The sequence below is a fragment of the Archangium sp. genome, assembly GCF_057119385.1.
In genome coordinates this window covers 1-57,671 of sequence record NZ_DBNGVP010000191.1, presented here as the reverse complement: position 1 = coordinate 57,671, position 57,671 = coordinate 1, and the positions used below count along the sequence as shown (strand labels likewise).

Genomic DNA, 57,671 nt, shown 5'->3' with positions numbered 1-57,671 from the left:
GCAGCAGGGCGTGGCTGGCCAGGTAGACCTCGCCCATGGCCCCGGCACCCAGGCGCATGATGAGCGTGTACTGGCCCAGCTTGCGCGCCGCCTGCACCTGCTTGCGCAAGCCGTAGATGACCTGGGAGACGAGGGTGGCCATGAAGACGGCCACGCCGCTCCAGAGCACGGCATCCAGCGTGGGCACGTCCGAGCCGGAGTGCTGGCGCACCTGGGACATCACCGCCACGACGGCCCCATCCGGCAGGGCGCCGATCAACGAAATCAAGAACGCCCGGCGCACGGTGCTCGGGACGATGACGGCGTGGGAGATGAGGGCGCCGTTGGTGCCGAGCAGCAGTGACAGGGGATCCGCGTCGAAGTAGGCGTCCAGCTTGAGCAGGAAGAGCACGCCCAGCAGACCGGCGCTGTCCACCCAGGACAGGGTGCGCAGGGAGAGGGGCCCCCTGCGGCAGATCATCCAGAGGATGAGCGAGAGGAGGGAGCCGACCAGGTGGAAGGCGTAGCTGGGGTCCACCAGGGCGTGGGCCCAGGGCACGCCGACGAAGAGGATGGCCGCCCCGGTGGTGACCCCATAGAAGGCGGCGGTGAGGAAGAACAGGGCCCGGTAGAGGAGCTCCAGCCGCTCCTGAAGAAAGGCGCGTGCCTCATCGGACGCGAGCGAGGTCGCGTTGATCGAGAGGGGCGACGACAGGTGGGTCCTGGCCGGGGCGAGCTCCATCGCCCCCCGGTTGTACACCACCCGGACGGTAGGTGTGGATACCCCGTGCTCCCCGATAGGCTCTGGAAGGGGAGCGGTGACCAGGCCAGGCCCGGCGAGCGCGCAGGAGGAACCGGCATCCATCGCATGCTTGGGGTTCGTCGCGCCCGGCTTCGCCGTCTCCGGCCTGGCCACCACCCTCTCCCAGGAAAGACGCGGCGCTCGTCGAAGCCTGACAACCCGCTCTGACGCAGCATGTTAAGGTGCTGGCCCCTATGACCCATCCCCGTTCCGTCCTTCCTGAAGACAAGCGCACCCCCGCCGTGGCCGAGGCCATGAACGGCTTCCACCGCGACGTCGTGGACCAGGTCCGCGCCGCCGTGGAGAAAGATCCCGTGGTGGTGGTGGGCATGGCGCAGAACCCCTTCGTCAAGCGCGTGCGCCAGGCGCTCGAGCAGGCGCAGATCCCGTTCACGTACCTGGAGTACGGGAACTACTTCGGCATGTGGAAGCAGCGGCTCGCCATCAAGATGTGGAGTGGCTGGCCCACCTTCCCCCAGGTCTACGTGCGCGGCACGCTCATCGGTGGCTTCGACGACACGCGCAAGGCCCTGGAGGATGGCTCGCTGAAGAAGATGCTCGGCAGCTGAGCGCGGTACCCGCTGCCAGCGTTTCCGGGAGCAGGGGTCGAACCTGCATCTACGGGGTCAAAGCCCGCCGTCCTGCCATGAGACGATCCCGGAGGGAGTGCTCGCCCTCGAGGGACGCTGGGATGGGTGGAAGCTGACGCTCCCGCTCCCCTGCCCCACGACCCTGCCCTCGAGGGCATGTAGGCCCGGCGGCGGTTCACGCCCGGAGAGAGAGGCCGCGCAGGGGTTGCGTGCGCCTCCGGGCGCGAACGCAGGGGCTGCGCACACACGCGCCGGTCTTCCCTGTGAAGAAGGCATGGCGTCCCCCTTGCACTGGAGGAGGCTCACACAAGGCCTCCCGCCGCGTGGACGCAGTGGCCGCCGCGGCTCGGGCCCCCGACAGGAGCACGACCATGCGAGCCTTCCCCATGAACAACCGCCCGATGCCCTCTCCGAGCGAGCTGGAGGAGCCGCTCCCGGCGCCGGCCCTGTGCACGGTGGGCGATGTCATGAGCCGGGAGGTGATCGCCGTCAACCCGGACACCAGCCTGCAGACGGCGGCCGAGCTGATGCTGGAGCACGCCATCAGCGGGATGCCCGTGGTGGACGAGCAGGGACGGCTGCTGGGCATGGTGTCCAAGACGGACCTGGTGCGCCAGCGGCTCGGGGAGGACGAGTCCCACGTGACGCTGCCCTCCGGTCAGCACCTGGTGGATGTCACCACCGTGGAGGACGTGATGACGCGGCACGTGCTCATCGTGCCGGAGAAGGCGTCGCTCACCGAGGCCGCGCAGATCATGGTCAACGCGGGCGTGCACCGGGTGCCGGTGGTGAGCACCCGGGGCGTGCTGGCGGGGTTGGTGACCACCTCGGACATCGTGCGCTGGGTGGCGGGGCTGCCGTAGAGGGCGAGCCCCACCCGGGGCCGGCGCCTACTGCACGTCCTGCAGGCTCCGGCCCTGGATCCACCCGTCGTGGTACACCACGCCCACCGGGACGATGGTGCTGTTCCGGTAGAGGCCCACCTTCAGGTAGTTGGTCTGCCCCGAGTACAGGGTGGCCGCGGAGCGCTTGGGCAGGACGAGCTGGCCATTGCGGTACAGCTCGACGAAGCCCACGCTCGGGTTGGACGACCACTTCACGTGGAAGATGAAGTCCTGCCACTGCCCGCGCACCAGCGGCGTGCTCCACACCACGGTGCTGCCGTTGACGCGCAGGGAGATGGTCTCCCCGTTGACGTAGAACTCCACCGGCGGCGAGCCGTTGTTACCGCTGTGGTGCCACTGGGTGAAGAGCTGCCAGGTGTTCGCGCTGGGGTAGTCCGAGGCGAACATCGTGCTCCAGCGGTAGAAGTACTCGTCGCCCTCCTTCTCGTTCGTCATCTTCACCAGCTCGTTGCGGTTGCCGCTGGCGCTGATGGGGTTGTCACCCTGGCGGACGGTGACCTTGATGGCGTAGCTGCCCTGCCGCACCGGCGAGGGCAACACCTGCAGCCGGTCCGAGCTGACCATCTGCGTGCTGCTCCACTGGGAGCGATCACCCGTCTCGAAGTCACCGCGCCACACCACGCCGGAGCCGGTGCCGGACGTGGACGTTCCACATACGCGGGCCTCGGCGATGCTGGCCCAGTCGTTCAGCGTGTTGCCGTCGACGTAGATGCGCACGCGGCGCGTGGTGCGCTGAGCGAAGGAGTAGGTCTCCGCCGCCGTCGTCGTGCCGCTGCTCTTGCCGGTGTAGACGGACGTGTAGTTCATCCCATCCGAGGACACGGACACGCGGAAGTTGCTGGCGCGCATGTTGCCCTGGTGCCACGCGACGGACACGCCCGAGACGGCCTTGTCGGAGCCCAGGTCGTAGTCGATCCACGAGCCCTTGCCGAGGTTGCTCCAGCGCGTGTCGAGCCGGTCGTCCTTCGTATTGCCCGGCACGTTGCCGTCATTGCCGGAGGCAATCACCGAGGCCGTGGAGAGGGGCACGCAGTTGGGCGTGGTCAGCGCGTCCGAAGTGACTCCCAGTGTCTCGGAGGGTTCGCCGAGGTTCAGGTCATCGGCGTTTCCGCAGCCAACACCCGCGAGGGCGATCAGGGCTTCAACCATCAGGAGGGTCTTCTTCATGTAGGGGCTCTCCAGTGAGCTCGAGACAGACAGGGGTGGAACCGGGCCACACGTGGTGGCCGGTGGACGACGGACCAGAGGTGTTTTCGAGACGCGGCTCTCCCGTTGCGCCAGATCAGGGGCCAGCCCTGATCAACGAGAGGAATTGCACGCGGGTGTGAGGCTTTGACTCCTTGTCAAAGGCACACGAAGCATCCCCCAACCTTGTCTTCCAATCAACACGCCGCGTCGATGCCCGCGCGGTGAGCAGGCGGACAGACGCCGGGCGAAAGACAGTGGGGAATAGGAAATCCGTTGCTAATCACAGACAGCTTTGCCAAGCGCGGCGTCCACGTGACAGCCCGAGCGGCCCAGCTTCGCGCAGTCCACGGCCTGCACCCAACCGAGGTTCTCGTCACAGTAGACGCGCAGGGAGCCCTCGCAGCGGTCCACGAAGGAGGCATCGCACGAGCGGGCCGGGGCGAACACGCACTGCACGGAGTCCTCGTCCAACTGCACGCAGGCGTTATTGGGGGCCGCCGCCCGCCGAATCCCGCTTGCCCGTGCGGCTCTCCACGCACAGGGGAGCGGGCTCCAGGCAGGGATACACCACGGGTTCACCCGCGCCCACGAGTTGATCGATTCCCACATGGCAATCCATGACGACGTTGCCCTCGCAATGGGGCTCGAAGTCGCACTCGACCCGGCAGCCGCCGAGGCCAGGCACACAGAGGGCAAGGGCCAGGAGCAAGGCCCGGCGGATACGGATGGACATGGAACACATGTGGGACTCCCGTCGAGACGTGCAGCCTATCCCGGATCGAGCAGCTCCCGGAGACGCGACGCCACCACACAGACCGCGGCGCGCTCCCAGGCCTCGGACTGGATGACCCACCACATCGGCCGGCGCGCCACCGGGGTCGGCTTCACCGACATCATCAGGCGGCCTGAGCACGGCCCCTCCCGGGAGCCCGCCGGAGTGCACGGAGCACCCCGGCGGGACACAACGGCTCAGAATGGCTCAGGGCGAGAACTTCGCCGAGAACACCGACGCGTAGTGGTACTCCGGCCCGTACTGGAACGGCTTGTCCAGACTGGTTCCCGGGATGGAGTAGGCGTACAGGATGACGAAGTACGTCTTGCCCACCACCAGGTTCGGCAGACGGAGCTGGGTGTCCGACGTGGTGTAGTAGCCCAGGAGCGTCCGGGCCGTGCCTCCCGTGGACGTCGCGTAGATCTCATACAGCCGCGCCTGGTAGCGCGTCGCGAAACCGAGGGTGGGCGCGGTCCAGGTCAGCGTCGGGCTCGTGCCCACGGACGGGACGGTGGGGCCGCCACCCGAGGCCGGAGCACCGTTGACGCGCAGGTCGCGAGGCGGGCCCACCATGGGAATGAGGGGCTGCGTCGAGCCCGTCCACACCGGCGACTGGGCGAAGACCGCCGTCGAGTACCAGACCGTCCGCGACGTTCCACCATCCGCCAGGGTGGCCGAGAAGGGCGCGGAGACGCTCGCCTGGGCCATGACGATCTTCGGCCAGTAGCCCGGGTAGGGATTGCCGTACTCGAATGCCACGGGGAAGTTGCCCTGCCCGGGATTCTCGTTGGTGGCGTTGGCGAGATCCGGGTAGCCATCGTACTGCCCGAGCTCGCGGTAGGACGGCAGGGTCCCCAGGTTCACGCCCTCCTGCACCAGCGTGGCCCCGGGATGGGCGGCGAGTGCCAGGGTCTCGAACTCCGACGCGCGGAAGTCGAAGGTCTGCGTCGTGGTGGGCAGGGGCAGCAGCGTGCCCTTCACCATCAACGTCCCCGGGCTGGCCGTCCCGGCATCCATCGTTCCGCCATCGCCCGTCCCGCCATCCGTCGAGCCCGACAGGTCATGGGCCTGGAAGCCCTTGCGCAGCTCGGTGAGGAGGAGGCCCGTGGGCAGCGTGGAGGAGTCCACGCGGCTCACGTGCTGGGTGACCTGGAAGAAGTCTCCCCGGAAGGGCTCGAACCGGGCGGGCACCGTCGCGCAGCCCCGCATGCCGTTGCCGTAGTCCATGGAGCCCGTGAGGGTCGTCATGCCGTCCGCCGGAATGGGGAAGCCGGTGGCACAGGAGGTCGAGACGTAGCCGATGCCCGGGCCCGTCGCGTGCAACTGCAGATCATCCGTGGACTGCCAGGGCGTGAGCCCGTCGAGCTGGAAGGAGAGCCAGGTGCCCGCGGGCTCCTGCTCCACGTCGGGGCGGCCGAGGCTGCCGGCGCTCAGGTCCACGAACCGGCTGGACGTCCAGATAGAGGTGGAGCCGAACCGGAGGTAGTAGGGCGTCCGCTCCACGCCGGGAATGGTGAAGGTGCCGTCGGTCCGTCCAACGCCGGGCACGTACACGAAGCCCGAGCCATCCACGGTGGGCACATAGGCGCCGATGGTGGTGGTGCGCAGGTCGGCCGGGGTCGAGATGAGCGGACCGTCACCCGGAACGTTGTAGATGTTGCGGATGCCGGTCACCGCCGCCGCGCACGACGCGCCCGGCACCGGGACCACGGTGAACACGTAGGACCGCGAGGCCCCATCCACGTCCGAGAACGTGACGCTGATGGACGCCGGTGTGTCGAAGCACGCCGGCGCCACCCAGTTCACCTGGCTGGAGGTGCTGGTCCAGGCCGTGGTCCGGATCTCCCCGGCGGACGCGGACCAGGAGAAGCTCACGGACGAGCCATCGGGGTCATGGGCATTGATGCCCAGGCTCACGAGCTCGCCACCCGCGGCGGAAGAGAGGCTCTGCCAGGTGCTGTCGATCCGGGGCAGCACGTTGGCACGGGGGGTGGTCCCCGCCTGGAGGGCGAGGGTGCCCGAGTGCACGCCGCCGTTCGGATCCGAGACCGTCACCTGGAAGGTGCAACGCCCCGTGACGGGCATCACCCGCAGGGAAAACGAGGGCGAGGCGGCCGCCGCGTTGTCGAACGTCCCCAGGCAGTCGGTGAACCAGGAGTACGACAGGGCGTCCCCGTCCGCGTCCACGACCGTGGCGGACAACAGCGTCGGCGTGCCTGAGTTCAGGACGGCCGGCGTGCCCTGCATGGCACGCACCTCGGGCCAGGTGTTGAAGCCCACCGTCACGTCGACGGTCCCCGAGGCCCCGTCGCTCATCACGTACACGTCGAAGCTGACCGAGGTGCTCGTCCCCCGGGCATCCGTCACCGCCAGGCGCAGACGCTGCGTGCCCTCGGTGGTGGGCGCCGTCCAGGTGGTCGACTCGGACGTGGGAGCGCTGAAGGCGCCAGCGGCCCCCGTCCAGGAGAAGCTCAGCACATCCCCGTTGGGGTCGAACGCCGTGGCCGACAGGGAGATGGAGCCGCCCGGATTCACCGTGTTGGAGGACAGCACGAGGGAGGAGATCCGCGGCGCCTCGTTGTAGAAGGGCGGCGGCGTCCCCACCTGCTGCAGCAGCAGGTACGCACTCACCGTGGCCCCCGGGCTGACGGAGAGGGCGGACGAGCTTCCCTGGAAGAGCACCACCCCCGACGCATCGGACGCGGAGGCGTCGATGACGCGCTCGGGTCCCGCGGGGATGTTGGCCACGGTGCCCTGCCACGTGCTCCCCACCTGGACGAGCTCGGCCGGGAGGGGTGACGAAATGCCCGGGCCCCGCACCTCGACGCGCACGCGCTTCACGTCCGCCGCCGAGAGCGCCTGGGGCAGCGTGACGCGAACCTCCGCGCTCCCCGCCTCCGGCGCCTGCGTCGTACAACCCACGGAGATGGTGACCCACAGCAGCGCGGCCACCCACGCGGCCACGCTCCTGCTCCCATTCCAAGATGTCATGGTGTTTCTCTCCCTCGAGTCTGGAACCGCTCTACAGGGCTTGAGGATAGGCGCCAACCGGGGTCATCGGCGCGCCAGGAAGCCCGTCCCGTCGAGGGAGTGGAATTCCCTTACGCCGTGGCGCGCGAGGCCACCTGGGCCTCGGCGATGCGCAGGCACTCCCCCAGGAAGTGGATGTACGCCGTCATCGCCTTGGCGCCGGTCTCCGCGTAGATGCGGCCCTGCTCGGGCGAGCGGGTGATGGCCTCCTCCAGCATCTTCTCGTTGAGCAGGGTATGGCCCACGTCCACGGCCACGTGCTCGTTGAGGAAGGTGAGCTTGTCGGCGATCTCCTTGCCCAGCACCGTCTCCACCTGCTTCACCAGGCGCGGACCGAAGTACACCGCCAGGAAGCCCACCTCGCGCTCGATGGCGATCTGCCCCACCGGGTACGGCCCCTCGATGGTCTCGTCATGGAGCTGGCGGTACTCGCGCATGGAGCCGGTGGGCGCCTGCGCGACCAGCTCCTCCATGGACAGCCGGGGCGAGTACCGCGCGTTCCAGTGCTCCACCAGCACGCGGGCGTCCTCGAGCGTCATCAGGTGATGGCCCGTCTCGCTCTTGGCGTGGGTGATGAGCTGATTGCCGAGCTTCTCCATGCCCAGCTCGATGCAGCGCTGGCCCGTGCGGCGGATCCACCCGTCCACCGGCTCGGTCATGTACACCGCGCGCGCCATCCACTCGATGAGGAAGCGCTCCAGCACGGCCGGCGGGATGGACGGATCCAACAGGCGGCACAGGGCCGGGTCCGTGTCCAGAAGGGTGCGGGCGGGGACGGCGTGGGGCTCGTACTGCATCTTCAGCAAATCCATGAGGAGACTCCTTCGGAACCGGGACGGAACTAGGACTCGAGATGAGGGGTGGAGCGGGCACGGCCAACGGACTGCTCGCTGACGTGCTCGAGGAACTCGGGGACCCGCGAGGCGGGGATGATCCACAGGACGGGCTGCGTCGAGGGATCGTCATGCAGGCGGGCCGCCTGCGCGTAGGCCCCATCGTCCTCGCACAGGAAGACGAAGGAGCTGCGCCCGTGGAGCGCGAACCAGCGGCGCGCCTCGTCCAGCAGCGCCACGTAGGCGCTCCGCTTCCCCTCGGGGACCAGCGGGAAGAGGCGCGCGGAGTCGAGCAGCCGGAAGAGGTTCGTCCCGGGGTGACCCAGCTCCACCACCAGCGCGGCCAGGGGCACCCCCTGACGGCGCGCCACGAAGATGCGCCGCTCGCGCTCCAACCCCACGCCCTGCCAGGCACGCGAGGTGCCCCACAGCTCCAGGCGATCCCGGGTGAAGTCCAGCGCCTCCACGTAGCAGGCCGGACGCGTGCGGGCGATCTCCCCCGCCAGCAGGTACTTCTCCCCGATGGACGCGGGCCCGATGTCCAGGTCCCCCACGGGCTGGCCGCTCATCTCGGCGCACTCCACGTCCATCATCCGCAGCGGCATCACCAGGCTCTGCCCGCCGCCCTGCGTGCGCTGGGCGAACCGCACGTGCGTCCGGTAGACCCAGGGCACCGTGGACTCGGCGTAGCTGATGGCCCAGCGGAACTCCGGATCCCCCTGGGAGTGCTCCAGCGTGCGCAGGTAGATGTCCCGGAGGATCTGCCCCGGCACCTCGGGCGCGTTGGACGGCTTGCCGGGCCGCCGCCCCAGCTGGTGCACCATCCAGGAGTGACGGTAGGCCTTGAGCGAGGACAGCGACGCCTCCACGCCCCGCTCCGACGGCCACACCGTCTGGCAGAAGAGGTGCGGAAGCTGCGCCGAGCGCTTGCCCAGGTCCACGAAGCTCCGGCGCAGCTCGTCGAAGTGCCCGGCGGACTTGCCCGCCAGGTTGAAGTAGCCCGAGTCCTCGAACAGCTCCCACAGCGGCTCGAGGTACTCCTCGCTGGTGCGCGTGGAGGGGCACAGCGACTGCGAGACGAAGTGCGACCACAGCACCATGTCCTGCTCCGTCCGCGGACGGACCTCCAGACCCGCCATCCGCCGCCCATCGCTCCGGGCGGCCGACACGTGCCGCACCTCGCCATGGAGGGAGAGGCACTCCCCATCGGCCATCCGCAGCTCCAGCCGCAGGAAGAGCCCGGGGAAGACCAGGTCCTCGGGGCCCACGTGCAGCCCCAGTCCCGTGAAGGAGAGATCCACCACCTCGCGCTCGCGCCGGCCCAGCTCCTTCCACAGCGGATGATCGAAACGGGCCTTCAGCCCCTCGGGAGCGCGCACGCGGCGATGGGCGCGGTGACGCACCCGCCACAGCCGCTCGGGCAGCCGCGACACCAGCGTGTCCCCCTGCGCGGTGGTGCCCTCCAGGCGCATCCGGTAGGCCGAGTTGTAGCCCACCACCTCGAGCTCATAGGGCGCCTCGCCCCAGCCCGCCCCCGGCTCGGTGCACCGCCAGTGCAACAGGCCGCGCTCCGCGTCCAGCCGCTCCAGCATCACCCGCACCGTCCGGCCCGGCCGGCGCAGCACGCCCTTGTTGTTCATCGCGGAGATGGCCGTGAGCACGGACTCGATGCGCTCGAGCCCGGCGATCTCCTCCTGCACGGGCAGCGGCGAGGCCTCGGGCTGGGCGTTGCCATTGAGCACCGCCTCCTCCAGCACGCTCAGGATCTGCCGGCCCTGCTCCGCGGAGATGCCCACCAGCTGGATGCCCACCGCGGAGCCCCGCGCCCCCGCTCCGCTCCACCGGGGCTCGCCCGTCAGCGGACCGATGGCCGTGCCGCCCACGTCCAGACACACGCGCACCGTCCGCTCATGGGCCAGCGTCTCCACCGCGTTCGCCGGCTCCGCCCACACCGCCGTGGGGCTCAGCTGCGTGGCCCGGCCCAGCACCACGCCCTGCTCGGGCAGCACCACCTGGATGCCCCCCGGACCATGGAGCGAGTAACCCGAGTACGGACCCGTGACCGAGCCCGCGCGCGAATGACCCATCAGTTGTTCCGTGAGCGAATGCATGGATTTCCCCTTGGCTCCCAATCCCTTGCACCGTGAGAGGAAACATACACGGCCGCGCCTCGTCAAGTTCCCTAATGGAAGCCATTGACTTTCGCGGCGAAATCCGTAGCAACGCGACTCGGACGCAACTCCGGAATGGCCCTGCGCGCCCTCCGCGTGGCAGAGTGATTTCAATTCCTTGCGCGCGAGCCGGCAAGCGCCTCGTTTGGAATTGAAGCTCTCCCCGGGCTTCCCAAACTGTCGGCTTCCGGTGCCGGACACACGTGCACGCGCCGCGTCCCGCGCGGGTCCAATCCCTGTCTTTTGGGAAAGGTCTGGGAAAACCCTACCAGCTGAGCCGGAGGACGAAGCTGCTGGCGTCCTCGTCGGTCGCGGTGGCCTCGAACTTCAACCCATCCGCGCCCAACGCCAGCGCGGTGGAGGTGCTGGCCACCACCATGCCCACGTTCCAGCCCACGCCAATCAGGTCCTGCTTGAAGATGAGCTCCCCGGAGTTGGGGCTCAGCCGGCGGTAGGAGTGCTCGCCGAAGGTCACCGCCACGGAGGCCGCGCTCGGGATGCCCTCCAGGGAGCGGTGCAGTCCGGACGCCGAGCCCACCATGGCCCGCATCCGCCCCACCGTGCTCCGCACATAGGCGAGCCCCGCGTCCCGTCCGGTGAGGTAGAGGGCCTCGCCATAGGAGCCGCCCCGCGCCTCCGCGTCCTGACCGATGACGTCGAGGATCCCCAACATCCACGCCACCGGGTAGCGGTAGTTCTCCACCAGCCGCTCGCCCTCGGAGATCTGCCGCCGGGCCCGCTCGAGCACCTCGGGGGATGCGCGAGCCGCCACCGATGTCAGTGCCGCCTCGAGGAACATCCCGGGAACCAGATGCTCTGGCCGACATCTGGACAGCCGTGAGAGCAGCTGGGGACGGCGCTCCATCATTCCCCGCAGTTTGTCACAATTGTTGAAATTCGTTCAAAACGATTTTTTCAGCGAGCAAGGGCGAGCGGACCCCAGACGAGACAACCCAGAGTTGATGGGAAGTCCGGGTGATGGCGATGTGGAGCCTGCGACGCGCCTCGTCATGGGCGGGGTAGAGGCGGGCCGTGGCGTCGGGGATGACGACGTAATCGAACTCGAGCCCCTTGACGTTGTCCACGTCCGTCACATCCACCCCGGGCTCGAAGGAGAAGTCCCCCTCCAATACGAGGCGGGCCCAGGACTGGTCCGCGACGACCCGGTGGAAGGTCCGCGCCTGCTCCGGGCCGCTGGCGATGACGGCCACGGAGGCATGGGGCTCGCGCTCCAACAGGTCCCTCAGCGCCTCGCCGATGAAGAGGTGGGCCTGGGCCTCGTCGGGGAAGTGGTGGAACCCCACGGGGGCGCCCTCGCGGCCGGCCTGGGGGGCCGCGGTGGTGGCCTGCGTGCCCAACACTGTACGCGCCAACTCCGTGACAGGCCTTGGACAACGGTAGGACACCTGGAGCCGGCAGGTGGCCGCGTCGCGGATGCCCAGCTCCGAGAGCACCGCCTGCCACCCCGCGAAGCTCGTCGAGGTCTGCTGCATCTCGTCGCCCGCGAGCGTGCAGCTGCGCGCCTCGCCCAGCAGCTTGCCCACCACGAACAGCTCGAAGAGGGAGAAGTCCTCGGTCTCGTCCAGCACCACGTGCACCAGCCGCCCCACCGCGCCCAGGTTTCCCCCCTGGGCCCGGAGGAAGAGCAGCAACGGCAGGTCCTCCAGGTCCAACGTGCCCGCCAGCTCGTCGGGCGTGCCGCTCTCCAGGGACTTGCCGTCGAGCGTCTGGAGGCGCTCGGGGTCCACCCCCTCGAGCTCGCGCTCGAGCGGCGTGGCGATCTGCAGCATCGTGTGGCGCACCGTCTCGTCCACGGCCGTGAGCGGCAGGTCCCCCTTCGAATAGGAGACGACGCCCTCCAGGAAGCGCCGGTCGGTGAAGACCTCGGCGAGCTTCTTGCGCAGGCGCGGCAGGCTGGTGGCCGACGACTTGAGCACCCCCAGGCGGGCCGCGAGCGCGAGGCGCAGGGCAGGATGGCGCTTGAGCTTCGAGACGAGCGGCGGCGGATCCTCCCACAGCTTGATGGCCTTGGCACCAAAGGAGACGCGCGCGGCCGTGGCCGCCCAGGAGTCGAGCGTCTCGACGGACACCTTCCCCAGCCCGAGCGGCGCGAGCAGGCGCCGGGACAGGCGCGCCAGGCCTTCCTCGGGGACGATGACCTTCATCCGGGACTCGGGGTAGCGCGCGTGGTCGTCGAAGGCGATCTTCGCGAGCCGGTGCAGGGCCACTGTCGTCTTGCCGCTGCCCGCGCTTCCCAGGACGAGCAGCGGCTGGTCCGCGGCCACGCTCACGGCCTCGAACTGCTCGGCGTCCAGCAGCGCGGTGACGTCGAGCGCTCCCTCGCGCCGTGAGGCCCCCTCCCCCACTCCGAGCTGGCCCGGGCGCACCGCCGTCCCCGTTCCCCCCGCGAGCTGGGAAGCCGGCCCGGCCCCCAGCATCCGCCAGGGGCCCTCGGGCGTGCGCACGAGCACGAGCGTGCCCGACTGGACGCGAATCAACCGCCCGCGCTCGATGACCACCAGCCGGCGCACCTCGACGGTGCCCTCGGACAGCCGCTCGCCGAACCACTCCTCGTAGGAGTCCCCTTCCCCGTAGCGATAGAAGACCCGCGCCACCGGGGCGAAGCGCCAGTCGATGATGCGCACGTCGGCGGACGCATCCGCGAAGCTCGTGCGGCCCAGCAGGTAGTCCCGGATGCCGGCGGGCCCCTCCACGCGCAGGTGCGCGAAGTAGGGAGCGCCGACGTCTGGCAATTGCGCCGTCTCCTGGCGCTCGAGCAGCGCCCGCGCCTGGTTCATCTGATGGAGCAGGTGCGGAAGGTCGGCCACCGGTGCGGTCGCCGCCTCGTCGCGCAACACCTGCAGCTGGGCCACCAAGCCCTGGGTCTCCTGCGTGCGGCTGCCACTGCGCTGCCTCGCGGCCTCCACCGAGGCGAGCACGCGCGCGAGCAGCGCCTCTTCTTCCGCGACGATGGCCCGCGCGGGCTCGGGCAGCTCTGCGACTGTCTGGCTCATGCTTCGGGCTCAGCGGATGAGGCCACCCAGCAGCCCGCCCAGGCCTCCACCGCCCTGGCCTCCGCCACCCCCAGGCGTGTTGCCGCCCCCACTCCCCAGGTTGGCGAGCATCGGCATCACCGCGAGGATGCCCCCCACCAGCTTCGGATCGAGCCGGGACTTGAGGAAGTCGAGCAGCAGCGGCGCCACCAGCGAGGCCTTGCCCGCATCGAGGTTGAAGCGCTGCAGCAGCGCCACGACTCCCGCCACCTCGCTCGCCTGACCCATCGCGCCACCGAGCGCGCCCATCAGCCCGCCACCACCGCCTCCGGACGACTGACCCTGGCCCCCGAGCAGCCCACCCAGCCCGCCCAGCGCGCCCATCAGTCCACCACCGGACTCTCCCTGCGAGCCCTGCTGCGTCCGCGCCTCCGCCTGCTGCTGCCACCCCTGCATCTCGGGAATGGCCTGGCCCATCTGGTCCGCCGCCTCCGCCCCCATCTTCTCCTTCACGGTCCCCTGCACCAGCTCGAGCAGCGAGCCCGCGAGGCCCTGCGCCTGGTTGGAGTCCACGCCAAGCTGCTGCGAGAGCTGTCCGATGAAGTCCATTCTGTTCTCCTCCGTCTCGGGAGCGGCGGTTCTAGCGGACCCCCCACCGGATTCTCACTGGAAAACCAACGGAGATGTCACCCACCTGCCGCGCGGGCCCTGTGTATCCTCGCTCAATGAGACCGCAGCCCCGCTCGCTCCTCGTCCTCGCGCTCCTCGGACTGCTGTCCGGATGCAGGCGCCCCTCCGGTTCCAACGGAGCGGACGCGGGCACCCAGGCCCCTCCCCCGCCGGGACTCCAGGGCTCCGTGACGGTGAAGGGCTCGGACACCATGGTCCTCCTCGGCCAGCGCTGGGCCGAGCACTTCATGAAGACGCACCCCGAGGCGAAGATCCAGGTGACGGGCGGCGGCTCGGGCACCGGCATCGCCGCGCTCATCAACGGCACCACCGACATCGCCATGTCCAGCCGCCCCATCAAGGACACCGAGCGGCAACAGGCCCACCAGCGTAACCCCTCCGGCCCCGTGGAGCTCCCCGTGGCCCTGGACGGCATCACCTTCTATGTCCACGAGAGCAACCCCGTGGAGTCGCTCTCCCTCGAGCAGCTCAAGGCCATCTACCTGGGCGACCTCACCCGCTGGAAGGACGTGGGCGGCAAGGACGCCCCCATCGTCGTCTATTCACGGGAGAACTCCTCGGGTACCTACGTCTTCGTGAAGGACGAGGTGCTCGGCGGCGAGGACTTCACCCCCCGGGCCCTGACCCTGCCCGGCACCGCGGCGGTGGTGAACGCGGTGGGCCTCGAGCGCAACGGCATCGGCTACGGCGGCGCCGCCTATGCCAAGGGCGTCAAGGAGTTGAAGGTGAAGAAGGACGCGGCGGGCGAGGCCATCGCGCCCAGCCCCCAGAACATCCAGAACGGCACCTACCCGCTCTCGCGCCGCCTCTACTTCTACCTGCCCCGGCAGGCCACCGGCACCACCCGCGCCTTCCTCGACTACGTGCTTTCCCCCGAGGGCCAGGAGATCGCCACCACCGTGGGCTACTTCCCGGTGAAGTAGCCCTCCGAGCCGCTGGTACGGGCGCCCCGGGATTGCGTAGGCTGCTCCCATGATCCAGGGCTCGGGCCGCTGCCACTACCATCCGGAACGCACCGGGCTCGGTATCTGCGTGGAGTGCCGCCACGTCGTCTGCCGCGAGTGCACCACCCAGTTCGAGGGCATCAACCGGTGCGCCAGCTGCCTCGAGAAGCGCCTCAAGGCGCTGGACGGGCCCTCGGAACGCCGTGAATGGACCGTGGGCAACGTGCTGCTGGCCCTCATCGGCGCCGCCGTCGTCTATGGCGGCGTCCTGCTCCTCTCCCGCATGGCTTCGGGGCTCTGACATGGCCGTCTCCGCGCTCGAATTGCGCCCCCGAGGGGCGGTGGCCATCCTGGACGCGGGCCTGCGCGTCTGCGTGCACAGCTCCGGCGTGTGGGCCCTCACCCTTCCCGGCGGGGCGCTCGTCACCGCGGCCCTGATGCACCTGACGGATGCCATCACCAACAACCGCTCCCTGAGCCTGCCCGCGCTCTGGTTCACCCTCGCCTGGCTCGTCCGGGGCATCTTCCAGGGCGCCGCCTGCCACCACGTGCAGGAGCTGGTGCTCGGCCAGGGGCAGGGAGAGCCCACGGCGTGGGCCTCGCTGCGCGCCGCGCTGGCCCGCACGCCCAGCCTCCTGTGCGCCGTGGCGTACCTCTTCGCCTTCAACCTGCTCACGCTCGGCGTCTCGCTGGGCTTCGCCTTCTTCTTCCTGTCCGCGCACCTCGTCGGCTACGCCGCCACCCTCCAGGGCCGTGGCAGCCCCCTGAACCTGTATGGGGTGTGCTCGAAGATGCTCGGCCCCGCGCGAGGCAGCGCCACCGGCGTGCGCATCCTCCTGCTGGTGCAGCTCCTGGCCTTCCTCAACCTCCACATCGCCGCCAACGCCCTGCTCTACGTCGGCCGCAAGCTGCTCGGCATCGACCTCACCTTCGCCGAGCGCTTCGCCTCCCTGGACAACACCGCCTGGGTCGTCTTCCTCGCCTGCGCCACCTTCACCCTCTTCGAGCCCCTGCGCGCCGCCACCTCCACGCTGCTGCTGGTGGATGGACGCGTGCGCCTGGAGGGGCTGGATCTGCTCGCCTCGGTGCAGCGGCTGCCCACCCGGAAGGCGGCGCCCGCCCTGCTCGCCGTCCTCGTCACCTGCCTGCTCTCCAGCCCGGCCCGGGCGCAGGTGCCCGTGAAGCCGCCCTCCCGCGCGGAGACGGAGCAGCGCTTCCAGGAGATGGCCGGGTACTGCGACCTGGATGCCCCCGAGACGGAGGGCTGGCGGCGGACGCTCGACACGCTGAGCCCGGCCGAGGCCATCAAGTTCCAGCGCCTGGTGCGCGACGTGGAGAAGGACGTCCTGGAGAACGAGGACTGCAACGCCCTGGAGCGGCTCGAGCAGGGCGTCACCCTGGCGACGCAGACCGCCGAGCTGGAGAAGCAGGCGGATGCACGGGCGGCCCAGGCACGTGCCCGGGACATCCTCGCGCGGCCCGAGTTCCAGGTGCCCGAGCCCGAGGCCCCCCAGGAGCAGAACACCGACGAGGAGGTGCCTCCCCCCCCGGGCCCCTGGCAGCGGTTCATGAAGTGGCTCGCGGAGTGGCTGGAGAGGCTCTTCCGCCGCTCGGAGACGCAGACCCCGGGCCCCAGCTTCTCGGCCGCCGGGGGACAGGCGGTGGCCAACGTGCTGGTGGTGGTCCTCATCGCCGGAGTGCTGGTGGTGCTCACGCTGGTGCTGCTGCGCGCGCTCGGCAAGGCCCAGGAGGGCGAGGACACGCGGCTCGAGGTGAGCACGCAGGACGCGTCCACCCTGGCGGCGGATCCGATGAACGCCCTCTCCCGCCCTCCCGAGGGCTGGGCCCACCTCGCCGACGAGCTGGCCGCCCGGGGCGAGTACCGCGAGGCCGTGCGCAGCCTGTACCTCGCCCTGCTCTCGCGCCTGCACCGCGAGGGCGTCATCCACTACGACACCACGCTGAGCAACTGGGACTACCTGCGCCAGTTCCGCAGCCGCCGCGAGTGGGTCCCCTCCTTCCGCGAGCTGACGCGGCGCTTCGACTTCGCCTGGTATGGCAACCTGCCCGTGGGCGCGGACGGCTACCGCGACTTCCGCGCGCTGTGTGCGCCCATGCTGAACCCCACCCCCGCCACCCCGGAGGCCGCCGGTGCGTGACCGTTTCCCGCTGCTCGTGGTGGGAGGGCTGCTCATCACCGCCGTGCTCGGCACGTGGTTGGTGCGCGGCGCGGCCCGGGGTGGCTTCGCCGACACGCTCTCCACCTGGCGCGCCCAGCCCGATGGGGCTCGCGGGCTCTTCCTGCTCGTCCAGGAGAGTGGCCTGCCCGCCGTCCGGCGCACCGCGGACCTTCGAATCATCCAGAAGGGCACGGGCACCCCGGTGCTGCTCGCCGTGGAAGTGGACGGCGCCCGCGAGGAGGATCCGGATCAGACGGCGCTCGCCGCCGACAAGAAGGACGGACTGGAGGACGAGGAGGTCCCCCGCCACGGCTTCAACCGGCTGCACGTCCCCGAGCTGAGCGACAAGGAGACGGAGAAGCTCCTCGAGCACGTGAAGACCGGCAGCACCCTCGTCTACGTGCCGTGGGGTTCGAAGGAGAACCCGCTGCTGGACGCGCTCGGGGTGAAGCTCACCAAGGCGGATACCTCGCTGCCCATGCGCACGCTCGTCCCGCCGCTCTCCAGCCCGTACACGCTGGGCGTGGAGCGCGTGGAGGCGAAGGTGCAGGCCTACCTGCAACTGCCCGAGAAGGGCGCGGTGCCCCTGCTGCGCGACGAGCCCCTGAACATGACGGTGGCGGCGGTGGTGCCCTACGGCGCGGGCAAGGTGCTGGTGGTGGGCGCGCCGGAGCTGGCGATGAACCAGGCGCTCGCGCGCGCGGACAACGCGCAGTTCTGGCTGAGTGCCCTGCGCGCCCTGGGCCCCGGGCCCTACGAGTTCGACGAGCACCACCACGGCTTCACCAACGAGCGCTCGGTGGTGGACTTCGCCCGCCGCTACGGCCTGCACTTCGCGGTGGCGCAGCTGCTGCTGGGGCTGTGTCTGTGGGCGGTGGCCCTCAAGCGCTTCGGCCGGCCGCGTGCGCCTCCCGAGTCCACCCGCGTGGGGGCCACGGACGCCCTCTTCGCCATGAGCCGCCTGTACCGCGAGGGCCGCCACCACGGCTTCGCCGCCAGCCTCATCACCAAGGGCCTCACCCAGGAGCTGGCCCTGCACGCCGGAATGCCCGCCCACGCGCCCGCCACGTCCGTCGCCGAGGGACTGGCCGCGCGCGGACGGGAGGACCTGGCCAACGGCCTGCGCGCCGTGGTCCGCAACGCCGAGACGGTGTCCGGCGAGGGCGATTTGAAACAACTGGCCTCCCGCGCCGCGGTGCTGCGCCAGCGCATCCATCCTTCCGGGCCGCCCTCGCGCGCGCTCGCTGCTTCGACCCCCGAGGAGTCATGACTTCCACCTTCGCCCCCACTCCCGCCAGCAACGCCGTGGCCGCCGCCCATGCCATCCGCGAGGGCGTGCTCTCCGAGGTGCGCAAGGCCGTCGTCGGCCAGGACGAGCCGCTCGAGCTCATGCTCGTGGGCCTCATCGCCGGTGGCCACGTGCTGCTCGAGGGCGTACCCGGCGTGGCCAAGACGCTCATGGCCAAGGCGCTCGCGCGCGGCGTCAGCGCGGACTTCAAGCGGATTCAATTCACCCCGGACCTGATGCCCGCCGACATCCTGGGCACCAGCATCTTCGACCTGAAGAGCCAGTCCTTCGTGCTGGTGCGCGGCCCCATCTTCACGGACCTGCTGCTGGCGGATGAGATCAACCGCGCCCCCGCCAAGACGCAGTCCGCGCTGCTGGAGGCCATGCAGGAGCGCGGTGTGTCGCTGGAGGGCCGGCACATGCCGCTGTCGCCGCTCTTCACGGTGTTCGCCACGCAGAACCCGGTGGAGTCCGAGGGCACCTACCCGCTGCCCGAGGCGCAGCTGGACCGCTTCCTCCTGAAGATCGACGTGGGCTACCCGGCCCCCGAGGAGGAGGACGCCATCCTGGAGTCGGTGCACCGGGGCTTCGACGCGGGAGACCTGGCGCGCGCGGGCGTGGGGCCGGCGGTGACGAAGGAGGGCCTGCTCGCGGCGCGGGCGGCGCTCAACGAGGTGACGGTGGAACCGCCGGTGCTCTCGTACGTGCGCAAGCTGGTGGCGGCCACGCGCGCCTCCAGCCGCATCCGCCTGGGCGCGGGGCCTCGCGCGGGCGTGCACCTGCTGCTGGCCTCCAAGGCGCTGGCGGCCCTGCGCGGCCGGGGCTTCGTCACGCCGGATGACGTGCGCTTCCTCGCCGGGCCCGTGCTGCGCCACCGCCTGCTGCTGTCGCCGGACGCGGAGCTGGATGGGGCCACGCCCTCGGACGTGCTGCGCGAGGTGGTGCAGTCCGTCGAGGTCCCCCGGTGATTCCCACCGGGCGCCTGTGGGTGCTGCTGTGCCTGCTGGCCGTGCCGATGATGGCGGCGGGATTCTTCCCGGGCCTCGGCGGCGCGGTGCTGGTGCTGGATGTGCTCGCCCTGGTGCTGGCGGGAGCGGACTTCCTGATGGCCCGCCGGGTGCGCCTGGAGGTGAGCCGGAAGCTGCCCTCCCGTCTGTCCGTGGGCGCGCCCAACAAGGTGGAGCTGCTGCTGGTGCACCGCGGTGGCCAGGCCGTGGACGTGCGCGTGAAGGACGACGTGCCCGAGTCCTTCACCGCCACGCCCGAGGAGGCTCCGCTGCGCCTGCCCGCGGACAGCCAGACGCGCTGGGTGTACCGGGTGTCCCCCTCCAAGCGCGGCAAGTTCGCCTTCGGCGATGTGCACGTGCGGGTGCGGGGGCCGCTGGGGCTCGTCTTCCACGAGCGGCACTTCCCCGCGGCGCAGAACGTGTCGGTGTTCCCGGACCTGCGAGGCGCCAGCCGGCTGCTCCTGTCCGGCGCGGCGTTGGACCTGGTGAACCTGGGCCTGCGGCAGTTGCGCCGGGACGGGCGGGGCAGCGAGTTCGCGCGGCTCCGGGACTATGCGCAGGGAGACTCGGTGCGCGAGGTGGACTGGAAGGCCACCGCGCGGCGCACGCGGCCGGTGACGCGGGTGATGGAGTCCGAGCGCTCGCAGTCCATCCTCATCTGCGTGGACGCGGGCCGCTCCATGGCGGCGCAGGTGGACGGGCTCACCAAGCTGGACCATGCCGTCAACGCGGCGCTCTTCCTGGCCTTCGTGGCGGTGCGCAACGGAGACCGCGTGGGGCTGGCCGTGTTCGCGGATGGAGTGAAGGCGTACCTGCCTCCGGCGGCGGGCCGGCTGCAGTACCGGAAGATATTGGACACGCTCTACTCCACCACGCCGAGCCTCACGTACGTGGACTACCTGGCGCTCTTCAAGGAGCTGAACGTGCGCCTCACGCGGCGCAGCCTGCTGTGCGTGTTCACGGACTTCCTCGACGAGGAGCAGGCCTCCACCATGGTGGCGCCACTCCACCGGCTGGCGCGGCGGCACGTGCCCCTGTGCCTGTCCGTGCGGGACACCGCGCTCGCGGCCCTGCTGCGCACCGAGCCCTCGGGGCCCGAGCAGGCCTATCAACAGGCCGTGGCCAGCGAGCTGCTCACGGACCGCGAATCCCTCAAGGCCAAGGTGAGCGCCGGTGGCGTGCAGATGCTCGACGTGCAGCCGGATGAGCTGAGCCTCGCCGCCGTCAACCGCTACCTCGATATCAAAGCGCGCGGCGTGCTGTAGGGCCGATGCTGACGGGCAATCCGGCGGGCGCTCATTCCTCGTAGAGCACGGGGACGGGCTCCCCCTTGATCAAGGCATCGAGCTGCTGCCGGCCGGAAACGACCAGGAAGGAGTACGTTGCCTCGACACCATCCTCGAGGGTTTCAGCGTCGGTGGCACAAGAGATGAGCTTCCGCACGCCCCCGAAAACGAGACGGGCGGGCCTTCCATTGACGGTCAGGCTCTCGTCGTCCTCCGCGCAGTCGGAGCGTCCTCGATTCTCGGCTCGCGCGAAGGCTGCCTCATCGGTCGCGGCGTGGATGAGGTAGACGTTCTCCATGACCGGGAACTCGTCCTGCGGCCCTTCCCTGTACTCGAAATAGAGCACGACATGCGCGGCATACCAGGACATCTTTTCCTCGCTCCCCTCACGTCTTGCGCTTCTGCTTGTTGCGACAGCCGAGGAACTTCTGCGCCAGGCGAATCTTCTCGCGTTCGCTTGCATCGGCTCCGGCGTACTGCTCTTGAAGCCACCCACAAGGGTCCGCTCGCAACCTGGCATCACGAACGTACTCGTTCTCCTTGTTCTGCACGCCGCCTTTCGCGCAGAGGGCCGTGTGCTTCTTGCAGAAGTCGTCGACCGAAGTGTCCTCCGCTTCCGCGACCGCGATGATCGCGGCGGTCAGTCCTCCCGCGAGCGCGATCAACTGAGCCCCGCACGCATACAGTTCTCCAACCTGCGCGCACCCGGGATAACAGCTCATGGTCTCGACCGGACATGCATGGAGGCCGGGAGGCCGCGCCGCGGCAGGTGCACAGTCCAGACTGGAGACACCGGGCACTGACTGCTCTTGATGGGCGCGCCCCTCGGCTCCCAGTACGACAAGGCTCATCGCGAGTGCGATGCATCGGAGTCGCTGAGAGCGATGGAGGGACATGTCCTCAGACCGCGGGGGCCTCGCCGCCGTAACCGCAGGCCAGCGCGCCGTGCTGGCAGCGCACCAGCCCCGTCAGATCGTGCCGCTCCAGGAAGCGCTTGGCGGCCTGGAGATAGAAAGGAAGCGCACGCGCCGGCTGCTGCCCGAGATGGAAGTGCGTGGCGAGCTCGAATGGATCCGGCTCCCCTCCCATCCGCTCCAGCCACTCGCCCGCCAGGCGGTGACCCGTGGGCCGGACCGTGTCCGACACCAGGCCGTAGGCGGCATCCCGCACCAGGGCGTGACGGAAACGGTACTCGCCCCCACCCGGGAAGCGGCCCCCGGGCTGCGGCGCGATGAGTTCCTGCTCCACGAGCTGCCGCAGGTGACGCTCCAGGGTCTCGCCCACCGTGGACTCCAGCAAGGCCTCCACACCGCCCCGCCAGAAGGTGCGGCCGAAGACGCTCGCCGCCAGCAACACCTGCCGGGCCGCGGGCTCCATCCGCATCAAACGCACCTGCAGCACAGCCAGCACCGTCTCCGGCGCCCAGTCTCCACGCTCCTCGGGCACCAGGCGGATGAGCTCCTCCAGGAAGAAGGCGTTGCCGTCCGACAGCTCCACCACCCGGCGCACCGCCGCCTCGGGCACGTGCGGCCCCAACACCTCGCGCGCCAGCCGCGTCCCCGCCTTCTTGCTCAACCCATGCAGCGGCAGCTCCTGCACGCGGCGCCCCCACAACGCGGGGAAGAGCTCCTTCACCTCCGGCCGCGCCAGCGCCAGCACCATCAACGGTTGCTCGGCCAGCGCCCGGAGAACCTCCTCCACCAGCTTCACGGTGAGCGCGTCACTCCAGTGCAGATCCTCCAGCACCAGCAGCACCGGCCGGTGGGCGCACTCCGCCTGAAGGAAGTGCACCAGGGCCCGGCTCACCTGCGTGCTCATCTCCAATGGATCGCTCCGCGCCGCGAGCAGGCGGGGGCTCTCCTCTCCGGGGAAGGGCACGGCGCACAGCTCGCCCAGGAGCGCCGCCACCTCCTGGGCCTCCTCCGCCGGCAGGTGCAGGGCCACCCGCTGGAACAGCCGCGCACGGCGCGTCTCCAGGGGCTCCCCCTCCACGATTCCGCACAGCTGCCTCAGCACCTGGCCCATCAGGCCGTACGAGGCGCCCGCGCTCATCGGGTCTCCCCGCCCCAGCAGCACCAGTGGCGGCTGCTCCCGCCGCTCCAGCCGGCGCAGGAACTCGTGGCGCAGCCGCGACTTGCCCACTCCGGCCGGCGCCGTCACCAGCATGGCCCGTGACGCGGGCTCCTCGATGCTGGTGTTGAGGGAGAACTCCAGCAGGGCCAGCTCCTGCTCCCGGCCCACACACGGCGTGGGCTTGCCCAACAGGGGCCGCGAGGCATCCACCCCCAGTTGCTCGCCCTGCAGCAGGAAGGCGCCCGAGTCCATGCGCGAGAGCTGGAAGCCCGGCCCGAGCAGCCCCGCCGTGACATCGTCCAGCACCACGCACGCGGACGAGGGCATCCGCTCCAACTGGCGCAGCAGCCGCCCCGCCCGGTCCATGGCCTCGCCCACCGGCAGCCGCTCGTTGAACATGCCCAGGCCCGTGGTCAGCACCACCGCGGCCTCGGGCCACCGCTCCTTGAAGGTGAGCGCACAGCGCGCCGCCAGCGCCGCCTGGTCCGTCGCCGTGCCGCGCTCGGGCACCAGCGTGGCCACCAGCGAGCCGTCCGCCAGCAGCTCCACCCGGACTCCATGCGCCGAGAGCTCCTCGCGCAACGCATCCCGCACCTCGAGTCCCCTCCCGGGAGCCGCCGCCGTGTCCTCGGGGTCCGGCGACTGCAGGGACATCAGCAGGACGCTGGCGAGTTGCTGCTCGGCGCCCTCCAGACTCGCGGGGCGCGGGTCCGACTCGGAACGGGGCAGCAGCAGCTCGGGGACGGACTCCAGCTCCGCGAGCGCCTTGAGCAACCCGTCGGCATCCGCCAGCCGCCGCTTCGGATCCTTCACCAGCATCCGGTCCACCAGCCCCTGCATGCTGACGGGCAGGCTGGGGCGCAGCTTGTGCAGGCGCGCCGGCTCGGCGAAGAGAATCTTGGCCAGCACGGCGGCGAAGTGCGGCGCCTCGAAAGGCGGCCGGCCCGTGAGGCATTCGTACAGCACGCACCCGAGCGAGAAGACGTCGGCGGCGGGAGGAATCTCCAGCTCGCTGGAGGCCTGCTCCGGCGCCATGTAGCCCGGCGTGCCCACCACCGCACCGGTGCCCGTCACGCCCATCATCGTGGGGACGGCCTGCCGGGCCAGTCCGAAGTCCAGCAGCACCACGTCGTCGGGCCGGCCGCCTCGCAGGAAGAGGTTGGAGGGCTTGAGATCGCGGTGGACGATGCCCTGCCGGTGGGCCACGGCCAGCGCCTCGGCGGCCCGGCGCAGCAGGGCCAGCGCCTCGGACAGGCGCAGGGGCTCGCGCAGCAGCCGGCGCGCCAGGTCCTCCCCCTCGAGCCACTCCATGGCCAGGTAGTGCTGGCCTTCCTCGATGGTGCCATGCGCCACGTAGGACACGACGCCCGGGTGGTCCAGCATGGAGAGCAGCACGGCCTCGCGGTTGAAGCGCAGCGTGGTCTCCTGCGACGGGGAGGCATGCAGCAGTTTGAGGGCCACGTTCCGGCCCGTGGTGAGATCGCTGGCGCGGTAGACCAGGCCCATGCCTCCGCGTCCCGCCAGGTCGTCGATGACGAACCGCCCGGCGATGAGCTGGCCCTGCGGCGCGATGCTGGGGGGAGGTCTCGGTGGGGATGGAGCCGTCTTGTCGCTATCCATGCGGGACAGGGGAGAACCTATCACATCCCCACCCCGCCATCCGCCCTGGGCCTTCACCGTGCGTACGGCAAACAGGCACTGGTCCGCTGTAAATCTACACCGGGACTTCGCCCCAACGCTGGCGGGCCAGCTCCAGGGTCCGGGCGTTCTCGGGCACCTGACGCAGGAAGCACTCGCGGGCCTCCGCCGTCATCCCCCGGGCGAGCAGGATGTCGCCGAGGAACCCGCGCACGCGCCAGGCGATGCGCCAGATCCTCCCCGTCCTCCGCTCTAACGCGCGCCGCCTCCGTCCGGAGCCGCGGCATCCGCTCGTGCCCCGCGCATCCAGTCCGAGCACAGGTAGGCATAGACGCCCAGGCCCACGGTCAGGGCGAAGGACACCTTGAAGAGCACCGACAGCTTCGGCGGGTGGATCTGCGAGATGGTGCCCTCGATGAAGCCCGCGAGCACGAAGAGCACGAGCGTGCCGAAGAGGAGCTTCACCGCGCGCACGGCCTCCTGGCGCAGGGCCATGCCCCGGGGCAGGCCTCGCGGCGCCACCTGCCCCCGGGCGATGACGAAGCCCGCCGCGCCCGCGATGCAGATGGCGGTGATCTCCGGAATGCCGTGCGGGAGGATCCACGCCCAGAACCAGCCGGCCATCCCCTTGGCCGTGTACACCTGCGCGAGCGCCCCCAGCATCAGGCCGTTGAAGAAGAGCATCAGCGCAGTGCCCACCCCCACCGTGATGCCCAACGCGAAGGCGAGGAACGCCACCTCGATGTTGTGCGTGAAGAGGAAGGTGGTGAAGGCCGCCTGCTGCTGCGCGGACATGCCGTCGCCCGAGGCCTCGTCGGCGGCGCGCTGGACGGGCTCCAGGCTCAGGTGCTCCTCGGGGACGAGGTATTGGGCCGCGTCCGGGTCCGCGAGCATGCCCAGGTAGCCGAAGCCCAGGCCCGCCAGGAAGAGGAGCACCGAGGCCAGGTACATGCGCCACTCCTGGCGGAGCAGCGCGGGGAAGCCGCGGGCGACGAAGCCCCAGACGTCCGAGAACCTCGGCCGCTGGCCCGGGTAGGTGAGGGCGTAGGCGCGGCCCACCAGGTCATTGAGGTACTCGCTCACGTCGGCCGAGCCGCCGCGGGCACGCACCCACAGCAGATCGCTGGAGACGGCGCGGTAGAGCTTGCCCAGCGAGCGGGCCTCCTCCAGCTTCAAGGCGCGCAGGCTGCGCTCCTCGGCCTTGTCGAGCAGGGCCTCCAACTGCTGCCAGCGCGGCCGCCTCGCCTCGATGAACTCGGGCATCTCCATGAGAGGAGACTCTAAGCCATCGGCGGGCGGCGCGTGACTACTGAGGCATCAACGCGCCCAGGCCGGACCAGCCCAGTGTCAGCTGTCCGCACCAATCGCCCCAGACGCGCGTCCCATCCGGGCCAAAACCCCGGCGCACCGAGGTGCCCAGCTCGAAGCCGCCGAGCTTCAACCGGGCCCCCACGCCGGCCGCGAGGCCCAAAGGACCGGACACCTGGGGCGTGGCGCCCACCAGCGCATCCAGCTCCGCCCCGAGCGACAGCATGGGCAGGGGCAGGAACCAGACCTGATAGGCACTGTCCCAGGTGGCCTCGGCCTGGCCCGGCCGGAGGGCATAGGCTTGGCTGGTGGAGAAGGCCCAACGGTCCCGGCGCAACCCCGCGATCAGTGCCGGACGCAGCCGCAGCCCTCGCGCCTTCTCGTCGAAGCGGGAGCCCGCCAGCGAGCCATCGAATGCCAGCAGCACCCGGAAGGCGGGATGGTCCGTCAGCCGCACCCGGGCCGACAGCGAGGCGGACAGCTCCGTGTCGGGCAACGGGCCCGTCACCCCGCCCCTCAACAGCGCACCGGGGCGCATCGCCAGCGCGGTGCCCACGGCCACCCGCTCGGACACGCGGCCCTCCACGGCGAGTGTGCTGCGTCCACGCGCCATGTCCAGGCCCTCCGCGCCCAGTCCGGGCTGCATCCGCACCTCGAAGAGCCAGGCCTGCGGCAGGAAGGCCGTGGGCAGGGGCGAGGCCTCCACCAGGCCTCCCGAGGGAGCACCCAGCAGCGGCATGAGCGCCACCTCCGCCTCGGCGTCCTGTACGGGAGTCGAGGGCTCGGCGGCCATGGGCACCGGAGCCTGCTCCCCGGGAGCCAGCGCGTTGACCTGCTGCACGGGCGTGTCGCCCCAGAGGGCCTCCACCGAGGCCATGCGCTCCCCGTCACGCATCCCCGGCACCGCGCGCGTCAACAGCGAGCCATCCGCCTGACGCTGGAGCGGCTCCTCCACCTGGGTGCCATGCAGTCCGCGCAGCTTCAGCGCGGCGAAGGGGCCCTCCAGCGGCTTGCCCTGCTCGTCGAGCACCAGGACCTTCACCCGGAACGCGCCGGCCACGGGCTCCACGTCCACGTCCACGCGCGGCGGCACCACCGTGAGCGTCAGCTTCTCCGGACGGGCATCGGGAACGCCGCGAGGCAACAGCTCCAGCGTATGCGTGCCCACGCCCTCCACCCGCACCGGGTGCGTCGTGGGCGCGCCGTCGAGACGGAAGTCCAGCGACTCGGCACCCTCCACCGTGAAGTCCAGGCGCTGCGCGCCCCGGATGCCCTGGGGCCCCACCGTGCCCCGCTCCGTCTTCACGCGCATCACCTCCACCTGACGCACGGCGGACGCACTGCCCACCAGGCCCGCCGCGTCCACGGCACGCACCCTCGCGAAGTACCTGCCGGCCGCCAGCGCCCGGGCCACGGACTTCAGCGACTCCTGCCCCGCCTGCACCGTCTCCCCATGCACCCGATCGTTGAAGCGCTCGTCGCGCGCGAGCTCCACCCGGTACGACGCCGCGTCCTTCACCGGCGCCCACGCCAGCTCCTCGTCCACGCCCTTCTCGTCCAGCAGCAGCCGCACCGAGCGCGCTCCGCCCGCCCACGCCGGCGCCTCGGGCAGCGGACGGGGCTTCTCGGGCATCTTCCCCTTCTCCACCCGCGTGCCATGGTTCTTGGGCACCTGGACGTTCTGTCCCTGCGCGCTCACCTCGGCCTGGCCGTCATAGACGGAGACGCGGCTCATCTGCTGGCCGTCCACGCCCACGAGCAGGTCCTTCGAGCGCGCGGCCACCGTGGCCGCCGGCATCCGCACGCCCACGGGCTCGCCGCGCAGCTCCGCCAGCGACACGTTCAGCTCGCCCTGCAGCAGCTCCACCGCGCCGGACTTCTTCACCTTGTCCGTGGCCCTGGTGGCCTGGCCGTAGATGACGACGAGCGCGTTCTCGTTCATCTGCAGCCGCGTCAGGTCGCGGAAGGTGACCTCGGCGCCGGCCTCGCGCAGCGTGTTGACGGAGTCCAGCCGCCACAGCCCCTGGCCGGTGTTGGCCTGGAACCACTCCACCTTGCCCGCGCGCTTCGAGTTGACCTCGGGCCGGACGAAGGTGAGGCGCGCGTCGGGGTCTCCCTTGATGCGCAGCACCGTGCCCGGCACGAGCTGATGCGGCGGCGCCCCCATCTTGTTGAGCGCGTGCAGCTTCGCGGAGCCGGTGGTCGCATCGCCGAACACCTTGCGCGCCACGCTGCCGCACGTGTCCCCGGGCTGCACCACGTACACGTCGTCATCCACGGGTTTGGGGGCCTCGGCCCACGAGACGGCGGGCAGGCACAGCACCAGCACGAGTGCCGTGGCGAGTCCTCTAACGCTTGAGCTTCTGGGCACGCGACACCTTCCGGGTCAGATCGATCGGATCGAGCGGCAGGGGGACGAAGTCGAACAGTCCTCCCTCGAGCGCGCCCGTCACCAGGTCCCAGTCATCCGCGGGACCACACAGCAGGACAGGAGGAGAACCCGGGCGCGCGGCCAGGGACCTCGCCCAGGCGAGCGACTCGCGCCCGTCCGCGACGACGAGCAGCGCGCCGAACGTCTCCCAGGGCTCGGTCTCCGAGGCCACCCACGCCTGGAAGCCACACGCGGCGAGCGACATCACCAGCGTGTTGCCAGCGAGTTCCTGGTGCCTGGGCACCAGCACGCCCACGGGTGCCCCACCGGGCACGGGCTTCGGCACGGGCACCTCGTGCCGCGCCCCGCCGAGCCCCCGCTCCGTCTTCTTCCCCTCGCCCCGCTTCTTCGGCAGCGGCGGAGGCCCCACGGGCTCGGCGAGCACGGCCAGCAGTTCCTGGCGCATGGAGGCCGCGTCGGGCGGACGCGCGGCGGGCAGCTTCTCCATGGCCCTGCGAACCAGGGACTCCAGACGCTCGGGCACGGAGAGGTCCGGCCGCACCTCGTGGAACGGGGGCACCGGCTTGTAGAGGTGCGCGACGACGATCTCCGCCGAGGGCATCACCGGGAAGGGAGGAAAGCCGGTGAGCAGCTCGTAGAGCACGCACCCCAGGGAGTACAGGTCACTGCGCCCGTCCGTCGGCTGCCCGCGCATCTGCTCCGGGGACATGAAGCCCGGCGTGCCCACGGACATACCCTCCTGCGTGAGACGCGCGTGCAGCTCGCCGCCGAGCGCGGCCAGGCCGAAGTCGAGCACCTTCACGCGCTCGCCCCCCGGGGTGGACTCCAGGAAGAGGTTCGCGGGCTTGAGATCGCGGTGGATGATGCCCTGCGCGTGCGCGGCCTCCAGCACCTCGAGCACCTGCACGGCGATGTCCACCGCTCGCGGTACCGGCAGCGCGCCCTCGCGCATGAGGAGGGAGTCCACCGTCTCGCCGGACACCATTTCCATGGCGAGGAAGAGGAAGCCCGAGTCGAGCCCGTAGTCGTACACCTCCACGGAGCCCGGGTGGCGCAACCGGGCGAGCACCTGGGCCTCGCGCTGGAAACGCTCGGAGAAACCGGGAGCGCTGGCGATGTGCGGGTGCATCACCTTGAGGGCCACGTGGCGGCCCAGGCCGAGCTGCTCCGCCTCGTAGACCGTGCCCATGCCGCCCTTGCCGAGCGATCGCAGGACGCGGAAGCGCTCGGCGATGAGGGTGCCCGGCTCGAGCATCAGAGCGGCACCTCGAAGATGCGGGTGGCCGCGGTGCGGCCGTGCAGCTGGCGCTCCCCGGCGGGCACCAGCTCCACGCCACTGTCACCGATGCGCTCGCGCGTGGACTCGCTGACGAGGATCTGCCCGGGCTGGGCCATGGACTCGATGCGCGCGGCCACGTTCACGGTGTCGCCGATGACGGTGTACTCCATGCGCTTCTCGCTGCCGACGTTGCCCGCTACCGCGGGGCCGGTGTGGATGCCGATGGCCAGCTGGATCTCGATGCCCCAGCGCGCGCGCCAGCGGCGGTTGCCCACGTCGAGCCAGCGCCGCAGATCCTCGGCCGCCTGCACCGCGCGCAGGGCGTCATCCGGGTGCGACTGGGGCGAGCCCCACACCGCCATGACACAGTCGCCGATGAACTTGTCGATGATGCCCCCGCGCCGCTGGATGATTTCGGTGGCGAAGGTGAACAGCTCATTGAGCAGCGCGACGATGGTCTCCGGCGGCTGGGCCTCGGACAGTTTGGTGAAGCCCACCACGTCGGCGAAGAGGATGGTGACCTCGCGGCGCTCGCCGCCGAGCCGCAGCTGGTCCGGGTTGGACACGACCAGGTCCACCACGTCGGGAGACAGGTAGCGGCTGAGGGCCGCGCGCACCTGCGTCTGGGCGACGACCTCGCGCTCCTTGGCATCCAGCGTGAGGGCCATGCTGTCGAAGGCGCGGCCCAGGGTGCCCAGCTCGTCCCGGCGCCGGGTAACGCGCTCGCCCACGCCGCGGAAGGTGCGCTCGGAGAGGGCCCGCGTCGCGGCCACGAGATCACGGATGGGCCGGGTGAGCTGACGGGCCCCGAGCAGGCCAGCCACCAGGGCCACCAGCGCGGCGATGGCGAACGCTTCGAGAATGGACCTGCGCATCGACAACAGCGACGCATACACGACGGACTGGGGCTGCTGCACGGCCACAGCCCAGCCCCGCTCGGAGAGCACCTCCAGCGAGCCGAGCATCTCCACGCCGTCCATCTGGAAATCCGAGATGGCGGCCATGTCGGTGCCAAAGGAGGAGTCGCCGCTGAGCGCCGAGAAGAGACCGTGCCGGGACAAGTCCTCGCGAGCGGCCACCCGGGCGGGGTCCGCATGAAGCACGAGCCGCCGCTCGCGGTCCACGACGAAGACATTCTCGCGCGAGCCAAGGAACTGCTCGCCGAAATTACCCATCAACGTGCACAGCTCATGGAGCTTCACCTGGGTGCCAAGCACGGCACGCACGGAGCCGTCGTCACGGACAATAGGGAAGAAGGCCTCGAGCACTGGCTCCCCCTGCGCGTTCGCATACACGCCCTGGACGACAAGTCGACCGTTGGAGACACGAAGGGCCTCGAGGAGCGCGGGATCCAGCCGGGAAGGCACTCGCGGCTCCGGCACTTCCTCGGCCTTCACGGTGGTGACGCTCTGGCCGCTCGGGGCGTAGAGCGTGACGAAGTCGATGTCGCGCAGCGCCGCCACCCGGGAGCCGGCGAGTGCATAGCGCGTGGTGTCATCGCCCAGCCCAGGCCCAAAAAGGATCTTGGAAATGTCCTCGAGGTCCTGCTCGACACGGGTCAGCTCGCCCCGAACGGTCCGCTGCACGTCCCAGACGATGGAACGGTGCAGGTGAAGGACGGACTCCTTGAGGGTCTTTTCGTTGGTGGACCTCGCCCTCCAACTCAGCCCCACCAGAGGTGGCAGCGCACAGAGCAGGGTGAGAAGGAACAGGCGGATGGAGAGCGGGAGGCCTCTCGGGTTCACCGGAGTGCCCATCTCCTGGGCGGGAGGCATGGGGGCCTCCGTGCCGCGCTCCGCGCTGCGAGTCTCCACTACGGGGACAGGATTCGCTGCCATCGCGTGTCTGAGGGGCTCGGGCTTTCCGAGAGACGTCGGGGAGGAAGTCCCCGGCTTATCACCCTCTGGAGGCACGGAGCGAGCCCCGAACCACCTCAACCCCCCGCCCGGCCCCTCTCCGGGGGGACGCTCCTGGAGCGAGCAGCCGGGCACGAGCGTCTGGACGCGCTACACTCCCTGCCCCCTTCCCGCTGAGAGGAGACCCTGTCATGCGCATCGAGAAGCTCGCCCCCGCACGCTGGCTCGCGACGATCCTGCTACCGCTGCTCACGGCCTGTGGCCCCACGGACCCGGGCGGAGCCCTGCGCGCGCTCGGCGAGTTCCAGGACGGCCTCATCACCTTCTACGACGCGACGGGCGCGGGCAATTGCAGCTTCGATCCCAGCCCGGGGAACCTGGACGTGGCGGCGATGAACATCGGCCAGTACGAGAACAGCGCGGTGTGCGGCTCGTGCGTGGAGATCGAGGGCCCCAAGGGCAACCTGCGCGTGCGCATCGTGGACTCCTGCCCCGATTGCCCGACCAAGGGCCACCTGGACCTGAGCCGCTCGGCCTTCGAGAAGCTCGCCGATCCCATCGCGGGCCGCGTGAACGTGCGTTGGCGCATGGTGACGTGCGACGTGCAGGGCCCTGTCCGCTACCACCTCAAGGACGGAAGCTCGCAGTGGTGGACCGCCATCCAGGTGCTCAACCACCGCCTGCCCGTAACGAAGCTCGAGTACTGGAAGAACGGTGCCTGGGTGAACGTCAAGCGCGAGTCCTACAACTACTTCGTCGAGCCCGCCGGCATGGGCAGTGGCGCCATCAAGGTGCGGGTGACGGCCTCGGACGGTCAGACGCTGGAGGACACGCTGCCCGGCGCGAACTCCAACGCGACCTACGACGGGGCGGCCCAGTTCAAGGCGGGCTGAAGATCGGACGTTGCGTCGATGCAAGCACGCCTGAACCATGAAGGGGGTTCCTTTCTGGCGGAAGCAAACCGCAAGCTCCACCAGGCAATCCACGAAGATCCCCAGCTGGCACAGACACTCAAGCTGAGCCCCAAGGACGTCGAGAAACCAATCACCTCCAAGGATCCACCGGTTGGACACTCCTGGCATCACCATCAGGACGTTGGGAGAATGCAACTCGTGGATGAAGGGGCTCATCAACTGTCGATTCCCCATACCGGTGGCATGGCGATCTGGGGAGGAGGCAATCGCCCATGACGGTTCGCTGGGAGCCTTATCTCTGGGAAGAGCCTCGTCCCGTCAATCCACATGAGTTCGAGCTGCTTGAGCGGCAATGGGGTGTAACGCTCCCCGAAGAATACAAGCGCATCGTCTCGCATCACCAGGGCATGACTCCCGAGCCTGGCACCTTCAAGCTGGCCGAAGGGAACGATAGGCTCAGTGTACTCCTGACCCTCACGGTCGACCCGGAGAAGAAGCCGTACTCCGTGATGCGCGTCCATGAGGTTTTGAAGCCTCTTATCCCTCCTGGAATCTTTCCGTTCGCCAAGACGCCTGGAGGGGAGTTCGTGTGCTTCGATTACAGAGAGACCCCGTACCCACCCAGGATCGCCCACGTCTCGGTGGAACTGAGCATCACCCCCATCGCCGACAGTTTCTCCGCGTTCCTGAATGCCCTGTATGACGAGTAGAGATGGATCCAACGCGGGCTGAAAAAGTGAAATAGTCGGGCCCATGAGTCTGTCGGCACAGGGGGCCGGGGTCTCTCCCATCGCGCAACGCCGTCTCGAGCTGGCGAGCCAGTTCCACGGGCGTGTGTCCGAGCTGCTGCGCCTGGACCCGGGCCGGCTGCGCTTCTCGCTGCGACTTCATCCTGCGCACCGCCCGCGAGCCCCTGCTGGCGGCCCTCCGCGAGGACATCATGCCCCGAGGAGCCGCGAAGCAGCCCTCCGCGGGACCCCGGGGCAGGAACTGGCTCGTCGCCCCTCTCCGTCAGCTCGCCCTGAAGCGTGAGCGGCGAGACCTCAGTGCGAGCAGCAGCAGCCCCAACATGGGCGCGAGGCCCGCCGCGCTTCCGTTGCCCACCGAGCAGCCGCACCCATCGCGCTCATCCGGGTCGCACGCCTTGCCGAGCCCATCCTTGTCGGCATCGCGCTGATTGGCGTTGAGGGCGAGCGGGCAGTTGTCCGACTCATCGGCCACGCCATCCCCGTCGTCATCCGGGCCGCAAGCATCGCCCTGGCCATCTCCGTTCGTGTCGAGCTGGTCGGGGTTCGCCAGCGAGGGGCAGTTGTCGCGCTCGTCGGCCACGTTGTCGCCATCGAGATCGCCATCACACGCATCTCCCTTGCCGTCGCCGTCCGTATCCCGCTGCTCGGCGTTGCCCACCAGGCGGCAGTTGTCCTGGCCGTCCTCGCGCGCGTCGCCATCCGAGTCCTCGTCGATGTAGTCCGGCCGGCCATCCTGGTCGGTATCAACGGGCTTGCCGGGAACGCCGAGTTCCTCTGCGTCGGGGATGCCATCGGCATCGGAGTCCTCATCCAGGGCGTCGAGCCGCGTGTCCCCGTCGGTGTCGCGCGGCTCGGAGCCCTCGCCGAACTCCTCACCATCCGGGATGCCGTCACCCTCCGAGTCCGCCCTCCTCGGGTCGAGGTTGAACCGCTCCTCGGAGGTGTTGGTGAGCCCGTCGCCATCCATGTCCGCATCACAGAGGTCGCCCGTGCCGTCCTTGTCGGTGTCCGCCTGGTCCGTGTTCTTCACCCGGTGGCAGTTGTCGCTCCCGTCGAGCACCTCGTCGTTGTCACTGTCCGTATCGAGGTAATCGGGCAGGCCATCCTTATCGGAGTTGACCAGGTCGCCGGGCCGCGCCCCCGCGTTCTCCTCCAGGTCGGCTACGCCATCTCCATCGGCATCCTCATCGAGCGCATCGATGAAGCCATCACCATCGGTGTCTTGGGCAGCGGGGGGATTGCCCACCTCCAGGTCATCCCGAATCCCGTCACCATCCGAGTCCGCGAGGAGTGGAGCGGTGCCCAACGTCCGCTCCGTATCCAGGGAGAGTCCATCTCCGTCGGCATCGCTGTCGCACACGTCACCGAGGCCATCCTTGTCCGTGTCTTTCTGATCCTTGTTGGCCACCCGGATGCAGTTGTCGGCTGTGTCCTCCTTGGCATCGTTGTCATCGTCCACGTCGCATGCGTCACCGGCCCCATCGTCGTCGGTGTCCAACTGGTCCTCGTTGGAAGTCCATCTGCAGTTGTCGGACGTGTCCTCCTTGTTGTCGCCATCCTTGTCCGGGTCGCACACGTCACCGGCCTTGTCGCCGTCGGCGTCCGCCTGGTCCGCGTTGGGAAAATCCCTGCAGTTGTCGAGCTTGTTCGCCACGCCGTCGTTGTCGGCATCGGCGTCGCACGCATCGCCGAAGCCATCCCCGTCCGTGTCCCTGGCGTCCGCGCAGTACACCACCGAGATCTCATCCAACACCGGGGACTCGGTCGAGGCCGGTTCCAGCGTCACCCGGTAGTAGAAATTCGAGCCATGCCACCCCAGCTCCTCGAGCGAGAGGCTCTGGTTCATTCCCACCGTCAACGCCGATGACTGGTTCAGCTGCTTGCGGTGGTCGTACCAGTTCTGGCCGTCCTGGCTGAACTGGATGGACGCGCTGGAGCCCGCGGGAAGCTCTCTCAGGCTGTAGGAGAAGGTATCAATGGACCCGATGAAGGGGATGCCCGCCAGCAGGTTGGTGGAAGTCACCGTGGCTGGCGAGTGGAGGAGCGGCGTGAGGTCCGCGATGGGGCTGGTGCTCCCGGATGGAACCGAGAGGGATCGCACCGCGATGCGGCCGGCGCCCCCGGCGCCGCCATGGTTCGAGAACTCGGGCGAGCGCCCCCCACCGCCCCCACTCGCCGTGACGAGGTTCGAGCCCAGGGAGAGGGTGTGCGCCTGGAGGAGGATGGATCCGCCCGCGCCGCCGCCCCCACCGCCGCCGACACCCGGAAAAAAAGCCCCGGTGCTATTGGTGCCATTCTCCCCATGGCTGCGAATACCTCCGGTAACGCTCACGGATTGCGCTGCGATGACAATGATGCCACCGCCCGCTCCCCCTATTCCGCCCTTATTACCCCCGTCGTTATCGACGCCCCCACTGCCCCCAGCTGGCCCCAGAACGAGTTCCGATAGGCCCGCACTGCCGAAGGTCGCGCCACCCTGTGCCCTATGCTTGCCGAAGTACCATCCACCGCCACACTGATTCCCTACCCCGCTACCGTCTCCTCCTTCGGTTCCGTAACCACCACCACCACCGCCCTCGCCAGAGTGGCAGGCTTCGGCGTCCCCGCCTCCGCCCGCTCCACTCGACTGAGTGTAGGCCCGTATAGTGCCAGATGCCGTGTCCGGCCCTTCCCCGCGATAGCCACCGCCCCAATCCGGATTGACACGCCGCCCCCCCCGGTAGCCGCGCGCACTCATGTCGATGACGCCCTCCACGCTCACCGTGTCGCGCACGCGCAGGAAGAGCACACCGCCCCGGCTCCTATCGAAGCCCTTGGCGGTGAGCGTCCACCCGTCGGATACTGACACCGACGTGTAGTTCGGCACGCGCTGCACCATCACCGCGCTTATCCAGCCGTTGTAGGTGTTGGTGAGGTTGGCGTCGAGCGTGAGGGTGTCGCTGGAGATCTTCCGGATGCGACGCGTCTCGTACTGCCCCACGGTTGCCGCGTTGCCCCACAAGTTGATGATGAGGACCTCATCGCCGACCGCGAGCCCGGTGGGGGCTGACGCGAGCGTGACCTTCGCCTGACCGGCGCCTACGTATGTCGTCACCGGGAACGCCACGGCGTCCGCTGCCGCCCGGCCCACGCATGAGCCCTTCGAGAGCTCGACGGTCCTCGGGGGATCGACGTTCTTCAAGGGTTCGACGATCTCGTCGCTGACCACACATGGGCCGTCGGCCCCTGTCCCCAGGTCTACACCGCTAAAGGAGCGCAGCGTTCCACCGACGAGCGCATGGCCTGACGAGGTGGCGGCGTCGATGCGGCTCGCGTCGTTGAAGGAATCGGTGACTGTCTGTCCGAAACCGCTCCGTGGCCATAGGAGGGCGAGGATACCCGCGGAAAGAAGGGAGGCCAGTCGCATCATGTCCACCTCTGCGCGAGCCCGTTCACGGGCATACGCTCGTTTCGATTGAAATAGCTGCCAGGATTTCAAAGCTCTATCGCCGTAGCGCGCACCAGACTGACAGCCGAGCCACGGCCGTGCTGTGATCCGGCTCACCTCGACAGGGTGGGACGGATCACAACGCACTGCACATCCAGGGGTGTGGGAAGCGTCCCCTACACCTGGGTCCGCTTGCTCCGGCGTATGAAACACAACGTCATCACGAGCCAGAGTCCGTTGGCGGGAAGCGAGGGAGCGGAGGAACAGTTGCTCCAGCCGTAATGACTCACGGGGGCAGCGAGGTGGAATTCGACAGAGGCGGGCTCGCTGCGATTGCCAGCCTCATCGGTGGCCGTGACAGAGGCGGTGTGGCTCCCGAGCTCGAGCGGCTCACGGGGCGTGTACCTCCACGCTCCCGTGGCATCCACCTCCGCTGGCTCCCCCTCCTGCGCTGGATCGATCTCGACATCCAGCTGGACAGTCACCCGGCTGCCTGGCTCCGCGGTGCCGGTGATCGCGGGTCTCGAGGTGGTGTAGATGTTTTGATCCTGGAAGGGTGTGTTCACCTGCGGGGCGGCGGGGGGCGTCCCGTCCACGAGCACGAACTGCCCTCCGGACGCGCCATGGGTCATGACGGACAGGAAGTAGTAGCCCGTCCCCACGCGGGGCAGCATGACGGTGTGCGCGGTGTCCGAGGATGACACCCATTGGTCGACGCGTGTCAGCGCCCCTCCCTCCACCGCCATCAGGCTGATCAGCGGGAGGGTGGAGCCGGAGCTGTGGGCCGTGCCGCCGCTGGCCTCGGAGCGGCTGTGCAGGTACCTACCTTTGAGCGCGAGCTCGCTCCCCGGCCTCCTGGCACGAGGGATCGCGTCGAGGGTGGGGCGTTCGTTCATGTCCTCGGGCTCCGGCGTGGCCTCGTAGACCTGGACGCTGTCCAGGCGGCGATGGCCCTCCGTCTGGCCTCCGGCGACCAGCACCTGGCCGGAGGGCAGCAGCGTCGCTGTATGGTGGGCGCGGGCCGCCCCCAGGGGCGGGGTGGGGCTCCAGGCGACCAGGGCCGGGTCATACACCTCCGCGCTATCGAGGGCCTGGTCTCCATTCGTGCCCCCGGCGATCAGGAGCTGGCCGGAGGGCAGCAGCGTCGCCGTGTGGGCGTAACGGGCCGTGGCCAGTTCGAGCCCGGTGGGCGCCGACCACGCTTGCGCGTCCGGGTCATAGATCTCCACGAGGTAGAGAGGGGCGCTCCCATTCCTGCCTCCAGCGACCAGCACCTTGCCCGAGGGCAGCAACGTCGCGGTGTGTTCAGAGCGGGCGGTGCCCAAGGGCTGCGTGGGGGACCACGAGCGTGCCTCCGGGTCATACAGCTCGGCGCCATCCAGGGCGTCACCGTCATCCAGGGTGCCTCCGGCGATCAGCACCTGCCCGGAAGTGAGCAGCGTCGCGGTGTGCCCGGAGCGGGCGGTGCCCAGGGAATTATTGGTGGACGTCCACGAGCCGCTCACCGGGTCATAGACCTCGGCACTGTCCAGGGCTCGATGTTCACCCGTCAGGCCTCCGGCGATCAGCACCTGACCGGAAGCGAGCAGCGTCGCGGTGTGCCCGAGGCGAGCGGTGCCCAGGGAACTGACGCACGTCCACGAGCCGCTCTCCGGGTCATACAACTCAGCACTGTCCAGAGGGCTGTCCGGGCCCGAGGCGCCCCCGGCGACCAGCACCCGTCCGGAAGGGAGCAACGTCGCGGTGTGCCCGAAGCGGGCGGTGCCCAGGGGACTGGTGGGAGTCCACGTGTCGTGCACCAGGTCATACAGTTCGGCGCTCGCCGAGGAGCTGTTGCCGTCCAGGGAGCCCCCGGTGACCAGCAGTTGGCCGGAGGGCAGTGGCGTCACCGTATGGCCGGAGCGAGCGGTGCCCAGTGGAGCCACGTCCCGCCAGCTCCCCGACATCGGGGCGTACACTTCCGTGCTCCCGAGCGCTTCATTTTCGAAACCCCCAGCGATCAGCACCTTTCCCGAGGGCAGCAGCGTCGCCGTGTGCTGGAACCGGCCGGACTGGAGCGTGCCGCCGCGGCTCCAGGAGGAATGCTCCGGGTCGAACTCCTCCACGCTGGGGAGGCCGCTGTTCGATCCGACCTGGCCTCCGACGACCAGCACCTTGCCCGAGGGCAACAGCGTCGCTGTATGCCCGAGGCGGGCCTCACTCAGATGAGCCACGCTGTTCCAGGTGTGCTCATCCGGATCGTACATTTCCACGGTGTCGAGGCCACTGCCGCCAGTCCTGGACTTGGAGCCCCCAACGACCAGCACCTTGCCCGAGTGCAACAGCGTCGCCGTGTGCCCGGAACGATTGGTATCCGGCAAGCCCACCGACGTCCACCGGTTGAGAACCGGGTCGTACTCCTGTGCTTCCATTTCATCGGAGGTCCCCCCGATGACCAACACCCTCCCCGTGTGCAATAGCGTCGCCGTATGCTTGAAACGCGTCTGGCTCATCGGGTTGTTTTCGCGCCATTCACCACTCGCCGGATCGTAGACCTCCGCACTGGCGTGGCCGGAAACGCCGTCCGTGGTGCCCCCAATGACCAGCACCTCGCCGGAGGGCAGCAGCGTGGCCGTGTGGAAATAGCGAGGTTTCTTCATGGTTCCATTGGAACTCTCCCAGGTTCCCGTCGCCGGGTCGTATAGCTCGGAGGTGTTGAGCACGGTGTCGTTGGCATCAAGGCCTCCCGCGACCAGCACCTTGCCGGAGGGCAGCAGCGTGGCCGTGTGGTTGTAGCGAACGCCGTGCATGTTTCCAGTGGATTGCCACGTTCCCGTACTCAGGTCATACAGCTCCGCGCTGATGAGGGCCCTGGCCTCGTCATTGCTTCCGCCCACGACGAGCACCCTGCCGGAGGGCAATAGCGTGGCCGTGTGGTTGTAGCGGTTGAAGTTCATGCGAGCTCCGTTTCTCCAGGCCAGTTCCTCCACGGCAGGGCCCGCCCGCTGCTCTCCCCCCATTCCCGAGACCGCACGTGCACGCGGACCTCCGTGGAGCTCCTCGGCTGTCGGGCTCCCCGGTGGGAGGCAGCCCAGCCACACGCATGCCAGGAGAAGAAGGCTTCTGCTGCCCAGGGCCGTCCACGGACCGCCGCGGGGGTGGGGACGCGTACGGCGGAAGAGGAGCCACGCCAGGAGCGCCAGGCCCGGCAGTGCCCGTGAAGGCGCCCCCGGGCCCGCCGCGCAGCCGAAACCACCGCCCCCCACGACGAGGAAGTCCTCCAGGCCGGGGACGCTTTCCATGGTGAACGCGTGTCCCCCGGAGGCCTCGCTGACATTGCCCGCCTCGTCCGTGGCTCTCGCCAAGAGGATGTAGCGCCCGTCCTTCAACTCCGTGAGGGAGAGACTCCATCGCCCCTCCATGTCCGCCGTGACCGAGGCCACATTCACCTGGTTCAGATACACAGTCACCTTGGTGAATTTGTCCGCCTTGCCGCGAATGGCGAGACCGCGGGAGCCCACCTCGGGTCCATTCAGCAGCTCCAACACCTCGGGCGCGGCAGGCGCCTGCGTATCCACGGTGAAGGTGATCGGCTCGGAGGCGGGGCTGGTGTTCCCCGCCGCGTCCGTGGCGGTAGCTGAGAGGGTGTGCATGCCTTCCCCCAACTCCGTCTTCAGGGCGAAGCTCCATTTCCCGTGCATGTCCACCCTGGCTGTATCTTTCACCCGCAGCCCATCCACAAAGACGCTCACCGTACTCGCGGGCTCGGCTGTGCCGCTCAGGGTGGGTCTGTTCTTCCTGGTGAACCTCAGCGGATTCACCGTGGGCGGCGCGGGCGGGTGCGGGTCGTCGGGAACGGTAAAGACATGCTTCGTGGAGGGCGGGCTGAGGTTTCCCGCGACATCCTTCGCGAAGGCACAGGCTCTGTACGTCCCGCCCTTCAGTTCGGTCGTCAGGGTGAAGCTCCAATTTCCCTGGGCGTTCGCCTCAACGGGTGTACCGGCCGGACTGCCGTCCAGAAACACCTGGACCTCGCTGCCAGGCTCCGCGGTGCCTTCAAAGGAGGCCAGGGCTTCATCGAGAACGACAGACATCGCGGGCGATCCCGGCGATGTCCCATCCACATGCAGGATCCCTCCCCCGGTCATGCCATTCGACAGCACGAAGAGCAGATGATGGCCATCCGGGGTTTCCTCAGGCAGGGTGACCTGCCGTACACACTTCTCCGAGGAAGGGGTCACCTCCGAGGAAGAGGTCACAGGCAGATCCCTCAGCGCGCCCCAGGGTGAAAGCCAGAGGCGGACAACCACGGGGACACAACTCTTCGTCCCGGCGTCCCTGGCGGACATGTCGAAGCTCGCCTTGGGCCGCAGAGGGGTTGACGGTATCTCGACAATGGGGCGTGACGAGCCGGAGTCCCCCGTGTCGGCATACACCTCCGTGCTGGTCGAGGGCGCCCCTCCCAAGTCCTTGCCCGCGATCACCAGCACCTGCCCCGTGGGCAACAACACGGACATGGAGCCCGCTTGAGGCTTGCTCAGCCTGGACGTGATCTTCCATTCCTGGGCCGCGGGGTCATACACCTCCACCTCGTCCAGGGCGCTGCTATCGTTGGCTCCACCCAGCACCAACACCCTGCCCGTGGGCAGCAGGTGTGCCGTGTGGAGCTTGCGGGCCGACTGGAGAGAGCCCACGATCTTCCATTCGTGATGGTTGGGGTCGTACACCTCGGCGCTGGAAAGGGCCCGCTTCGCATCATTGATGCCTCCGGCCACCAACGCGTGCCCCGAGGGCAACATCGCCACGATGGAGGAGGCGCGAGCCGTGCTCATCGGTTCCGTCTCCGTCCATTTGCCCCCCACCGGGTCATATATCTCGGCGCTGGCGAGGGGGATGTCATTCATATCCAGGCCTCCGGCCACCAACACCTTCCCCCCAGGCAATTGCATGGTCAGGGGGCCCTTGCGGGGCGTGTGCATGGGGCTCGTCGGCTGCCATTCCTTGGCGCTCGGGTCGTACACCTCGGCGCTGGCGAGGGGGCGGCCCGTCCCATCCACGCCTCCAGTGACCAGCACCCGGCCCATGGGCAACAGGATGGCGGAGTGGGAATGACGGGCCTTGTTGAGTGAGCCGGTGGCGCGCCATTGGTTCTTCTCCGGATTGAACAACTCGGCGCTCCGCAAGGCCGTGCCCGTGCGCTCGGCCCCCAGGCCATTGCCGCCCAGGCCACTGCCTCCAACCACCAGCACCTCGCCCGAGGGCAACAGCGTCGCCGTGGCGGAGGAGCGGGGCGTGCTCATTTCATCCGTGGCCGTCCACCTGCTGGTGGCCGGGTCATAGAGCTCCACGTGGGACAGGGGGCCACCACTGGAGCTCGCGCCTCCAACCACCAGCACCTTGCCGTTGGGCAACAGCACCGCCATGGCCTCCGTTCGAGCCACGGCGAGATCCGCATCCAAACCGGAGGCCCCTGGCGATGTGTACACCTCCGCGCTGGCGAGGGGGCCGCCCGGGCCATTGCCTCCGGTGAGGAGAACCTGGCCCGAGAGCAACAGCGTCGCCATGTGCTCGCCGCGGCCCGTGGCCAGAGAGCCCGCCGGGCTCCACGTCCCCGTGGCCGGGTCGTACACCTCCGCGCTGGTGACGCGGCCGCCCGGGCCATTGCCTCCGGCGACCAGGACCTTGCCCGAGGGCAACAGCGTCGCCGTGTGGTGGGAGCGCGCGGTGGCGAGAGCACCCGTGGCGCTCCACGTCTCCGTGGCCGGGTCGTACACCTCCGCGCTGGTGAGGGAGACACCCGAGGCCTGGCCTCCGGTGACCAGCACCTGGCCCGAGGGCAACAGCGTCGCCGTGTGGCTGGAGCGTTTCTGGGTCAGCGGGCCCGTGGCGCTCCACGTCCCCGTGGCCGGGTCATACCCCTCCACGCTGTCGAGCTCGCCACTGATCGCGTTGAAGCCTCCGGTGACCAGCACCTTGCCCGAGGGCAACAGCGTCGCCGTGTGCTTGTCCCGCTCCGTGGCGAGAGCGCCCGTGGGGCTCCACGCCCCCGTGGCCGGGTCATACACCTCCGCGCTGTTGCGGTAGCCGCCCGTGCCGGAGCCTCCGGTGACCAGCACCTGGCCCGAGGCCAACACCGTCGCCGTATGGTACCTGCGGGTCGTCATCAGCGCGCCCCTGGTACTCCACGTCCGTGCCTCCGGGTCATATTCCTCCGTGCTGCCGAGGAAGCCGCCCGTGCCAGAGCCTCCGGTGACCAGCACCTTGCCCGAGGCCAACAACGTCGCCGTGTGTGTGGCGCGAGTCGTCGTCAGTGCGCCCGTGGTGCGCCACGTCCCCGAGGCCGGGTCATACTCCTCCGCCCTGTCGAGGGAGCCGCTGGTACCGGTGCCTCCAGTGACCAGCACCTTGCCCGAGGCCAACCGTGTCGCCGTGTGCCCATGACGCGCCATGGCCAGGGCGTCCGTGCTGCTCCACAACCCGGTGGCCGGTTCGTATTCCTCCGTGCTGTCGAGATAGCCGCTGCTGTCATAGCCTCCGGTGACCAGCACCTTGCCCGACAACAACAGCGTCGCCGCGTGGTGATAACGCGCCTGGGCCAGGGAGTCCGCCGGGGTCCACGTCCCCGTGGCCGGGTCATACACCTCCGCGCCGTGGAGGGCGCCGGCGCCAATGCCTCCGGTGACCAGCACCTTGCCCGACAGCAACAACGTCGCCGTGTGACTGGAACGGCCCTGGGCCAGCGGGTTCGTGGGGCTCCACGTCTCCGTGGCCGGGTCGTACACCTCCGCGCTGCCAAGGACGCCGCTGGTACCCGTGCCGCCAGTGACCAGCACCCTGCCTGAAAGCAAGAGCGTCGCCGTGTGATTGCCGCCGCGGCGCGTCGTCAAGGAGCCCGTGGAGCTCCACGTCCCCGTGGCCGGCTCGTACACCTCCGCGCTGTCGAGGGCGCCGCCGGGGCCCGTGCCTCCAGTGACCAGCACCTTGCCCGAGGGCAACAGCGTCGCCGTGTGATACCGGCGGGCGGTGGCCAGAACGTCCGCCGGGCTCCACGTTCCAGTGGCCGGGTCGTACACCTCCGTGCTGTCGAGGTATCCGTCCGTGCCATGGCCGCCGGTGACCAGCACCTTGCCCGAGGGCAACAGCGTCGCCGTGTGATGGGAGCGGTCCTGGGCCAGGGAGCCCGTGGTACTCCACAGGCCCGTAGCCGGGTCGTACACCTCCGCGCTATCGAGGGAGCCGCTGGCGCCCAGGCCGCCGGTGACCAGCACCTTGCCCGAGGGCAACAGCGTCGCCGTGTGGTGATAGCGGGCCGTCCCCAGAGCGCCCGTGAGGCTCCACGCCCGTTCCTCCGGGTCGTATACCTCCTCCTCGGAGGGAGCGCCGTTCACGCCCAGGCCTCCGGTGACCAGCACCTTGCCGGAGGGCAATCGCGTCACCGTGTGCCAGTAGCGGGCTGTGGCCAGTGTGCCGGTGGAGCTCCAATCCCTGGCGCCCAGGAGGGGGGCCATCCATCCCTCGAGCAGCGCTCCTCGCCGCGCCTCTCCCCCCGTGCTCCTGGCCATGAGACGCTCCGGCGCCTCCTCCCCCCCGGGATGAAGGCCGCAGCCCAGCCCCACACACATCAGCAGCAAGAGGCTCATCACCTCTCCGTGGAAGCGGGGAACACTCCTTGACGACGGGTTGCTCATGGTACGGACCTCCTCGTAGCGCGCATGCGCCTCTGGACAGCCGGGCGGTCAGCACCGCACCAGGGCGACGCTCCACCTTCGTGTGCCCATCAGCGGCGGATGTGCCAACGCAAGCACTCGTTCACCCAAGCGTCCCTTTGAGGCCCGGGTGGAAGCCAGGTTGCCACTGGGGTTGTTTCGTTGCTGTGATGCGCTCCACCTGCGGGAAGTGATGTGTGTCACACCGCGAGCACGTGCCGGGCGGACGTGGCGAGCGGGCTGGCCCGGCCCGAGCAGCTCGAGTGTGGCCGGAGAGCACGGTGTCGATGAAGGCAGCGTGCACGTGTAATACTCGGGGCCATGAGTCTGCCGGCACAGGGGGCCGTGGTCTCTCCCATCGCGCAACGCCGTCTCGAGCTGGCGAGCCAGTTCCACGGACGTGTGTCCGAGCTGCTGCGCCTGGACCCGGGCCGGGTGCGCTTCTCGCTGGGAGTCTCGCTGGCGGAGCTCCGGGTGCCCTTCCACATCACCCCCGAGGCCGCCGCGCTCTTCTCGCAGGGCGCGCGCCAGCTCGCGGTGATGTTGCTGTCGAGGCACCGGGAGCTGGTCTCCGCCGGGGAGTTCGATCGCTTCCTGCTGGTGGAGGAGTACGCCACCCTGCCCCCGCTGCCGCCGACGCTGTCACCGGGCACGGGCGGCCCGGACACGCGAGCCACCGCGGACCTGGCCACGCTCGCGCACCCGCTGCTCCCCGGTGGCGTGATGGCGGCCTGGCTGGGGCCGGGAGGTGGAGGACGCTCGCTGGTGGCGCTGGTCATCGAGCTGATGCGGCGGGCCTTCACGGAGATGAAGGAGTCGCGCGGGCGCGAGGAGACCCCTGCCCTGGTGGCACTGATGCTGTCCTCGCTGCTGCCGGGCGTGGAGGGCGCGCTGCGCACCCTGGAGCTGCCCGCCTCGGTGCAGCGCCAGCTGGTGACGGCCACGGGCACGGGCCTGTTTCTCGCCCTGCGGCTGGGCGTGGAGCGGGCGGTGCGTGAGGGCCAGCCCACCCCGGAGCTCGCCGCGCGCATCGAATCCGCGCTGGGACCCATGGCGGTGCTGGGAGGCACACGGCTGCTGCTGACGGGTGGCTCCACGCTCTACGGCTGCGAGCTGCTGGCCGGAGTCCCCGATGCCGAGAAGCTCGTGGCCCAGTACCCCGGCGGCCTGCCGGTGGACACGGTGCGCGCCACGCTCGAGCAGGTCATCTCGAAGGACGACGTGATGGCGCGCAGGGCCGAGCTGGCGGTGGGCGTGAGCGCCTTGCGCGAGTCCCTGGTGCGCGCGGTGCGCCTCGGCGAGGGCGGCGGCTTCCAGGGGGCCCTGACGGAGTACCTGCGGGCGCTCGCCACACGCCCGGCCGAGCTGACGGCCCTGCTCGCCGAGGACAAGGAGCGCAAGCACCTGACGAAGGAGCTGCGCACCTACGCGGAGACGCTGAAGGGCCCGCCGGCCGAGGCGCTGAACGACCTGGCGGCCCGGCTCAAGGAGTACTCGCCCAAGGAGCCCGCGGCGGCCGCGGGGCTCGCGCGCGCCAGGGCCCACGCCTGCTACGCGAGGGCCGCCACGGCGTTCGTCTGCGACCTCTGGCTGGAGCGCTCCCTGTTCCCGCTGCGGCGCATGATGGAGGCACGCACCGGCGAGGAGGTGGAGGGCGGGCTGGAGGCGGAGTACCAGGCCGGGCGGCTCTACCTGCTGTCCACGAGACAGGGGCCCCTGCTGCGCTCGGCGGTGAGCGCCCCGGTGGCGCACCTGTTCGTGGACGTGAAGGACTTCACCCGGCGCACGCAGCTGCTCGGCGGCGCGGCGATGGCGGACTTCCTGCGGCGGGAGTTCTACCTGCCCATCCTCGCGGACGCGAAGGCGCTCTACGGGGGCATGTCCCAGCTGTCCGACCGGGGCGGCGTCTCGGTCAACAACCTGCTCGGAGACGCGCTCTCGCTGAGCGGGACGGTGGACCGGTTGGTGACGCTCGCGGTGGGAATCCGCCGCCAGCTGGTGTCCTACGAGAAGCGCCTGGCCCAGGCCATCTCCCGCGAGCAGGTGGAGGCGGGGCTGAAGGCCATCGAGGAGGAGTACGAGCGCAAGCTGCAAGCGGCCCGTCCGGGCGTGCGCGCCATCATCCAGCGGGAGAAGGAGGGGGCGCTGGCACGAGGCCGGGGCGAGGGCCTGGAGGCGGGCGTATTCGTCTCGTACGGCCCGGCGCCGCTGGTCATCACCCTGGAGGACGACGTGTTCGGCCTCTCCAAGGTGGCCATCGCGGATCGCATCAACGAGAGCGCCCGGGGCACGGCGCGCTCGGGGGCGGCGAGGGCGAAGGCGGACGCGCTGCTCGCGCAGGAGCGGCAGCGGCGGGGCAATCCCGCGCTGGCCCACCCGTGGCTGGTGTTCGTGGGCGCGCCGTTGTCCGTGCACGTGCCCTACTCCGCCGAGGCCGAGGCCCGCGCGGCGCTGAAGGCCGGCGACATGGAGGCAGCGAGACGGGCGCTGGAGCAATCGCTCCGGGACGCGCTGGAGGACGCCGCGAAGCAGGGAGAGGACGCGCCGGGAGACATCTACAACGCGGGCGTCGCGGTCTCCGAGGAGACGCTGCTGGCCTACCAGGAGACGCTGGGGGATCAGCGCTTCTTCCGCCAGCTCGAGGTGGAGCCGCGGACGCTGCACCCGGAGCTCCACCAGCGCTACTTCTTCCCGCCCGAGCCCCTGAAGCTGACGGTGGGCTTCCACCCGACTGGCGAGCTGGCGGAGGTGTTCCGCTTCGCCGGCCGGGTGATGTTCAAGGGACTCGAGCGCAAGGGCGGGATGGGAGTCTGGGAGCTCGTGGACGAGCACGGCGTGGGCCGGCTCTTCGCGCGGCACCACGCCTCGGAGTGGCGCCGGACCCGCTGACGCGAGGCCCGATTACAGCCGCTGCAGGGAGAAGCGCGAGCGGACCTTCATGCCGCCCATGCCGCCCATGGACTGGTCCATGACCTGGGTGCCCTCGATGCGGACGAGCCGGCCGGCCGCCACGTCGAAGCCGCTGGTCACGTCCACGTCCACGTTCATGCCCATGGCCCCGCCCGCGCCGCCGCCCTGGCCCGGCTTGCCGCCGCCCATGTTCATGCCGCCGCCCATGTTCATGCCACCCATGGCCTGGGCGCCGCCCTGGTCCTCGTCACCGGACTCCACGTCGGCGCCGCCGAGCTCGCTCTCCCCGGCCGCCTCGGCGGGGACCTCGGTCTTCTGGGCCACGGTGGTGCGCAGCTGGGCCATGTTGTTCTCGATCTCCCCGAGCGTCGTCGCCATGGCGCCCATGGGGGTGGTCACCTCGTAGCGGCCGCCCGGCGCCATGTCGCCCTCGGGGAGCACCATCATGTCGAAGATCTGCTTCGGCAGGACGTCCACGGAGGGATCCTCCTCCTTGATCTTCACGGCCTTGAGCGCGGGAGGCGGCGCCTTCTTCTCCGTCATGGCCAGGGAGACGGTGCCGCTCTTCGGATCCACCGCGGCCACCACGTCCACGCGCGTGTCACCCGCGGTCATCGAGGCGCTGGCGCCCTTGGGCCCGGCCTTCAGGTCGTGCACGCCCACCACGGTGCGGCCTTCCTGGATGTAGACCGTCACCATCTTGAAGAACTTCGCGTGGCCCTTGCGATCCACCTCCGCCTTCACCTTCTTGGCGGCGGGGGGAATGTTGTCGATGGTGGTGACGCGCTTGTCGGCGCCGACCAGCTCCATCTTCTCCAGGGTGAGCTCCACCTCGGCGGTGCCGTCCGGACGGACGGAGAGCACCTTCTGGCTGAAGACGGACTGGACCTTCATGCGCACGTTCATGCCGCCCTTGCCCATCTCCATGCCGGGCATCTGCATGCCCATGCCGGGCATCGCGCCCATGCCGCCGGGCATCTTCATCTCGATGGTCGAGTCATCCTCGTACTGGAAGCGGTGCACGTCCCCCTTCTTCCACTGATAGTTGAGCTCCACGGCGGAAGCGGAGCCAGAGGCGAACAGCACCAGAGCGGCGGCGAGACTGCGGGAACCAAAGCGCATGGGGAAACCCCCCTCCCAGGGGATGCGGGTGGGCCCTCGAGCCCACCTCGTGCTGCGGGATTGTCTTGGATGGCACTCAGGACGTCGAGCCGCCGGAATTATTCAGCGGCACGTGCCCACGAGGGCTCCGCGCGCCTAGACTGGGGCGCGTGACGGACACGCCCGACACCCTCCTCGACGGCACCCACACCGTGCTCACGCCCGAGTACGTGGAATTCCGCTTCACGCTCGCGGGCCTCTACGCGCGCTTCCTCGCGTGGCTGATGGACGCGCTGCTCGTCGCGGGCCTCACCATGACCCTCCTCCTCGGGCTGAGCGTGACGATGCTGGCCTTCCCCGGCTTCGCCAGCGCGTTGGGGTTCGTCCTCTACTTCCTGGTGGACTGGGGCTACGGCATCGCCCTGGAGACGGCCTGGAGCGGGCAGACGGTGGGCAAGCGGGTGATGGGCCTGCGCGTCATCCAGCAGAGCGGCGTGCGCATCGGCTTCTACCATGCCGCGCTGCGCAACCTGGCGCGGCCGGTGGACAGGCTGCCCTTCTTCTACCTGGTGGGCGGGGTGACGGCGCTGCTGTCCGGCTCGCAGCAGCGGCTGGGGGACATGCTCGCCGGCACCATCGTGGTGCGCGAGCGCCGCCTCAAGGCGCCCTCGGCCCTCGAGGCCTCCGTGGACGAGGGGCTGCTGGCGGATCCCCTCTTCGTCTCCCGGGTGAAGCGGCTGAGCGCCGAGGCGCGGGAGCTGGTGCTCTCCGCGGCCCTGCGGCGCGAGGAGCTGCGGATGGAGGCCCGCCTGCGCCTCTTCTCCGCGCTCGCCACGAAGCTGCAGGAGCTGCTGGCCCTGGAGAAGCCGGCCCACCTCTCGGACGAGAAGTGGACGCTGCTGGTGGCCACGGCCCTGCTGCCCTCCCCCGGCGCACGGCCGAGGGGCACGGTGCGTGCGGTGGCCTGGGACTAGAAGTAGACGGACGCGCTCGCCGACAGGATGAGCGACGTCTGCACCCGCTCCGACAGCGACAGGTAGGCGTTGAACTGCCCCCGGGCGCCCAGGCTGATGGAGTCCGACACGAAGAACTCGATACCCACGTTGGGGCCGACGCCGAAGAAGTTCGACTCGCCCTGCTCCTTGAAGACGTGCAGGTAGCTCAGGTCCGCGCCCACGTAGGGCCGGATGGACTCCTCGAAGAAGAGGTAGCGGATGCCGAGCGACGGGGCCAGGCCCACCACCCGCTTGCCGGTGATGGGATCCTCCGGGAAGGAGATCTTCGTCAGCGAGACGGCCTCGAAGCCGCTCTCGATGTAGAGGGTGGCGTCGAAGCCGATGAACGCGGTGCTGTTGAGGCTGGCCGTGTTGTTGAAGTTCATGTAGCCCAGCGACAGGCCGAGGCTGCGGTTGGCGAACTGGGCGTGGGCGGGGGCGGCCGCGAAGAGGGCCACCGAGAGGCCGAGGGCGAGCAGGAACGAGCGCATGGGCCCGGACTCTAGCGTCCCCGGGTGGCGGCTAAACCACTGAAACCGCACGGAAACTCCGGGCCGGGGGGCGTTGATCCGGGAGGGGGGCCTCTCCTACACTCCCACCCCGTCATGCGTTCCCTCCGCTCCGCCCTCGCCATCCCCCTGCTGCTGGCCTCCGCCTGCGTCACCACCCCGCCTCCGTCCGACCGGGCCCTCGTGAACAACGAGCTGTGCACGCAGGAGATCGCCAGGGGAGACCTCAAGCAGGCCGAGGTGTATTGCGACCTGGGCCTGGAGTTCGCTCCCCAGTACGCGGACCTGTGGGCCAACAAGGGCCTCATCGCCATGTACTCGGGGAACAAGAAGCTGGCGCGCGAGCACTTCATCAAGGCCATCCGCTTCAACCAGGATCACGCCGCCTCGTACATGAACCTGGGCAAGCTGTACCTGGACGAGCAGGCCTACGGAAAGGCCCACGACAGCTTCCAGCGCGCGCTGAAGGTCAACCCGGACTACGTGGAGGCCCGCTACAACCTGGGGCTCACCTTCATCAACCTGAACAAGCTGGACCGGGCGGAGAAGGAGTTCCTCACGCTGCTGGTGGTGGATCCCAACAACGCGCAGGCCCACCATGACCTGGGCATCATCCGCTACCGCCAGGGCAGCCTGGATGAGGCCGCGGCGGAGATGATGAAGTCCGTGCAACTGGCGCCCAACCTGAACCCCGACTGGTGGAACAACCTGGGCGCGGTGCAGATGGAGCTGTCCCGCTACGCGGAGGCCGTGGAGTCCTTCGCCAGCTGTGTGGCGATCAAGCCGGATCACGCGGTGTGCCTCAACAACCTGACCATCGCCCGGAAGAAGGCGGCCCTGGTCGACTCGGGCCTCAAGCAGTTCCGCGACACGCAGAAGGCGGAGAACAGCGCGGAGTCCCTCTTCGTGCTGGCGCGCAAGTACAAGGACGAGGGGCTGCTGGCCGACGAGGAGCGCACCTACAAGGAGTGCCTCAAGCGCGATGGCAAGTACGCCCCCTGCCACTACGGACTGTTCGAGATCTACTCGACCGGCCAGAAGCGCCAGCACGCGGAGGTTGCGTGCAAGAACTTCCTCAAGTACGGCTCGGTGGAGGATTTCCCCACGGAGTCGGAGACGTGCGAAAAGTTCCTCAGCGCGAAGTCGTACTAGCGTGCGCCCGGAACCCCGCCCCCCGCCATCGCGATGAGCGTCAGGCTAACGGTCAAGCAGAGCAGTGAAGCCGGTGCCAAACCCACCGAGCTCGTCCTGGACGATGCCGTCATCACCCTGGGCCGCGACAAGGGCTGCCAGGTGGTGCTGGCGCAGCAGGCCGTGTCGCGCAGCCATGCGCGCATCACCCAGGAGGGCAACCTCTTCTTCCTGGAGGATCTGGGCAGTGCGTACGGCACCCAGGTGAACGGCAAGCCGCTGCCCAAGGGCGAGAAGCGGCTGTTGCGCAACGGTGACGTGATCGTCATCGCGCAGTTCGACGTGCGCTTCGACAAGGTGGCGGATCTGCCACACGACGTGGAGTCGCAGAAGACGTCCTTCGTGGCCCGCAACATGGTGAAGGACGTGATGCGGGGCCTGTCGGGTGGCGAGGAGCGCTACCTGCGGGTGATGAACGGCCCGCGCGAGGGCGAGCGGCTGGAGGTCAACGACGCGCAGGAGTTCACCATCGGCCGGGACGACTCGGCGGACGTCATCTTCCGGGACGATCTGATCTCCCGCCGGCACGTGAAGGTGCGGCGCGACTGGTCCGGCACGCACGTGGAGGACCTGGGCAGCCGCAACGGCATCAAGGTCAACCGCAAGCGCATCAACCGCAAGACGCTCAAGGACGGGGACGAGCTGGAGGTGGGAGGAGTCCGCTTCGTCTACGTCTGCCCGTCCGAGGCGCCGGAGGAGCAGGCCGAGGCATTGGCGGCGCCGGTGGTGGCCACGCCGGACGGCGAGCCCAGCGCGAAGACGCACCCGCTGCCGGCCACGCGCGAGCGCACGCCGTCGGGGAAGCGTTCCGCGGCGTCCACGGAGAAGCCCGCGGACGAGTCACCGGAGCCCGAGCAGGAGGCCGCCGCAGAGGAGCCGGCGGCCGGGCAGGAAGCCGCGGCCCAGCCCGAGCCGGAACCGGTCGCGGAGCCTGAGCCTGCCGTGGAGGAGCCGGTGAGGCCCGCGCCTCCGCCACCCGTACGCCGCAAGGAGCCGGAGGACGAGGTATCCGGGCTGGACGTGAAGCGCTACATCCCGCTGGTGGCGCTGGGAGTGATCTTCCTGATGGCGGTGGGCGTGCTGATCGCCCTGTTCGTGGGCGTCTGAGCCAACTCCCTCTCCCACCGGGAGAGGGTCGGGGTGAGGGTATCGGGAGTACCCGGGTTCCCCCCTTACCGGATGGAGATACGGGCCACCGGCTGGATGTTCAGCTCGGGGGACAGCTCCTGGAAGCTGACGACGGAGAAGGGCGGGTTGAACTCGTACTCGAGCAGCTTGCGGACGTAGCGCCGGATGTCCATGGCGGTGAGGATGACGGGGCGCTGCGCGCTGGGCGGCAGGTGGCCGCACTCGGACTTCACGGCCTGGACGATCTCCTGGGCGATGTCCGGCTCGAGGGCCAGGTGGGTACCGGCGGAGGTGCGCTTGATGGAGCCGCGGATGGCCTCTTCAATCTGCGGATCCAACAGGTAGACCACGAGCGTGCCCGTGCCGCGGGCGAACTTGTGGGACACGTAGCGCCGCAGGCTGGAGCGCACGTGCTCGGTGAGCATGACGTTGTCGGCCTCGACCTGGCCGTACTCGGCCAGGGACTGGAGGATGCCGCGCAGGTCGCGGATGGAGATCTCCTCCTCCACGAGGCGCCCGAGGATGTCCGTGAGCTTGAGCACGGTGACGACCTTGGGCACCACTTCCTTGACGATGGCGGGGAAGGCCTTCTCCAGCTGGTCGAGCATCGACTGCGTCTCCTGGACGCCGATGAACTCGCGCGCCTGGCGGCGCAGCACGGCGGCCAGGTGGAGGATGATGTAGCCGGGCACATCCCAGGTGGTGAGACCGGCGGCCTCGAGCGTGTCCTTGTGCTGCTCGGGGACCCACGCGGCGGCCTGACGGGTGGCGGGGTTGACGGCCTCGAAGCCCTGGATGTTCATCAGCTTCAGGCGCTCCACCGTGTCGTTGACGAGCACGTGGCCCAGGGTGGCCTGGCCCGTCACCACGGGGACTTCGTTGATTTGAATCTGGTAGGCGCCGGGAGGCAGGTTCGAGTTGCCGCGGGCGCGCACGCCCGGGAAGCGCACGCCCATCTCCACGAAGAGGCCGTCGCGCATGAAGGGGATGAGCTCGAAGAGGAACTTGCCGTTGTCCTGGCGCGAGTCCACGTAGGGCACCAGGGCGTCGGAGACCTCCAGGACGATGGGCGTGACGACGGGGATGAAGAGCTCGGAGTCCGGGTTGATGGCCTCCTTGGGCTGCGGCTCGGTGGCCGCGGGCACCTCGCCCTCGGGGGTCTCGCCGGTGAGGCCCGCCGCCTCGCCCGCCGCCACCGCCTCCTCCTTCTTCAGCATCTTCCAGGAGCCGTAGCCGGCACCGGCGGCCAGCAGGAAGAAGGGAATCTTGGGCAGACCGGGGATGAGGCCGAGCACCAGGAGCATGCCCGCGGCGATGGCGATGGCCTTCGGGTAGGCGGTCAGCTGCGCGCCCACGTCCTTGCCCAGGTGGTTGCCCTCCTCGTCGCCGCCCACGCGCGTCACGATGATACCGGCGCAGGTGGAGATGAGGATGGCGGGGATCATTCCGACCAGACCGTCACCGATGGTGAGCAGCGTGTACTTCTGCGCGGCGGCGCCCACCTCCATGCCCTTCTGCATCACGCCGATGACGAGGCCACCGACGATGTTGATGACGGTGATGATGATGCTGGCGATGGCGTCGCCCTTCACGAACTTCATGGCGCCGTCCATGGCGCCGAACAGCTGGCTCTCGCGCTCCAGGTCTCGGCGCTTGCGCTTGCCCTCCTCCTGGTCGATGGAGCCGGCGCGCAGGTCCGCGTCGATGGACATCTGCTTGCCGGGCATGGCGTCCAGGGTGAAGCGCGCGGCCACTTCGGCGACGCGCTCGCTGCCCTTGGAGATGACGATGAAGTTGACGATGACGAGGATGACGAAGATGACCAGACCGACGACCATGTTGCCGGCCACCACGAAGTGACCGAAGGCCTCGACCACCTCGCCCGGATCGCCCGTGAGCAGGATGAGGCGCGTCGTGGAGATGGTGAGCGCCAGCCGGTACATCGTGGTGATGAGCAGCAGCGTCGGGAACACCGACAGCCGCAGCGCCTGGGGCACGTACAGGGAGATGAGCAGCAGCACCACCGAGATGCTGATGTTCAAGGTGAGCAGCACGTCCAGCAGCATGGGCGGCAGCGGGACGATCATCATCCCGATGATGGCCACCACCACGCACGCCAGGACGATGTCGGAGTACTTGGACAGGAAGCTGTTGCTGTTGCTCTGGGCGGACATTCAGTCCGCGAGCCTAGCGAAACCCGCTTACTTTCCCAAGTCTCCACCCCTCGCCATCCGCCACGAGCATGCGGCCAGGCGAGCCGGCCCGCGCCACCGGCCGGGTGCGCCCCCTACTCCTGGGACTCGCCCCCGGCGTCATCCCGCTGGGCCTCTTCGGCGCTCTGGCGCGCCGCCGCGGCCAGGACACGCGCACGCTCGGTCAGGGGATCCTTGTTCTCCGGATCCAGGTCCACCACGCGGGTGAAGTCATGGACGGCTTCCAGGATGTTGCCCAGGCGCAGGTGGACCTCGCCGCGGTTGATCAACGCCGCGGTGTCCGAGTCATTGAGGCGGATGGCCTCGTTGAAGTGCCCCAGCGACTCGTCGAGCTCGTCCACCGCCAGACAGGTGGCTCCCAGGGCCGTGCGGTAGTAGCCCTCCGTGGGATCCAACGCCGAGAGCTCCTGGAAGATGACACGAGCCTCGTCGTAGCGCCCCTGCTCGTACATCTGGAAGCCCTGCATCGCGTGCTGGAGCAGGTCGGGCGTGGAGACTTCGGGATCGGAGTTCGCCATGGTGGGTGGGGACAGGACGGAAGAAGTCAACCTGGATGCTACTACGAGCCTCCGAACCGACGGAAGCTCCCTACCGGAATTACAGGACAGGTCTCACAGGAACGTCCTCCCGGGACGGACCTTCCGTAAGATGGGGCGCATGGAACTCGCGCGCGCGCAGGAAATCTTCGAGCAGCTGTACTCGGGCTTCTCCGGCTACGACATCGCCCGGCAGGAGAAGGAGCGGTTGGGAAAGCAGGAGGCGGCCACCACCTACGGGGAGGTGATTCCCACGGCCTTCCATGACGTGATGCTCGCGGCCGCGCCGCAGGCGGGCGAGGTGTTCTTCGACCTGGGCTCGGGGACGGGCAAGGCGACCCTGCTGGCGGCGCTCGCCTTCCCGTTCCGCCGGGTGGTGGGCATCGAGCTGCTCCCCGGACTGGGGGACGCGGCCCGCAGGGTGCTCAGCCACTACAACGCGGAGATCCGCCCCCGCCTGGGGCCGGAGCACCAGGAGCAGCGCATCGACTTCATCGATGGGGACTTCCTGGTGGAGGACCTCTCCGAGGCCGACGTGCTGTTCGCGCATGGCACCTGCTACGGGCCGGAGCTGATGGGCAAGCTCACCCACAAGCTGGAGGAGCTCAAGCCGGGCGCGAGGGTCATCATGGCCGGACAGACGCTGGCCTCCCCCGAGCTCGTCTTCCAGAAGATGAAGGTGATGAAGACGGATTGGGGCTCGGCGCTCGCAGCGGTGTACAAGCGCCGGTAGGCCCCTGCCGTGCGGCGGGGTTACTTCGCCTTCCCCGCCTTCTGCAGCATGGTCAGGGTGGCGCGGGCGCGCCTGGTGTTCTCGCGCTTGGCCTCGGGATCCAGCTTCAGCGCGGTATGGATGTCCTGGAGCGCCCCATCCACGTTGCCCTCGCGCAGCAGCAGCTCGCTGCGGCCCACCAGGGCGTCCACGTTGGCGATGTTGAGCTCGAGCGCCCGGGAGTACTCCTCCTTGGCCTCGGCGTACTGCTCCAGGTGGGCGTAGGTCGACGCCAGGTTGCAGTGGAAGACGCTGTCGTAGGGGGAGGCCGCCACCAGACCCTTGAAGATGTCCAGGGCGTCCTGGAGCTTGCCGGTCTTGAGCAGGTCGTGACCGCGCGTGGCGATCTGGTAGAGCATCTCCTGGGACAGGCCGAGGAACTCGGCCGGAGTGATCTCTCCGACGACGAGCTTTTCACCGAGCTCTTCCGAGATGACGCGCGTGGTACCGGCGGGCTTCTGCGGGGTATTGCTCACGGGAGCACCTGTGGGGAAAAAAAAAGACGGGAGGGCCGCGCACGACCCTCCCGCCCGATGAGTCTAGACCAGAGCTCAGAACGTCCGGAAGCGGTTCTGGTTGATGCTCCGGGTGAGGTCGCTCAGGGACGACCACTTGTCCAGCATGCGGCCGATGTCCTCGAAGCTGTTCTTCAGGGTGCTCTGGCGGCGATCCACCCAGCAGCCACCGCGCGGGCCGTTGGTGGTGGGGCGCTCGAAGGGGTTGTGCTTCTCGAGCTTCTCGGTGAGCTTGCGCAGGGTGTCGAACAGCTTGGACATCTGCTTGAAGAGGTCGCCGAGCTTGCCGAGGAAGCCACCCGGCTTGGTGGTGTCGCCCGGCTTGGTGGTGGGCTTGGTGGTGCCGGGGGCCAGGTCGTTGCCGAGCTTGAAGGACTCGCCGCCGTTGTTGCTGCCGATGATCTCCTTGCCGGTGAAGGACCAGTCGTCGGTCTCCTTGCCCATGACGAACACGTCCTTGCCACCGAAGCTGTTGACGTTGGCGAAGCCGTCCTGGGTGACGGGGCCGGTCTTGCCCTTGCCCTTGTCGATGTCGGTGACCTGCACGCGGTCGTTGCCGGAGATGATCTCCAGCTTGGCGGAGACCGTCATGCCGTTGCCGTAGGGGGCGGTGGTGCAGTTGATGCGGGTGCCGTCGCCGAGCACGAAGGTGCTGTCGCGCTTGAAGTCCCACTTGCCACCGTCACCCTCGTCCACGTGCGGGTCGCCCCAGACGCGGGTGTTCTTGCCGTCCGGACCGGTGATCTTCCACTCGAACTGGCTGGTGGCCTCGATCTTGTAGCCGCCGGGGGTGGTGATGACGCCCTTGGAGTCCGTCTTCAGGCTGCCGGAGGGGTGGGAGGAGTCCGAGGGAGCCGGAGGGGTGGGGGTGGCGGGACCACCGTTGCCGACGACCGAGCGGAAGATGTCCATGATGGACCGGTCGGTGCGGAACACATCGGTCTCGACCGTGTTGTTGGCGGCGTTGGCGGCCGTGGTGGCGGCCGTGGTCTGAACCTGGCCGGCGTCCTTGGTGGCACCCAGGGTCTGCAGTTCGGCCGTCGTGGTCCGGGCCGTGGTCACAGGGTTCGGAGAACCACCGATCTTGGTCGACATGATGTTTCGTCCTTTCTTTCTCAGGCGCGCAGAAGGCTCTTCGCACCAGGTCAGAACTTCGGGTTGTGGGGGTGGCGCCGAAGCGCCGCCCGCTGTGCTTCAGTTATTTCCATTATCGAGCCACCCCACCAAAGGTTTCCTGTGGACTTACGGAATTGATTTTTCCGCCCAGGAAGCCCCTGCCGTCCCCCAGGGTCGCGAGTGGAAACCACGGGTCGGGAGGCCGTCAAGCCCGGCACCCCGGGAAAAGGAGGCTCCAAACGAAACCGGCCCCGCCCGGCCCTCTCTGGAGAGGGGCCCCGCGAGGCCGTTCGGGATGCCTGGCTGACTGGCGCTCCATCTTCCGCCGAGGCCGTGGACGATGGCGCATCGGTGGAGCGCGAGCAGGTGATTCATCCTCCGAGGAGGGAGCTCCAGGTGCGCGCCATCGCCTCTTCGGAATTTCCCGGGGATTTTCCGGAGCATTTTCCGGGGCAGGCAGCCGCGGAGGAGACGCGCAGCGGCCACCAGGGGGAAGTGCGGACGCGAGGCCCCAAAAAACGAAACCGGTCCCGCGAGCCCTCTTATCGAGGACCGCGAGACCGGCTCGGACTACCCGATTGCCAGGGGCTCTATTCGCCTCTGGCGCTCTATCAGCCGCCGATGTTGCGGATGACGGACATCGCCATCTCGTGCATCTGCTTCATCATCTGCGTGATGAGCTGGGTCAGCTCCTGCTCCTTCTGCA

41 protein-coding genes, 1 tRNA gene and 1 pseudogene (1 of these 43 running past the window's edge) are annotated in these 57,671 nt (G+C 69.3%); 16 read left to right on the top strand and 27 right to left on the bottom strand.

What is annotated here, in order from left to right:
• On the bottom strand, positions 1-895 hold the 5' portion of the coding sequence (locus AC16DP_RS44990; protein WP_329729118.1) for a serine/threonine-protein kinase. 881 nt of this gene lie to the left of the window's left edge; 895 of the gene's 1,776 nt are visible here — the first part of the coding sequence; it begins with the start codon at positions 893-895; its stop codon lies off the left edge, out of view.
• Positions 896-975: 80 nt separating this feature from the next.
• Between AC16DP_RS44990 and AC16DP_RS44985 the strand changes: the two genes are divergently transcribed.
• Positions 976-1,350: a glutaredoxin domain-containing protein gene (locus tag AC16DP_RS44985; protein ID WP_329729117.1), complete on the top strand. Its 375-nt coding sequence runs from the start codon at positions 976-978 to the stop codon at positions 1,348-1,350.
• Positions 1,351-1,372: 22 nt separating this feature from the next.
• Here the strand turns inward: AC16DP_RS44985 and AC16DP_RS44980 are convergent.
• Positions 1,373-1,443: transfer RNA gene (locus AC16DP_RS44980), tRNA-Gln, on the bottom strand.
• Positions 1,444-1,742: 299 nt separating this feature from the next.
• Here AC16DP_RS44980 and AC16DP_RS44975 point away from each other — a divergent pair.
• On the top strand, positions 1,743-2,234 hold the full coding sequence (locus AC16DP_RS44975; RefSeq protein WP_329729116.1) for a CBS domain-containing protein: 492 nt from the start codon (positions 1,743-1,745) through the stop codon (positions 2,232-2,234).
• A gap of 27 nt (positions 2,235-2,261) precedes the next feature.
• Here the strand turns inward: AC16DP_RS44975 and AC16DP_RS44970 are convergent, their stop codons facing one another.
• The 9 genes and pseudogenes from AC16DP_RS44970 to AC16DP_RS44930 form a co-directional block, all read right to left on the bottom strand.
• Positions 2,262-3,443 carry a heparin lyase I family protein gene (locus AC16DP_RS44970; RefSeq protein WP_329729115.1) on the bottom strand — a complete coding sequence of 394 codons (1,182 nt, stop codon included), beginning with the start codon at positions 3,441-3,443 and terminating at the stop codon, positions 2,262-2,264.
• A gap of 297 nt (positions 3,444-3,740) precedes the next feature.
• Positions 3,741-3,920 (bottom strand): hypothetical protein, encoded by a 180-nt coding sequence (locus tag AC16DP_RS44965; protein WP_329729114.1) that lies wholly within the window; start codon positions 3,918-3,920, stop codon positions 3,741-3,743.
• Positions 3,921-3,948: 28 nt separating this feature from the next.
• A complete protein-coding gene (locus AC16DP_RS44960) occupies positions 3,949-4,197 on the bottom strand; it encodes a hypothetical protein (protein WP_329729113.1) in 249 nt (82 codons plus the stop codon).
• A 246-nt stretch (positions 4,198-4,443) separates the two neighbouring features.
• The gene (locus AC16DP_RS44955) at positions 4,444-7,227 is read right to left on the bottom strand and encodes a fibronectin type III domain-containing protein (RefSeq protein ID WP_329729112.1); all 2,784 of its coding nucleotides are present in this window, start codon (positions 7,225-7,227) and stop codon (positions 4,444-4,446) included.
• Between the two features lie 110 nt (positions 7,228-7,337).
• Positions 7,338-8,078, bottom strand: coding sequence for a hypothetical protein (locus tag AC16DP_RS44950; RefSeq protein WP_329729111.1), 741 nt, complete (start codon positions 8,076-8,078; stop codon positions 7,338-7,340).
• A 29-nt stretch (positions 8,079-8,107) separates the two neighbouring features.
• Complete coding sequence (locus AC16DP_RS44945) at positions 8,108-10,210, bottom strand: hypothetical protein (RefSeq protein ID WP_329729110.1); 2,103 nt, start codon at positions 10,208-10,210, stop codon at positions 8,108-8,110.
• Between the two features lie 325 nt (positions 10,211-10,535).
• On the bottom strand, positions 10,536-11,135 hold the full coding sequence (locus AC16DP_RS44940) for a TIGR02265 family protein (RefSeq protein WP_329729171.1): 600 nt from the start codon (positions 11,133-11,135) through the stop codon (positions 10,536-10,538).
• Between the two features lie 16 nt (positions 11,136-11,151).
• Positions 11,152-13,284, bottom strand: coding sequence for an ATP-binding domain-containing protein (locus AC16DP_RS44935; protein WP_329729109.1), 2,133 nt, complete (start codon positions 13,282-13,284; stop codon positions 11,152-11,154).
• Between the two features lie 9 nt (positions 13,285-13,293).
• Positions 13,294-13,899 (bottom strand): annotated as a pseudogene (locus AC16DP_RS44930) (DUF2780 domain-containing protein); the annotation flags it as partial.
• Positions 13,900-13,988: 89 nt separating this feature from the next.
• Between AC16DP_RS44930 and AC16DP_RS44925 the strand changes: the two are divergent.
• Genes AC16DP_RS44925 through AC16DP_RS44900 form a run of 6 tightly spaced genes read left to right on the top strand, consistent with a single transcriptional unit; the run spans position 13,989 to position 20,637 of the window.
• On the top strand, positions 13,989-14,876 hold the full coding sequence (locus AC16DP_RS44925; RefSeq protein ID WP_329729108.1) for a phosphate ABC transporter substrate-binding protein: 888 nt from the start codon (positions 13,989-13,991) through the stop codon (positions 14,874-14,876).
• Positions 14,877-14,925: 49 nt separating this feature from the next.
• On the top strand, positions 14,926-15,198 hold the full coding sequence (locus AC16DP_RS44920) for a hypothetical protein (RefSeq protein WP_329729107.1): 273 nt from the start codon (positions 14,926-14,928) through the stop codon (positions 15,196-15,198).
• Position 15,199: 1 nt separating this feature from the next.
• A complete protein-coding gene (locus tag AC16DP_RS44915; protein WP_329729106.1) occupies positions 15,200-17,056 on the top strand; it encodes a DUF4129 domain-containing protein in 1,857 nt (618 codons plus the stop codon).
• Complete coding sequence (locus AC16DP_RS44910) at positions 17,049-18,347, top strand: DUF4350 domain-containing protein (protein ID WP_329729105.1); 1,299 nt, start codon at positions 17,049-17,051, stop codon at positions 18,345-18,347. The genes AC16DP_RS44915 and AC16DP_RS44910 overlap by 8 nt, the downstream gene beginning before the upstream one ends.
• The gene (locus AC16DP_RS44905) at positions 18,344-19,333 is read left to right on the top strand and encodes an AAA family ATPase (protein ID WP_329729104.1); all 990 of its coding nucleotides are present in this window, start codon (positions 18,344-18,346) and stop codon (positions 19,331-19,333) included. The genes AC16DP_RS44910 and AC16DP_RS44905 overlap by 4 nt, the downstream gene beginning before the upstream one ends.
• Positions 19,330-20,637 (top strand): DUF58 domain-containing protein, encoded by a 1,308-nt coding sequence (locus AC16DP_RS44900; protein ID WP_329729103.1) that lies wholly within the window; start codon positions 19,330-19,332, stop codon positions 20,635-20,637. Before AC16DP_RS44905 ends, AC16DP_RS44900 begins: the two co-directional genes overlap by 4 nt.
• A gap of 31 nt (positions 20,638-20,668) precedes the next feature.
• On the opposite strand, the gene AC16DP_RS44895 is transcribed toward AC16DP_RS44900, so the two are convergent.
• From AC16DP_RS44895 to AC16DP_RS44860, 8 genes are all read right to left on the bottom strand, one after another.
• Complete coding sequence (locus AC16DP_RS44895) at positions 20,669-21,028, bottom strand: DUF4288 domain-containing protein (protein ID WP_329729102.1); 360 nt, start codon at positions 21,026-21,028, stop codon at positions 20,669-20,671.
• A gap of 16 nt (positions 21,029-21,044) precedes the next feature.
• Positions 21,045-21,380, bottom strand: coding sequence for a hypothetical protein (locus tag AC16DP_RS44890; RefSeq protein ID WP_329729101.1), 336 nt, complete (start codon positions 21,378-21,380; stop codon positions 21,045-21,047).
• Positions 21,381-21,558: 178 nt separating this feature from the next.
• A complete protein-coding gene (locus AC16DP_RS44885) occupies positions 21,559-24,351 on the bottom strand; it encodes a serine/threonine-protein kinase (protein WP_329729100.1) in 2,793 nt (930 codons plus the stop codon).
• 94 nt (positions 24,352-24,445) lie between these two features.
• On the bottom strand, positions 24,446-24,583 hold the full coding sequence (locus AC16DP_RS44880; protein ID WP_329729099.1) for a hypothetical protein: 138 nt from the start codon (positions 24,581-24,583) through the stop codon (positions 24,446-24,448).
• A gap of 38 nt (positions 24,584-24,621) precedes the next feature.
• Positions 24,622-25,638, bottom strand: a complete 1,017-nt coding sequence (locus AC16DP_RS44875; protein WP_329729098.1) for a stage II sporulation protein M — start codon at positions 25,636-25,638, stop codon at positions 24,622-24,624.
• Between the two features lie 37 nt (positions 25,639-25,675).
• Positions 25,676-28,048, bottom strand: coding sequence for a FecR domain-containing protein (locus AC16DP_RS44870; RefSeq protein ID WP_329729097.1), 2,373 nt, complete (start codon positions 28,046-28,048; stop codon positions 25,676-25,678).
• Positions 28,026-29,324, bottom strand: coding sequence for a serine/threonine-protein kinase (locus AC16DP_RS44865; protein WP_329729096.1), 1,299 nt, complete (start codon positions 29,322-29,324; stop codon positions 28,026-28,028). The genes AC16DP_RS44870 and AC16DP_RS44865 overlap by 23 nt, the downstream gene beginning before the upstream one ends.
• Positions 29,324-31,123, bottom strand: coding sequence for an adenylate/guanylate cyclase domain-containing protein (locus AC16DP_RS44860; RefSeq protein ID WP_329729095.1), 1,800 nt, complete (start codon positions 31,121-31,123; stop codon positions 29,324-29,326). Before AC16DP_RS44860 ends, AC16DP_RS44865 begins: the two co-directional genes overlap by 1 nt.
• 272 nt (positions 31,124-31,395) lie before the next feature.
• Here AC16DP_RS44860 and AC16DP_RS44855 point away from each other — a divergent pair, with 272 nt between their 5' ends.
• Genes AC16DP_RS44855 through AC16DP_RS44845 form a run of 3 tightly spaced genes read left to right on the top strand, consistent with a single transcriptional unit; the run spans position 31,396 to position 32,828 of the window.
• Entirely contained in the window at positions 31,396-32,097 is a 702-nt protein-coding gene (locus AC16DP_RS44855) for an expansin EXLX1 family cellulose-binding protein (RefSeq protein ID WP_329729094.1), read from the top strand.
• An 18-nt stretch (positions 32,098-32,115) separates the two neighbouring features.
• The gene (locus AC16DP_RS44850; protein ID WP_329729093.1) at positions 32,116-32,394 is read left to right on the top strand and encodes an HNH endonuclease; all 279 of its coding nucleotides are present in this window, start codon (positions 32,116-32,118) and stop codon (positions 32,392-32,394) included.
• Positions 32,391-32,828 (top strand): SMI1/KNR4 family protein, encoded by a 438-nt coding sequence (locus AC16DP_RS44845; RefSeq protein WP_329729092.1) that lies wholly within the window; start codon positions 32,391-32,393, stop codon positions 32,826-32,828. Before AC16DP_RS44850 ends, AC16DP_RS44845 begins: the two co-directional genes overlap by 4 nt.
• Before the next feature lie 301 nt (positions 32,829-33,129).
• On the opposite strand, the gene AC16DP_RS44840 is transcribed toward AC16DP_RS44845, so the two are convergent.
• Complete coding sequence (locus tag AC16DP_RS44840) at positions 33,130-36,048, bottom strand: thrombospondin type 3 repeat-containing protein (protein ID WP_329729091.1); 2,919 nt, start codon at positions 36,046-36,048, stop codon at positions 33,130-33,132.
• Positions 36,049-36,470: 422 nt separating this feature from the next.
• Complete coding sequence (locus AC16DP_RS44835) at positions 36,471-43,835, bottom strand: Kelch repeat-containing protein (RefSeq protein WP_329729090.1); 7,365 nt, start codon at positions 43,833-43,835, stop codon at positions 36,471-36,473.
• A 465-nt stretch (positions 43,836-44,300) separates the two neighbouring features.
• On the opposite strand from AC16DP_RS44835, the gene AC16DP_RS44830 reads away from it, so the two are divergent.
• The gene (locus tag AC16DP_RS44830) at positions 44,301-46,868 is read left to right on the top strand and encodes a hypothetical protein (protein ID WP_329729089.1); all 2,568 of its coding nucleotides are present in this window, start codon (positions 44,301-44,303) and stop codon (positions 46,866-46,868) included.
• A gap of 12 nt (positions 46,869-46,880) precedes the next feature.
• Here the strand turns inward: AC16DP_RS44830 and AC16DP_RS44825 are convergent, their stop codons facing one another.
• Positions 46,881-48,011 carry a hypothetical protein gene (locus AC16DP_RS44825; RefSeq protein ID WP_329729088.1) on the bottom strand — a complete coding sequence of 377 codons (1,131 nt, stop codon included), beginning with the start codon at positions 48,009-48,011 and terminating at the stop codon, positions 46,881-46,883.
• 149 nt (positions 48,012-48,160) lie between these two features.
• Between AC16DP_RS44825 and AC16DP_RS44820 the strand changes: the two genes are divergently transcribed.
• Positions 48,161-48,964, top strand: coding sequence for an RDD family protein (locus AC16DP_RS44820; protein ID WP_329729087.1), 804 nt, complete (start codon positions 48,161-48,163; stop codon positions 48,962-48,964).
• Here AC16DP_RS44820 and AC16DP_RS44815 read toward each other — a convergent pair.
• The gene (locus AC16DP_RS44815; RefSeq protein ID WP_329729086.1) at positions 48,961-49,476 is read right to left on the bottom strand and encodes an outer membrane beta-barrel protein; all 516 of its coding nucleotides are present in this window, start codon (positions 49,474-49,476) and stop codon (positions 48,961-48,963) included. The two genes, AC16DP_RS44820 and AC16DP_RS44815, sit on opposite strands and share 4 nt — an antisense overlap.
• Positions 49,477-49,590: 114 nt before the next feature.
• On the opposite strand from AC16DP_RS44815, the gene AC16DP_RS44810 reads away from it, so the two are divergent.
• Together AC16DP_RS44810 and AC16DP_RS44805 are read left to right on the top strand one after the other, a co-directional pair.
• Positions 49,591-50,646 (top strand): tetratricopeptide repeat protein, encoded by a 1,056-nt coding sequence (locus tag AC16DP_RS44810; RefSeq protein ID WP_329729085.1) that lies wholly within the window; start codon positions 49,591-49,593, stop codon positions 50,644-50,646.
• 33 nt (positions 50,647-50,679) lie between these two features.
• Positions 50,680-51,792 carry an FHA domain-containing protein gene (locus AC16DP_RS44805; RefSeq protein WP_329729084.1) on the top strand — a complete coding sequence of 371 codons (1,113 nt, stop codon included), beginning with the start codon at positions 50,680-50,682 and terminating at the stop codon, positions 51,790-51,792.
• A 65-nt stretch (positions 51,793-51,857) separates the two neighbouring features.
• On the opposite strand, the gene sctV is transcribed toward AC16DP_RS44805, so the two are convergent.
• Both sctV and AC16DP_RS44795 read right to left on the bottom strand, forming a co-directional pair.
• Complete coding sequence (gene sctV, locus AC16DP_RS44800; RefSeq protein WP_329729083.1) at positions 51,858-53,987, bottom strand: type III secretion system export apparatus subunit SctV; 2,130 nt, start codon at positions 53,985-53,987, stop codon at positions 51,858-51,860.
• A 113-nt stretch (positions 53,988-54,100) separates the two neighbouring features.
• Entirely contained in the window at positions 54,101-54,544 is a 444-nt protein-coding gene (locus AC16DP_RS44795; RefSeq protein WP_329729082.1) for a tetratricopeptide repeat protein, read from the bottom strand.
• A gap of 139 nt (positions 54,545-54,683) precedes the next feature.
• On the opposite strand from AC16DP_RS44795, the gene AC16DP_RS44790 reads away from it, so the two are divergent.
• Positions 54,684-55,295, top strand: a complete 612-nt coding sequence (locus tag AC16DP_RS44790) for a class I SAM-dependent methyltransferase (protein ID WP_329729081.1) — start codon at positions 54,684-54,686, stop codon at positions 55,293-55,295.
• Between the two features lie 20 nt (positions 55,296-55,315).
• Here AC16DP_RS44790 and AC16DP_RS44785 read toward each other — a convergent pair whose 3' ends face one another.
• Together AC16DP_RS44785 and AC16DP_RS44780 are read right to left on the bottom strand one after the other, a co-directional pair.
• A complete protein-coding gene (locus AC16DP_RS44785) occupies positions 55,316-55,810 on the bottom strand; it encodes a tetratricopeptide repeat protein (protein WP_329729080.1) in 495 nt (164 codons plus the stop codon).
• Positions 55,811-55,885: 75 nt separating this feature from the next.
• Positions 55,886-56,944 carry a DUF1521 domain-containing protein gene (locus AC16DP_RS44780; protein ID WP_329729079.1) on the bottom strand — a complete coding sequence of 353 codons (1,059 nt, stop codon included), beginning with the start codon at positions 56,942-56,944 and terminating at the stop codon, positions 55,886-55,888.
• Positions 56,945-57,671 lie beyond the last annotated feature (727 nt).

Coding starts and splice junctions, on each gene's coding strand:
- AC16DP_RS44985 (WP_329729117.1), top strand. CDS start 976: ATGACCCATCCCCGTTCCGTCCTTCCTGAAGACAAGCGCACCCCCGCC.
- AC16DP_RS44975 (WP_329729116.1), top strand. CDS start 1,743: ATGCGAGCCTTCCCCATGAACAACCGCCCGATGCCCTCTCCGAGCGAG.
- AC16DP_RS44970 (WP_329729115.1), bottom strand. CDS start 3,443: ATGAAGAAGACCCTCCTGATGGTTGAAGCCCTGATCGCCCTCGCGGGT.
- AC16DP_RS44960 (WP_329729113.1), bottom strand. CDS start 4,197: ATGTCCATCCGTATCCGCCGGGCCTTGCTCCTGGCCCTTGCCCTCTGT.
- AC16DP_RS44955 (WP_329729112.1), bottom strand. CDS start 7,227: ATGACATCTTGGAATGGGAGCAGGAGCGTGGCCGCGTGGGTGGCCGCG.
- AC16DP_RS44950 (WP_329729111.1), bottom strand. CDS start 8,078: ATGGATTTGCTGAAGATGCAGTACGAGCCCCACGCCGTCCCCGCCCGC.
- AC16DP_RS44945 (WP_329729110.1), bottom strand. CDS start 10,210: ATGCATTCGCTCACGGAACAACTGATGGGTCATTCGCGCGCGGGCTCG.
- AC16DP_RS44940 (WP_329729171.1), bottom strand. CDS start 11,135: ATGGAGCGCCGTCCCCAGCTGCTCTCACGGCTGTCCAGATGTCGGCCA.
- AC16DP_RS44935 (WP_329729109.1), bottom strand. CDS start 13,284: ATGAGCCAGACAGTCGCAGAGCTGCCCGAGCCCGCGCGGGCCATCGTC.
- AC16DP_RS44925 (WP_329729108.1), top strand. CDS start 13,989: ATGAGACCGCAGCCCCGCTCGCTCCTCGTCCTCGCGCTCCTCGGACTG.
- AC16DP_RS44920 (WP_329729107.1), top strand. CDS start 14,926: ATGATCCAGGGCTCGGGCCGCTGCCACTACCATCCGGAACGCACCGGG.
- AC16DP_RS44915 (WP_329729106.1), top strand. CDS start 15,200: ATGGCCGTCTCCGCGCTCGAATTGCGCCCCCGAGGGGCGGTGGCCATC.
- AC16DP_RS44905 (WP_329729104.1), top strand. CDS start 18,344: ATGACTTCCACCTTCGCCCCCACTCCCGCCAGCAACGCCGTGGCCGCC.
- AC16DP_RS44895 (WP_329729102.1), bottom strand. CDS start 21,028: ATGTCCTGGTATGCCGCGCATGTCGTGCTCTATTTCGAGTACAGGGAA.
- AC16DP_RS44890 (WP_329729101.1), bottom strand. CDS start 21,380: ATGAGCTGTTATCCCGGGTGCGCGCAGGTTGGAGAACTGTATGCGTGC.
- AC16DP_RS44885 (WP_329729100.1), bottom strand. CDS start 24,351: ATGGATAGCGACAAGACGGCTCCATCCCCACCGAGACCTCCCCCCAGC.
- AC16DP_RS44875 (WP_329729098.1), bottom strand. CDS start 25,638: ATGGAGATGCCCGAGTTCATCGAGGCGAGGCGGCCGCGCTGGCAGCAG.
- AC16DP_RS44865 (WP_329729096.1), bottom strand. CDS start 29,324: ATGCTCGAGCCGGGCACCCTCATCGCCGAGCGCTTCCGCGTCCTGCGA.
- AC16DP_RS44860 (WP_329729095.1), bottom strand. CDS start 31,123: ATGCCTCCCGCCCAGGAGATGGGCACTCCGGTGAACCCGAGAGGCCTC.
- AC16DP_RS44855 (WP_329729094.1), top strand. CDS start 31,396: ATGCGCATCGAGAAGCTCGCCCCCGCACGCTGGCTCGCGACGATCCTG.
- AC16DP_RS44850 (WP_329729093.1), top strand. CDS start 32,116: ATGCAAGCACGCCTGAACCATGAAGGGGGTTCCTTTCTGGCGGAAGCA.
- AC16DP_RS44845 (WP_329729092.1), top strand. CDS start 32,391: ATGACGGTTCGCTGGGAGCCTTATCTCTGGGAAGAGCCTCGTCCCGTC.
- AC16DP_RS44835 (WP_329729090.1), bottom strand. CDS start 43,835: ATGGCCAGGAGCACGGGGGGAGAGGCGCGGCGAGGAGCGCTGCTCGAG.
- AC16DP_RS44830 (WP_329729089.1), top strand. CDS start 44,301: ATGAGTCTGCCGGCACAGGGGGCCGTGGTCTCTCCCATCGCGCAACGC.
- AC16DP_RS44825 (WP_329729088.1), bottom strand. CDS start 48,011: ATGCGCTTTGGTTCCCGCAGTCTCGCCGCCGCTCTGGTGCTGTTCGCC.
- AC16DP_RS44815 (WP_329729086.1), bottom strand. CDS start 49,476: ATGCGCTCGTTCCTGCTCGCCCTCGGCCTCTCGGTGGCCCTCTTCGCG.
- AC16DP_RS44810 (WP_329729085.1), top strand. CDS start 49,591: ATGCGTTCCCTCCGCTCCGCCCTCGCCATCCCCCTGCTGCTGGCCTCC.
- AC16DP_RS44805 (WP_329729084.1), top strand. CDS start 50,680: ATGAGCGTCAGGCTAACGGTCAAGCAGAGCAGTGAAGCCGGTGCCAAA.
- sctV (WP_329729083.1), bottom strand. CDS start 53,987: ATGTCCGCCCAGAGCAACAGCAACAGCTTCCTGTCCAAGTACTCCGAC.
- AC16DP_RS44795 (WP_329729082.1), bottom strand. CDS start 54,544: ATGGCGAACTCCGATCCCGAAGTCTCCACGCCCGACCTGCTCCAGCAC.
- AC16DP_RS44790 (WP_329729081.1), top strand. CDS start 54,684: ATGGAACTCGCGCGCGCGCAGGAAATCTTCGAGCAGCTGTACTCGGGC.
- AC16DP_RS44780 (WP_329729079.1), bottom strand. CDS start 56,944: ATGTCGACCAAGATCGGTGGTTCTCCGAACCCTGTGACCACGGCCCGG.